Raw genomic sequence first — 56,388 nt, forward strand, 5'->3', positions numbered from 1 at the left:
GTGGGGGGTGTTTCGGGTTGGGCTCCCCCATTTCGTGTTCTGACGCGCGTGGGGGCCGTGTTGCGTACCGCTGCGGGGGTGGGGGGCCGGGGGCCCCGCCCCCCGGCTCAGTGTTCGGTGCTCAGCGCTCGGTGGTCAGCGCGTCAGCGCCACCACTGGACCGCCTTCTCGGCGTTGATGATGCCCGCGCCGTAGAAGCCGTTGTCGTCCGCGCCGCCCTCGCAGGTGGCGGTGAACTTACCGGTGTTGCCCGGGTTGTACACGCCGGTCGGGCAGGCGTGCGACTCGGCCTGGTTGGTCAGCAGCTCGGTCAGCTCGTCCGGGCTGGCCCACGGGAAGGTGCTGGCGAGCAGCGCGACCACACCGGTGACGTGCGGGGTGGCCATCGAGGTGCCCTGCATGTACCCGTACTTGTTGCCCGGGATCGTCGACAGGGTGCGACCGTTCTTGTCCGGGGTGTCCGGGATCTGGTAGCGGGCGTCGCCGCCCGGCGCGGCGACGGTGACGACGCCCTTGCCGTAGCTGGAGTAGTACGACTTGTCGCCGTTGACGCCGACCGCGGAGACCGCGATCACACCGGGCAGCTCGGTCGGCAGCGACAGGCAGTCGTTGGTGACCGGGCGGCTGCCGGGCTTGGTGTCGTCCGGGCTGGAGACGTCAGTGGTCTTGTGCGCCAGGTCGATGTTCTCGTTGCCCGCGGCGGCGACGTTCAGGACGCCCTTGCGCTGCGAGAAGGCGACGGCCTTGCGGACCGCGTCCGAGATCGCGGCCTGGTCCTTGTCGTTCGGGCAGTTGAACATCCACGGGTCGACGTAGTAGCTGTTGTTGGTCACCTTGAAGCCGTGCTCGCCGGCCCAGACGAAACCGCAGACCGCGTTCTCCGGGTAGATGAAGCCACCGTCGTCGACGACCTTGACCGCGGCCAGCTTCACGTTGGGGGCGACGCCGATGACGCCCTTGCCGTTCTTGGCGGCGGCGATGGTGCCGGCCACGTGGGTGCCGTGGTCGCTGGTGGTCGGCTGCCAGGCCTTCCAGTCGGTGTTCGTCCTGCCGTCGATGCAGGAGACCGACTGCGAGGCGTCCACGTTGGCCGCCAGGTCCTCGTGGGTGGCGTCGATGCCGGAGTCCAGCACGCCGACGGTGACGTTGCGGCTGCCCAGCGAGATCTTGTGCGCCTTGTCGACGCCGATCTGGCGCATGTCCCACTGGTTGGGCTCGTACGGCTCCTGGCCGTCGGCAGCGGCGGCGGCGCCGGTCGGCTCGGCGGCGACGTCGGCCTTGCCCTGGTCGGAGGCGAGGATGCCCTTGGTGCGGCTGGCACCGACGGAGTCCACACCCTTGGCCAGGCGCAGCTTCTCCGCGAACTTGGTGTCGTTCGAGCGGGCGACCACGACGCCGATCTGCTCGTAGGACTGGACCACCGTGCCGCCGAGGCCGGTGATGGCCTTCTCGACCTTCTGCACCTGGCCGTGGTTGGCCTTGGTGTTGACGACGTAGCTGAGCAGCGGACCGGTCGTCGAGTCGCCGGTGGGCGCCGCGACGGCGGTGCCGGCCGGGAGCGCGAGGGCGCCGGCGGTGGCGAGCACGAGGCCCACTGCCGCGTACCGGGTCCGGCTGATCCGAGGAACTCTCATTGGGGTTGGCCCTCCCGAGTCGTCATGCGGCAGCTGCGGTGTGGCAGGTGCGCTGGGATGGTCGGGACGTTAATGAATATTCGCTGAAAAGCGCAAGAGGTAGTCATCTAATCGTCACATCTCAACCAACAGCGTCGGTTTGCGCGCCATCGGCCAACAATCGCAACAGAGCGGAAGATTGTTAAAAAGTGATGGTTCGCCAACGAGGGGACCAGGCTGGTCATGTACGCGAGGATCAGCCGGAACGCCTACTGGAGCGCGTACAACCGGCGCGCGTTGTCGGCGGCGACCAGTCGCGCCAGCCGCCGGGCGTCCGACGCCGAACAGGCCCCGTCCGCCTGCCAGTCGGAGAGCAGTGTGCCCAGTCCGTACCGGAACTGTGCGGCGCCCACCGAGAACAGTTCGGGAAGTCCGTAGGCATCGGTGGAGAACAACAGTTTTCCGAACGGCACGAGTTCGAGCATCTCCCCGAGCACCGCCGCCACCCGCGGCCCGGTGTAGGAGGCCGTCAGCCCGAGGTCCGTGTACACCGTCGGAAAGGCCTGGGCCAGCCAGGCGGCCTGCCGGTGGTACGGATAGCCGTGCAGCAGCACCAGCGGGACACCGCTCGGCTCGGCGGCGCGGACGAAGTCGCTCAGCAGGGCGGGGTCGGCGAGGTGCAGGGTGAGGTCGGGATCGCCGAAGCCGGTGTGGAGTTGGAGCGGCAGGCCCAGCTCGGCGCAGACGTCCACGGCCGTCCAGAGCAGGTGGTGCAGCAGCACCGGGTCGGCCAGGCGGCCACGGCCGCCGCGCAGCCGGGCCCCGGCGGCGGCCACCACGGCCGGGCGCGCGGGTCGTTCGGCCGGTACGGCCAGGCCGTGCCGGTAGGCGAGCACCGACTTGACCGCGACCGCGCCGGTGGCGGCCGCCGCCAGCGCCTCGGCGACGGCACCGGGCCAGTCCTCGGCGCCGGACGCGACCGTCTCGGCCACCGACTCCAGCCGGACCACCTCGCGCACCACCGCCCCGGTGGCCTCCGCGAGTCCGGTCAGCGGCAGCAGCTCGCGGCCCGCGGCGGCGGTCAGCCCGGTGTCCACCAGACAGGTGTCCAGCCCGGCGGCCGCGAGCAGCCGGCGGGTCGCCTCGGCGGCGCCCAACTCGCGCCGCCGGGCCAGGTAGTCGGCGGCCGGAGCGTGCGCGGGCAGGCCGAGCGCGGGCGGGCACCAGCGCCGCACGGCCAGGCCGAGAGCGCTGTCGAAGGGCGAGCAGCCGGGCGCGGGCGGCCGGTCGGACTCGGTGAGCAGCCCGGCCAGGGCGTCGTCGGAGAGTTCGGCGGCGACCACGCTGTGGCAGTGGTGGTCGACCAGCGGCCCGACCTCCAGGAGCCGGGCCACCGGTCAGTACCTCCAGCGCGTCGCCGCGACCAACTCCTCGGGGCCGACCGCCGCGTACTGCTCGGCCTCGGCCCGGCGCACCGCCAGCACCGCCTGGTGGAGCGGCTCGCCGAGCGCCTCGCGCAGCACCGCCGAGCGCTCGTACGCGGCGATCGCCTCGGCCGGGTCCTGCGGCAGCCGGGGCACCGTGCCGGGCTCGGCGGCGGCCGGGTCGCCGGCGAACTCCGGGGGCAGGGCGTGGCGCTGCTCCAGCCCGGCGAGGCCCTCGGCGAGCACCGCGCCGACCGCCAGGTACGGGTTGGCGCTCGCGTCGAAGCACTTGACCTCGGCGTTCGCGGCGGCGGCCCGCTCCCCGGTGGAACCGGTGACCAGGCGCAGCGCGGCCTCCCGGTTCTCCAGGCCCCAGCACTGGTACGCCCCGGCCCAGTGCGAGGGCACCAGCCGCAGGTACCCGGCGGGGCTGGAGCAGCCCAGCACCAGGAGTTCGGGCAGGGCCCGGAGCACTCCGGCGAGGAAGCCCTCGGCCTCGGCCGTCAGCCCGTACGGGCCGGGGCCGCCGTGGCCGAGGTTGCGGCCGTCCCGCCAGAGGCTGAGGTGCAGGTGCCCGCCGTTGCCGACCGTGTCGGGCTCGACCACGGGGGCGAAGGACGTCCGCAGGCCGAACCTGGCGGAGACGGCGCGGACGGTCTGCCGGACCAGGACGGAGGTGTCGGCGGCGCCGACCGGGCCCTCGGGGGCGACCGAGACCTCGAACTGGCCCGGGGCGTACTCGGGGTGGATCTGCAGCACGCTCAGCCCCTGCTCGCCGAGGGCGCGCAGGACGTCCCGCAGGTAGTCGGAGAGGTCGGTGACGCGGTGCATGCCGTAGGCGGGGCCGTGCGTCGGGTATTGCGGCGGCTCGTTCGGGGGCCCGGCCAGGGCGACCACCCACTCGACCTCGATGCCGGCCTTGAGGCTCAGCCCGCGGGCGGCGGCCGCGGCCTCCATCCGGCGGGCGAACAGCCGTTGGCAGCCGGGGTGCGGGCCGCCGGCCTGGGTGTGGCGGTCCCCCGGGGCCCAGGCCCAGCCGGGCTGGGCGGCCAGCCGGACGATCCGGTCGAGGTCGGGGTAGAGCCGCAGGTCCCCCGTGGGGCCGCCGATGACCGGGCTGGTGGTGATGGCGTCGTCGGCGAGGAACACGTCGAAGCAGGGCGCGGTGCCGACGCCCCACTCGGCCGCGTGCACCAGGCCGCTGAGCGGCACGGCCTTGACCCGGGTGATGCCTGCGTTGTCCACCCAGGTGACGGCCACCGCCTCGACGGCGGCGGTGCGCAGCCGGTCGACGGCCTCCTCGGCCCGCGCGGCGCGCTCGGCCCGCGGGGGCAGCGCGACGGCGGCCGTGAGTGCGGCCGGGGAGGCGCCGGGGCCGAACGGCCCGGCGGCCTGGGAGGCGGTGACAGTGCCCATGTCACCATGCTGCCCGCCGACCGGGTACCGGTAACTCCCCTATCGAGTGGAACGGATGGACGGCCGTCCGCCCGTTCACTCGATGGGGGAGCCGCCGCTCGGAGCGAAGCGGGCCACCAACTCCCCCGCGGTGATCCGCTCCAGGGCGTCCGGCGCGCCGTCCAGCGGCCCCGGGTAGAGCCGGTAGAGCGTCCCGCCCGCTCCCGCCGGGGCGGGTACGTCACCGTGCACCAGGGCCGCGAACGCCCGCGCACCGGCCAGGCGTTCGGCGATCAGCCGTGCGGTGTCGTCCGGCGGCTGCTCGGTGCGGTGGTCGCTCTCGTGCCGCCCGCGCACCCGCTCGGCGAAGGCGGCCACCGGCTCGTCCGGTCCCCGGCGGTAGCGGCCGATCCCGCGGCCGCTCCGGTCGCGCACCCACACCTCGTCGCTGCCGGCCGCGGCGGCGGCGCAGCCGAGGTCCCACAGGGTGGCCCGGGAGCCGGGGGCGAAGTGGGTCAGCACCGACTCGGCCAGCGAGCCGATCGCGGCGTGGTGCCGGCCGACGTCGTGGAACCCGGCGCCGGAGCCGACGTTGAGGTCGGTCCAGGTGTGGGTGCGGGTCTGCAGGTCGACGATCATCGGCACGCAGATCCGGGCGTCCCCGGCGAGGTCCAGGCGCTGGCGCACGCTCCGGGGGCGGAAGGTGCCGGTGCGCTGCCGGGCCGCCTCGGAGGGGGTGAGGGCCATGAATCCGGCGAAGGCGTCGGTGAGGTCCTCGAAGGGGACGTCGTTGTAGCTGAAGACCACCACCACGGCGTACCGGGCGCCTTCCTTGCCGAGCGCCCGCACGTCGAGGTCGACGAACTCGGTGGCGCCGTGCGGCGGCGGGGCGGTGGTGAAGTCGCCGGAGTGCACGGCGCCACGCGGGCCGACCACCAGCCGGGTGTAGTCGCACAGGCCGGCGAACCGCCATTCCTCGTCGTAGAAGGCGACCGACAGGTCGAGGTCCACCCGCTGGTGCGCGCGCTGCATCCAGTGCACGAACAGGCGCAGGTGCTGCCCGTCCGGGAGCGGCTGCACGCTGCCGCGGGGCACCGCGACGAGGGTCCTGGCGCTGGCGCGTTCGGCGAACGGGACGAACAGGTCGGCCAGTCCGGCGTCCAGCACGGCCACCTCGTAGCGGCCGTCCTCCGCCGTCGAGCGCTCGGCGCGGCGCAGCAGTTCGGCCTCGATCAGGGCGCAGGCCGGCGCGCTCAGCCCGGCCGGTACGGGCGTGCCCCAGTCGGTGCGGGCGTGGGCGGAGGGGACCCGGCCGCGGGGGAAGTACAGCCGCTGCTCGCCGAGCCGGCGCGGTGCGCGCAGCCGCCCGTACGCGCCGAGCAGCGGTCCGGGGGCGACGGCGCGCAGGGCCCGCGGCAGGGCGTCGGCGAGGTCGGCGGGCAGCGGCTCGCCGGGGAGCCAGGTGGCCTGCACCCGCAGCAGGTGGTGCAGTCGGCGCACCAGTTCGCCGGGGCGGGTGGCCAGCAGCCGGACGGCGGCGGGCAGGTCGCCCTGGGCGAGGGCGTGCTCGACCCGGGCGGCGAAGGTCTCGACGGTGAGCCGGGTGTGGCCGGCGGGCGTCTCGCGCACCCGCAGCGGGGCGGGGGCCTCGCGCAGCTGCGGGCCGAGGCCGTGCAGGTCGAGGTCGCTCTGCCGGACGACCGCGAAGGCCGCGGCCGCGTACGGGAAGCGCGCGCGGTGCTCGTACGGGTGCAGCAGTTCGCCGGCCCGCAGCCAGGCGGCGCGGTGGCGGCACAGGTCCTCGGCGAGGGTGCCGACCGGGAGCGCGTCGAGGACGGCGAGCAGCTCGCGGCGCAGCGGGCGGGGCAGGTTGCGCAGCCGCAGGCCGCGGGCGGTGGCCGGCAGCAGGTCGGGTTCGGCGCCGGACCAGGCCCAGATCAGCCGCAGCACGTCGGTGGCGGTGGTGATGTGGGCGGCGAGCAGCGGGCGGGTGCGCTCCGGGTCGCGGCGCAGCAGGGCGGCCAGCACGGTGGCGCGGCTCTCCCGGACCGGGATCTCCGTGGGCAGCCAGGCGGCCGGATCGGCCGGGGCGTGGTCGAGCAGCAGGGTGAGGTCCTCGCGCTCCTGCGGGTTGAGCGGGGTCCGCCGGGTGAGCAGGGCGGCGAGCGCGGCGCCGGCGAGCGCGGCCGCGTCACCGGCCTCGGCCAGGCGCAGCGGCTTGAGGGCCTGCTCCGCCGGCAGCTCGCGGGCGGCCTTGCGGGCGCCCCTGGTGTCCGTCGGCAGGTGGTGTTCGCGGTCCACCGGAGTGCCGCAGAGCGGGCAGTGGCGACCACCGCCGTCCTCGTTCAGGTCCTCGAAGCAGTCCCCGCACAGCAGGTGGGCGCAGGGGGCGAGGGCGCCGATCCCGGCCTCCAGGCTGGTGCGCTCGCAGACCAGGCAGAGCTGGCTGGACTGGCGGAGCAGGTAGCCGCGGATGAGGACGGAGTAGTCGGCGTGGGCGTCCGAGGGCACGCCGTCGGGGAAGCGGCGGAACAGCGGCTGGTGGCGGCGGTCGCTGCCGAGCAGGGACTCGATGCCGGCCAGCAGCCGGGAGCCGGCCTCGGCGAGGTCGGCCGGGCGCAGCCGGCGCAGCGCGTCGCGCAGCGGCTTGGTGAGGACGTGGCCGAGCCGTGCCAGGTCGGCTTCCAGGGCCACCAGGCCCTCGGCCGTCCACGGGTCCGGTTCGCCGGGCGCGGCTCCGGGTGCGACCAGGACCTGTCCGTGGTGGCGCAGCAGGTAGGCGTCCAGGGCGCTTCCGGGCGCGGCGGTGTCGGGCTTCTTCACTTCTTCTGTCCCCCGCTGGATATGACGAAGCGGGGGCGGAGAGTGGGCGCACTCGGGTCATGTGAAAGATGAGAGAAGGAAGCACGCCGCGGAGCCGCCCCCGCGTGGATCACCCTAGCGAATCCGCTTGCCGGCTCCGAACGGTTTTCCGTCCACGCCCCCTTCCTACCCGCGAGTAGCTTCGCTACAGTGGCCGCACGCACCACCGCCGGGCTTCGGGAGCCGCACCGGCGGCAGGTCGCGGTCGCCGTGTCTGCGGCACCCGCGCGGTGCGTCTTCACCGGCCGGTGCCGCGAACCGCGGCGGGCCGGGTTTCTCTCCTCGTATCAGCGCCGCTTCCTTCACCTTCGAGCGCCTGAGCACCACGGCACACCCCGCAGTTCGGCCGGAGCGGACCGGCCGACGCCCGGGTGTGCCGGACCCGTCATCTCCCCAGCCCCCGCGCGTGGACCCTCCTCCGGCGGCGGCCGCCCCCGTTTCGTCGACGGGTGCGGCGGCCCGCCCGCCGGAGCACGCGCGGGCCCTTCATGACTAGGAGTCAGGACATGGAGCGTCCCTTCCCCACCGTGGCCGTCGTCGGCCTCGGCACGATGGGTGCCGGCGTCGCGGTCGCGGTCGCCAGGAGCGGCCGCCGGGTGATCGGCATCGAGGCCACCGAGGACTCGGCCGCCCGGGCGCTGGCCCGGATCGAGGAGGCGACCGCGCACGCGGTCGACCGGGAGCGGATCACCGCCGGGGAGCGCACCGCGCTGCTGGCCCGGATCTCGGTCGGGCACGCGCTGACGGCCGCCGCCGAGGCGGACCTGGTGATCGAGGAGGTCCCCGAGCAGCTGGAGCTGAAGCGGGAGGTCTTCGCCGAGCTGGACCGGATCTGCCCGGAGGACACGGTGCTGGCCACCGGCACCACCGCCCTGTCGGTGACCCGGATCGCGGCCGCAACCGCCCGCCCGGAGCGGGTGCTCGGCCTGCACTTCTTCAACCCGGTGCACACCATGAAGCTGGTCGAGGTGGTCCGCACCGTGCTGACCTCCCCGCAGACCGCCGAGGACGCCGCCGCATTCGCCCGCGACCTGGGCAAGGAGCCGGTGGCGGCGGGCGACCGCGCCGGCTTCGTGGTGAACGGCCTGCTGTTCGCGTACCTGAACCAGGCCGCCGCGATGTACGAGTCCAGGTACGCCTCCCGGGAGGACATCGACGCCGCGATGCGGCTCGGCTGCGGCCTGCCGATGGGCCCGCTGGCGCTGCTCGACCTGATCGGCGTCGACACCGCGCGCACGGTGCTGGAGGCGATGTACGAGCAGTCCCGCGACAAGCTGCACGCGCCCGCGCCGATCCTCGGCCAGCTGGTCTCGGCCGGGCTGCTGGGCCGCAAGTCCGGCCGCGGCTTCTACACCTACGAGGCGCCGGGCTCGTCGAAGGCCGTGGACGCGGCGACCGGGCCGGCCCGCGCCAAGGTGCCCGGCCGCGCCGTGCACACGGTCGGCGTCTGCGGCTCGGGCACGATGGCCACCGGCATCGCCGAGGTGTTCGCCAAGGCCGGTCACCCGGTGCTGCTGGCCGCCCGCAGCCAGGAGAAGGCCGACCGGGCCAAGGCGCAGCTCGCGAAGTCGCTGGAGCGCTCGGTCGCCAAGGGCCGGCTGAGCGGGGAGCAGCGGGACGCCGCGCTGGCGCTGGTCACCCCGGTCGGCCAGTACTCCGAGCTGGCCGAGGTGGACCTGGTGGTCGAGGCGGTCGCCGAGGACCTGGCGGTCAAGCGGGAGCTGTTCGCCACCCTGGACAAGATCGTCCGCCCGGGCGCCGTGCTCGCCACCACCACCTCCTCGCTGCCGGTGATCAGCTGCGCGACCGCCACCTCGCGGCCGCAGGACGTGATCGGCATGCACTTCTTCAACCCGGCCCCGGCGATGAAGCTGGTCGAGGTGGTCTCCACCGTGCTGACCGCGCCGGACGTCACCGCGACGGTGCTGGAGCTGACCGCGAAGGTGCGCAAGCACCCTGTGGAGTGCGGCGACCGGGCCGGCTTCATCGTCAACGCGCTGCTGTTCCCGTACCTGAACGACGCGGTGCGGATGCTCCAGGAGCACTACGCGACGGTGGACGACATCGACACCGCGATGAAGCTGGGCTGCGGCTACCCGATGGGCCCCTTCGAGCTGCTGGACGTGGTCGGCCTGGACGTCTCGCTGACCATCGAGCAGGTGCTGCACCAGGAGTTCCGCGAGCCGGGCCTGGCCGCCGCGCCGCTGCTGGAGCACCTGGTGGCGGCGGGCTGCCTGGGCCGCAAGACCGGCCGCGGCTTCCGCGACCACGCGCGCCGGTGACCACCGCACGGGCCGGGGGCGAGCAGCTGCCGTACGACCCGGCCACCGGGTCGGGCGGCGCCTACGGCAACGGCGGCGCGGCGTACGGCTCCGGGGCCGCCGCGCGCCCCGGCTGGACCCCGGGGACGGTGTCCGCGCGCTGGCCCAGGCCGGCCGTGACCGGCCCGGTCGCGCCGGTGCGCCGGGGAAGGGCGGCGGGTGCGCAGCCGGGGCCGTGTAGCGTTCCGGACATGGATCGGGTTCAGTCAGCCTCCCCGCAGCACTCCGCCGGACCGCGCGGCACCGACCGGACGGCCGGCCCGTCCGGGGCCGCCGCGCCGGAGGCGGGACCGGGCAGCCGCCGGGCGGCGGCGCAGCGTCAGCAGATGCGTCAGGACCTGGCCGCGGCGGCGATGGAGCTGTTCGCCTCGCAGGGCTACGAGGAGACCACGGTCGACCAGATCGCCGCGGCCGCCGGGGTGGCCCGGCGCACCTTCTTCCGGTACTTCCGGTCGAAGGAGGAGGCGATCTTCCCCGACCACGACGACACCCTGGTCCGGGTGGCCGACCTGCTGGCCAGCGCCGAGCCGGAGGAGCACCCGCTGGACGTGGTCTGCCGCGGCATCAAGGAGGTGCTGCGGATGTACGCCTCCACCCCGGGCGTGTCGGTCGCGCGGTACCAGCTGATCCGTCAGGTCCCTGCGCTGCGCGAGCGGGAGATCGCCGTGGTGGCCCGGTACGAGCGGCTGTTCACCCGTTACCTGCTGGGCCGTTTCGACACCGGCGAGCCCATCCCCTCGGGCTGGCAGCGCGGCGGCGAGGACGACTCGATGCTGGCAGAGGTGTCGGCGGCGGCGGTCGTCGCGGCGCACAACCACGTGCTGCGGCGCTGGCTGCGGGCCGGCGGCCGGGGTGACGTGGAGGCGCAGCTGGACCACTCCTTCGAGGTGATCCGGCGGACCTTCTGGGCCGCCAGCTCGCCGGGTGCCAGACGCCGGGGTTCGGTGGTGGCACCGGGTGCCAGTGGGATGCCAGGGGACGGGGTGGCGGAGAGCGCACTGAGTGCCAGTCCCGGGGGTGAGGTGCTCATCACAGTCGCCCGGACGGACGCTCCGCTGGACGTCGTGGTGGACAGCATCCGGGCCGCACTGAGCGGCGAACGGGGCGCCTGAGGGACACAAAACAGCAGGTCGAAGGCACAACGAGGGCCCGCACCGAATCATCGGCGCGGGCCCTCGGTATACCCGCGCTACGCGCGTTCCGGAGCCTTCCAGAGCGTCGGAATTCCTGACACCCAGTGTCTTTACGAGTGGCACAGGGTGCCACTACCTTGTTACCCACCAGTCGCGGCGCCGCGGCTCCCCACCTCGGCGCGCCGTCGTCCGGCGTTCCCACACCCCGGGAGCTGTGCCAGATTTCAAGCAGTGCCGGATCCGCCCGGACCACCACCGGGCGACCGCCTGACCACCAACCACCCACCTCAGCGAAGCCGGTGTCCGCTCCCGGCTCCCCCAGACGCCCTGTGACCCTCACACAGGTACGCCTTCGGAGGCAGCCATGCAGGAAATCCTCGACGCGATCCTCAGCTCCGACGCCTCGTCGGCGGACTTCGCGGCGCTCAAGCTCCCCGAGTCCTACCGGGCGGTCACGCTCCACAAGGACGAGGAGCAGATGTTCGCGGGCCTCGACAGCCGCGACAAGGACCCCCGCAAGTCCCTTCACCTCGACGAGGTCGCCCTGCCCGAGCTGGGCCCCGGCGAGGCCCTGGTCGCCGTGATGGCCAGCTCGGTGAACTACAACACCGTGTGGAGCTCGATCTTCGAACCCGTCTCCACCTTCGGCTTCCTGGAGCGCTACGGCCGGCTCTCCCCCCTCACCAAGCGCCACGACCTGCCCTACCACGTGCTCGGCTCCGACCTCGCCGGCGTGGTGCTGCGCACCGGCGCCGGCGTCAACTCCTGGAAGCCCGGCGACGAGGTCGTCGCCCACTGCCTCTCCGTCGAGCTGGAGTCCCCCGACGGCCACAACGACACGATGATGGACCCCGAGCAGCGCATCTGGGGCTTCGAGACCAACTTCGGCGGCCTGGCCCAGATCGCCCTGGTCAAGACCAACCAGCTGCTGCTCAAGCCGAAGCACCTCACCTGGGAGGAGGCCGCCTCCCCCGGCCTGGTCAACTCCACCGCCTACCGCCAGCTCGTCTCGCGCAACGGCGCCGGCATGAAGCAGGGCGACAACGTCCTGATCTGGGGCGCCAGCGGCGGCCTGGGCTCCTACGCCACCCAGTACGCCCTGGCCGGCGGCGCCACCCCCATCTGCGTGGTCTCCAGCCAGGCCAAGGCCGACATCTGCCGCGCCATGGGCGCCGAGGCGATCATCGACCGCTCCGCCGAGGGCTACCGGTTCTGGAAGGACGAGCACAACCAGGACCCCCGCGAGTGGAAGCGCCTGGGCTCCAGGATCCGCGAGTTCACCGGCGGCGAGGACGTCGACATCGTCTTCGAACACCCCGGCCGCGAGACCTTCGGCGCCTCCGTCTACGTCACCCGCAAGGGCGGCACCATCGTCACCTGCGCCTCCACCTCCGGCTACATGCACCAGTACGACAACCGCTACCTGTGGATGTCCCTCAAGCGCATCGTCGGCTCCCACTTCGCCAACTACCGCGAGGCCTTCGAAGCCAACCGCCTCGTCGCCAAGGGCAAGATCCATCCCACCCTCTCCAAGGTCTACACCCTGGAGGAGACCGGCCAGGCCGCCCTCGACGTCCACCACAACAAGCACCAGGGCAAGGTCGGCGTCCTGTGCCTCGCCCCCGAAGAAGGCCTGGGCGTCCGCGACCGCGAACTGCGCGAGAAGCACCTCCCCGCCATCGACCGCTTCCGGAACGTGTGAGACCGATCCGATGACCGAGCCCCAGAAGCGCGACCGCCCCTGGCTGATGCGCACCTACGCCGGCCACTCCACCGCGAGCGACTCCAACGCGCTCTACCGGCGGAACCTGGCGAAGGGCCAGACCGGTCTGTCCGTCGCCTTCGACCTGCCGACCCAGACCGGCTACGACTCCGACCACATCCTCGCCCGCGGCGAGGTGGGCCGGGTCGGCGTCCCGGTCGGCCACGTCGGCGACATGCGCACCCTGTTCGACGGCATCCCGCTCGAACAGACCAACACCTCCATGACGATCAACGCCACCGCGATGTGGCTGCTGGCGCTCTACCAGGTGGTCGCCGAGGAGCAGGGCGCCGACATCGCCAAGCTCACCGGCACCACCCAGAACGACATCGTCAAGGAGTACCTGTCGCGCGGGACGCACGTCTTCCCGCCCGGCCCGTCGGTGCGCCTGATCACCGACATGATCGCCTACACGGTCGGCAACATCCCCAAGTGGAACCCGATCAACATCTGCAGCTACCACCTGCAGGAGGCCGGGGCCACGCCCGTCCAGGAGATCGCCTACGCGATGTGCACCGCCATCTCGGTGCTCGACGCCGTCCGCGACTCCGGGCAGGTGCCCGCCGAGCGGATGGGCGACGTGGTCGCCCGGATCTCCTTCTTCGTCAACGCCGGCGTGCGCTTCGTCGAGGAGATGTGCAAGATGCGCGCCTTCGCCCAGCTCTGGGAGAAGGTCACGCTGGAGCGGTACGGCGTCACCGACGCGAAGCAGCGCCGGTTCCGCTACGGCGTCCAGGTCAACTCGCTCGGCCTGACCGAGGCCCAGCCGGAGAACAACGTCCAGCGGATCGTCCTGGAGATGCTGGCCGTCACCCTCTCCAAGGACGCCCGCGCCCGCGCCGTCCAGCTGCCCGCCTGGAACGAGGCGCTCGGCCTGCCCCGCCCGTGGGACCAGCAGTGGTCGCTGCGGATCCAGCAGGTGCTGGCGTACGAGTCCGACCTGCTGGAGTACGGCGACCTCTTCAACGGCTCCGAGGTGGTCGAGGCCAAGACCGCCGCGCTGCTGGCGGGTGCCGAGGCGGAGATCGCCAAGGTGCTGGAGATGGGCGGGGTGATCCCGGCCGTCGAGTCCGGCTACCTCAAGTCCAACCTGGTCGCCTCGCACGCCTCCCGCCGGGCCCGGATCGAGTCCGGCGAGGACAAGGTCGTCGGCGTCAACTGCTTCGACACCACCGAGCCCAGCCCGCTCACCGCCGACCTCGACACCGCGATCATGGTCGTCGACCCGGCCTCCGAGCAGTCCGTGCTCGCCGCCCTGGAGGCCTGGCGCGGTCAGCGCGACGAGGCCGCCGCCCAGGAGGCGCTGGCCGAGCTCAAGGCCGTCGCCGCCACCGAGGCCAACCTGATGCCGGCCACGCTCGCCTGTGCCCGGGCCGGGGTCACCACCGGCGAGTGGTCCTTCGCCCTGCGCGAGGTGTTCGGCGAGTACCGCGCCCCCACCGGCGTGGGCGGCGCGCCCGTCGCCGTCGCCGCCGAGCCCGGCGGGGAGCTGGAGCAGGTCCGCGCCGCCGTCGCCGCCACCGCCGAGGAGCTCGGTGCCGGCAAGCTGCGCCTGCTGGTGGGCAAGCCCGGCCTGGACGGGCACTCCAACGGCGCCGAGCAGATCGCCGTCCGGGCCCGCGACGCCGGGTTCGAGGTGGTCTACCAGGGCATCCGGCTCACCCCGGAGCAGATCGTCTCGGCCGCCGTGGCGGAGGACGTGCACTGCGTGGGCCTGTCCATCCTCTCCGGGGCCCACTCCGAGCTGGTGCCGGACGTCCTGAAGCGGCTGCGCCGCGCGGGGGTGGAGGATGTCCCGGTGATCGTGGGTGGCATCATCCCGGCAGCGGACGGCGAGGCCCTCAAGGCGGCCGGCGTCGCCGCCGTGTTCACCCCGAAGGACTTCGGCATCACCACCATCATCGGCCGGATCGTGGACGAGATCCGGCTGGCCAACAAGCTCCAGCCGTGGACGCCCGCACCGACCGCGGCCACGAACTGACCAGCTGACCAGCTGACCACTGGGAAGGAACCGAACCACCCTCATGACGACTGTCAACCGCCTGCGCCCGCGCCGCTCCTGCCTCGCCGTACCCGGCAGCAACCCGCGCTTCCTGGAGAAGGCCCAGGGCCTCCCGGCCGACCAGGTCTTCCTCGACCTGGAGGACGCCTGCGCCCCGCTGGTCAAGGAGAGCGCCCGCCACAACATCGTCGACGCGCTGAACAACGGCGACTGGGGCAACAAGACCCGCGTCGTCCGCGTCAACGACTGGACCACCCACTGGACCTACCGCGACGTGATCACCGTGGTCGAGGGCGCCGGCCCCAACCTCGACTGCATCATGCTGCCGAAGGTCCAGGACGCCGAGCAGGTCAAGGCGCTCGACCTGCTGCTCACCCAGATCGAGAAGACCATGGGCTTCGAGGTCGGCAAGATCGGCATCGAGGCGCAGATCGAGAACGCCAAGGGCCTGATCAACGTCGACGCCATCGCCGAGGCCTCGCCCCGGCTGGAGACCATCATCTTCGGCCCCGCCGACTTCATGGCCTCGATCAACATGAAGTCCCTGGTGGTCGGCGAGCAGCCGCCCGGCTACGGCGCCGACGCCTACCACTACATCCTGATGCGCATCCTGATGGCCGCCCGCGCCAACGACCTCCAGGCGATCGACGGCCCCTACCTGCAGATCCGCAACCAGGAGGGCTACCGCGAGGTCGCCCGCCGCTCCGCCGCCCTCGGCTTCGACGGCAAGTGGGTGCTGCACCCGGACCAGGTCGCCGCCGCGAACGAGATCTACTCGCCCTCGCAGGAGGACTACGACCACGCCGAGCTGATCCTCGACGCCTACGACTACTGCACCTCCGAGGCGGGCGGCGCCAAGGGCTCCGCGATGCTCGGCGACGAGATGATCGACGAGGCCAGCCGCAAGATGGCCCTGGTCATCGCCGGCAAGGGCCGGGCCGCCGGCATGCAGCGCACCACCAAGTTCGAGATCCCGGAAAGCTGAGGGCCTGAGCCATGCAGTTCGGACGCACCTACGAGGAGTTCGAGGTCGGCGCGGTCTACAAGCACTGGCCCGGCAAGACGGTCACCGAGTACGACGACCACCTCTTCTGCCTGCTCACCATGAACCACCACCCGCTCCACATGGACACCAACTATGCGGAGAAGACGACGGACTTCGGCAAGAACGTCGTGGTGGGCAACTACATCTACTCGCTGCTGCTGGGCATGTCCGTCCCGGACGTCTCCGGCAAGGCGATCGCCAACCTGGAGATCGAGTCGCTGCGGCACATCGCGCCGACCTTCCACGGCGACACCATCTACGGCGAGACCACCGTGCTCGACAAGTGGCCGTCCAAGTCCAAGAGCGACCGCGGCATCGTCCACGTCGAGACCAAGGGGTACAAGCAGGACGGCACGGTCGTCTGCATCTTCCGCCGCAAGGTGATGGTGCCGACCGAGACGTACATCAAGGAGCGCGGCGGCGAGCAGCCCGGGCGCCCCGAGCCGCTCTCCTGAACCCCTCCCCTATATAGAGACCCCGGACGGGGAGGCCGCCGTCATCGGCCGACCCCCACCCGGTCGGGGGCCCTGCTGCCGCAGCCACGCCGGCAGGGCCCCCGGAAATCCCCCCCCCCCGCCCTCTTCAGACATTCCGGAGCCGCACGATGGGACGCCTCGCACAGACCGACGGCCTCACCGAGATCCAGCGGGACATCCTCGCCACCGTGCGGGATTTCGTCGACAAGGAGATCATCCCGGTCGCGACCGAGCTGGAGCACAAGGACGAGTACCCGACCGCCATCGTCGAGGGCATGAAGCAGCTCGGGCTGTTCGGCCTCACCATCCCCGAGGAGTACGGCGGCCTCGGCGAGTCCCTGCTCACCTACGCCCTGGTGGTCGAGGAGATCGCCCGCGGCTGGATGTCGGTCTCCGGCATCGTCAACACCCACTTCATCGTGGCGCACATGATCAACGCCCACGGCACCCAGGAGCAGAAGGACTACTTCCTGCCGAAGATGGCCGCCGGCGAGATCCGCGGCGCCTTCTCGATGTCCGAGCCCGGCCTCGGCTCCGACGTATCGGCCATCTCCACCAAGGGCGTCAAGGACGGAGACTTCTACGTCCTCAACGGCCAGAAGATGTGGCTCACCAACGGCGGCACCTCCACCCTGGTCGCGGTCCTGTGCAAGACCGACGAGGGCGGCGACACCCCGTACAAGAACATGACCACCTTCCTGATCGAGAAGACGGCCGGCTTCGGCCCGAACCAGACCGTCCCCGGCCTCACCGTGCCCGGGAAGATCGAGAAGATGGGCTACAAGGGCGTCGACACCACCGAGCTGGTGCTGCAGGACGTGCGGATCCCCGCCGACCGCATCCTCGGCGGCGTCCCGGGCCGCGGCTTCTACCAGATGATGGACGGCGTCGAGGTCGGCCGTGTCAACGTCGCCGCCCGCGGCTGCGGCGTCGCCCGCCGCGCCTTCGAGCTCGGCATCTCCTACGCCCAGCAGCGCGCCACCTTCGGCAAGAAGATCGCCGAACACCAGGCGATCCAGTTCAAGCTCGCCGAGATGGCCACCAAGGTCGAGGCCGCCCACCAGATGATGGTCATGGCCGCCCGCAAGAAGGACAGCGGCGAGCGCAACGACCTCGAAGCGGGCATGGCCAAGTACCTGGCCTCGGAGTACTGCAAGGAGGTCGTCGAGGACGCCTTCCGGATCCACGGCGGCTACGGCTTCTCCAAGGAGTACGAGATCGAGCGCCTCTACCGCGAGGCCCCGATGCTGCTCATCGGTGAAGGAACTGCGGAGATCCAGAAGATGATCGTCGGACGCCGGCTCCTGGAGGAGTACAGGATCGCCGAGTGACGGCCCGGCCTCCCGCCCCGGGCGGGACCGCCGAGTGATTGCGGGGCCGCCCCGATTGAGGGGCGGCCCCCTCCGAACCGCCGGTCGACGGGCGTGCGGGCCCGTCCCGGCAGAGTGCCGTGCCCCGTCACGGGCCCGGCCTGGTCCGCCAGGGCCCGGCACGGCCTCCGGAAAGCGGCCGCAGGGCGTACAGCTGCAACGACGCGCCCTGCGGCCGCTTCCGTGCACCTTCTTCCGACCGCCACGGGCCGTGTCCCCCACCGGGTTCCGCGCACCACCCGGCTGAGACAAGAGTCACCAGCCGTGTCCGGTCCCTTGGGAACCGGACCGGGGCGAGCTACGGTCGTATGGGCGGGACGCGTGAAGGCGCTCCCACCGGACACATGAACGAGCAGGCGGGTTGCCCACCCACCGTCTGCTCCCGATAGCATCCACCGGGACAGCAAGCCGTCCCTCTATTACCGATCCCGCGGTGGCCCCCGTCCAGCGGCCATGATCCCCCGCGACAAAGGTCTTCGATGCCCATCAGCCCGTCCCCTCACACCTCCGTCACGGACCGCGATGCCCTCGCAGCCCCGACGGCCGGTCGGCGACCCCGCGTGACCATCGCGCGCGGAGCCACCCCCTGGTTCGTCCCCACCCTCGCCACGGCCGCCGTGACCACCGCCCTCACCCGGCGCAGCGGCAAGTGGGCCCTGGCGGCGGTACCGGCCTGTGCGCTCAGCGCGGGCATGCTGTGGTTCTTCCGCGACCCCGAGCGTGAGATCGGCACGGGCAGAGTGATCTCCCCCGCCGACGGCGTGGTCCAGAGCATCGACGCCTGGCCGGACGGCCGCACCCGGGTGGCGATCTTCATGAGCCCGCTGAACGTCCACGTCAACCGCGCGCCCCTGCCGGGCACGGTGACGTCGGTCGAGCACGTCGCGGGCGGTTTCGTGCCGGCGTTCAACAAGGACAGCGACCAGAACGAGCGGGTCGTCTGGCACTTCGACACCGAGCTCGGCGACATCGAGATGGTGCAGATCGCGGGGGCCGTGGCCCGCCGCATCGTGCCGTACGTGACCGCCGGAACCAAGGTCGAGCAGGGCGACCGGATCGGCCTGATCCGGTTCGGCTCCCGGGTCGACACCTACCTGCCGGCCGGCGTCGAGGTCGGCGTCGAGGTCGGCCAGAAGACCACAGCCGGGGTGACGCGCCTTGACCGTGACTGATCCTGAGACAATCGTCGGCCTGGACGACGAGGAGACGGCCCTGCGCCGCCGCCGCTGGGCGCGCGACCGCGAACTGCGTGCCCCGCGCTCCCCGCAGCACCTGTCCACCGCCGACTTCCTGACCCTGGGGAACGCCGTCTGCGGCTTCCTGGCGATCTACTCGATCACCACCGGGGTCCTGATCCCGCACATCACCAACCCGGACGCCGCTCCGGACCGGCACAGCGCGGCCACCGCCGTCACGCTGCTGCTGATCGGCTCGATGTGCGACCTCTTCGACGGCCTGGTGGCGCGGAAGCTCCGCTCCTCCGCCCTCGGAGCGGAACTCGACAACCTGGCCGACCTGATCAGCTTCGGCATCGCGCCGGCCTACTTCGTCGCGGTCTGGGGCATGGTCTCGCAGGGCTCCAACCGGACGCTCTCGGCGCTGATCGCGCTGACCGTGCTGCTCGCGGTGGTGCTGCGGCTGGCCCGCTTCTCGGCCGTCAAGATGCGGCCCGGGGTGTTCCAGGGCATGCCCTGCCCGATGGGCGCGATGACGGTGATCGCCATCGTGCTGCTCGACCCGCCGTTCCTGCCCGGTCTGCTCGCCATCTTCGGCGCGGCGTACCTGATGGTCAGCCGGATCGAGTACCCGAAGCCGCAGGGACTGCTGGCCACTGCCACGCTCTGCTGGGTCGTCGTGGCGATCGGCTGCCTGGCAGCCTGGGCGACCGGTCTGCCCGGTGGCGACACGCTGATGCACGTCGGCGCGTTCGCCCAGATCACCCTCGCCGCGATGGCGCCGCTGCTGGTCATCCGGCGCAAGGTCGGGCAGAAGGTCGGCGACGTCCGTGCCCGGCGGGCGGAGTCCCGGCTCGGCTGAGTCCCCTCCGCGATGCGGGAAGGGCCCGGAACCACCAGGTTCCGGGCCCTTCCTCGTTTCCGTCTTCCCTCACGCGCCGCCGGTGTGGACGCTGAAGGCGGAGCGGCGGGCCGCCCGGGCCACGCCCGGGTCCGGGTGCACCCCGGAGACCGCCGTCAGCACCGAGGCCGCCCGCGGGTGCCCGGACTGCCGGGCGCGGGCGAACAGCCGCACCGGGTCGCCCGCCGAGGCGCCCTCGACGTGGCCCACCAGCAGCTCCGTCTCACCGTGGTCCAGCACCGCCGCCGCGGTGTCCACCCACAGCCAGGCCGCGTCCTCGGCACCCAGCACGTCCGCCGGGGAGACTCCCTCGTCGGCGCGCTCGGCCAGCCACAGCAGTGCGTACGGGCGCAGCACCGGCTCGTCCACCGAGGCCCGTACTGCCTGCTCGGCCGGGCCGCCGGCCACCCGGAGCGCCTCGAAGGCCAGGCCGCGTACCAGCGCGTCGTCGCCCTGGGCGGCGTCCAGCAGTTCGGCCACCGCGCGGTCCGCCGGGCGGGCCGCCACCCAGGCGCGGAACTCCGCCCGGGCCGGGCCCGGCGAGTAGTCCGCGCACGCGTTCAGCAGCTCGAAGGCGCTCTGCTCGATGTGCCCGGCCGCGGTCTGGGCGACCGTGCAGATCTCCTCCAGCTTCGCCCGCACCGCCCAGTGGCCCAGCGGCGACAGCTCGGCGGCGTCGTTCCTGCGCACCACGGCGCCCACCGCCGCCAGGCCGTCCAGCATCCAGTCCAGGACGGCGGCCACGTCGGAGGGGGCGGCCGGGGTGTCGATCTGCGGTGCCCGGCAGGTGCCGCGGACGGCGGACACCGCCGAGGCGGCGTGCGGCACCGGCGACAGGCCCGGGTTGCCGAGGCCTGCGCCGACCCGGCGCTCGTCCAGTCCGCGGCGCAGCAGCTCCAGCAGCTCGCTCTCGGCCACCGGGCCGTCCACCAGGTGCAGGAAGGACAGCAGCTGGGGAGCCTGGTCCACGGCCTGGCCGGCCAGGACGGCGAACACTCCGCGCAGCGCGGCGGGCGGCACCGGGGCGAGCAGCGTCCAGGCGTCGAACAGCCCGGACCAGCCGCGCACCACGGCCTCGTCGTCGTGCTCCCAGGCGTGCAGTCGCCAGCCGGGGCCCGCTCCGCCGTCGCGGGCCTCCACCAGGCCCACCAGCAGCGCCTGGCCCCACGCCTTGGCGGCGGCGCCGACCGTCATGGCCAGCGCCCGGCCGGCGGCGCGGGCGTCCTCCGGGAGCAGCTCGCCGCGCTTGTCGACCTCTTCCAGTTCCCCGGCCCAGCGGGCGATCCGGACGGCGTCCACCAGCATCCGGCGGGCAAGCGGCGCCAGCTCGGCCGGCGCGGGGAAGCCCTCCGGGACCGGAACCCGGCCTCGGCCGGGTGCCGGCGCGGGCCCCCGTCGCCGGGGTACACCGGCCCCGCCCGGCCTGCCACCGGAGGGCCGGTGGGCCGTACCGGGGAGACGGGTCACCGTCGCACCGGTACCGATCGTCGGCGGGAGCGGGGCATCACGGTCGCGCGGGTTCCGAGACGTCACGTCGAGCAGTCTTCCCCTTGCACGGGCCTTCTGTCACATCCGGTTGCCCGTACGACCGCAGGACCGGGTACCGCACCTCCGCAAGATCGGGCAACAGTGGCAAACCGCCTGGCCGGAAACGTGTGGCGGGGCCATGCCAGGTTGGCGGCGGGCGTCGCCCTGCCCGCCCGGGTGCTCACACTCCGTGCCGGGAGCGGGGCCTTCCGGAACCGACGGGGCGGGGGCCGGCGGAAGCGGACGGCCGGAATCCGGCCAGGTGGCATGTGCCCGCCGGGTGGTGCCGGTGCGTCGGAAGTCGACCGGGCCGACTTCCGGGGCGGTGGAGGGCGCTCCGCTGTCCGAAGTTCGGGAGCAAATTTCCTCCTTTACCGCTCTCTGTCGCTTCACCTCCCCGTTCTCCGGGCGCGGCCGCGGAATTCGGGGCAGAGGGCTCAGAGCAGCGGAGTGAGCCAGCGCCGGAGGAGTTCGGTGTAGTGCTCGGGGGCCGAATTCCACAGGGCCGCGTGTTCGGCGCCCGGGAAGCGCTGGAGGTTCACCACGTCGGGGCGGGCGGCGGCCAGGTGCTCCACGGTGGCGACGGGGGCGACGCGGTCGTCCGGGCTGTGCAGGACCAGGGTGGGCACCCGTATGTCCGCACCCTCGGCGAGGCGGGAGAAGTCCGTGAGGTCCACCCCCGTACGGCCCTGCGCGGCCAGCGCGCCCAGTTCGCCGGAGAGACCGGTGAACCCGGCCCGGGCGGCGTCCCGGCGCGCCGCGCTCGGGAGGTCGAGGACCGGCGAATCGAGGACGAGCCCGCTGACCGCGTGCGCCCGGGCGGAACGGGCCACGGTCCGCAGGACCGTGGTGGCGCCCACCGACCAGCCGTAGAGGATCACCCGGCCCGCACCGCTGTCCAGCGCCAGCCGCACCGCCGACTCGACGTCCCGCCACTCGGTCTCGCCGAAGTGGCTGTAGCCGTCCGGGGAGGCCGGGGCGCCCTCGTCGCCGCGGTAGGTGACGGCGAGGGCCGGCAGGCCGAGGCGGTGCAGGACGGGCAGCACCGGGAGGGTCTGCTGACGGTCGGCCTCGGGGCCGTGCACCAGGATCACCCAGGTGCCGCGCTTGCCGTCGATCCGCCAGGCGGGAAGCGCGCCGAGCTCGCCGTCGGCGGCGGTCGCGGTGTAGGCCAGGCCGAACGCCTGGGTGGGGTCGCCCAGGTGCACGCGCGGGGTGAAGCGGACCTCGGTGCCGGGCGTCAGGGTGCCCCGGTCGACCCGGACCAGCCGCCGGGTCACGCCCTGCGCGTCGCGGTGCAGGACCTCCTCGACCACCGCGTGCCCGTGGTCGTCCCACTCGACCGCCCAGCGACCGGGCCGCAGGCTCTCGGGACGGCGGCTGAAGGTGACCCGTCCGGCGCCGAGGCTGTGCACCACCACCGGTCCTGCCTCCGGCTCGGCCGGCCCCGGCACCCCGGGACGGACCATCCGCTCGGAGGCCCGACGGCCGACCACCAGGACGGCGGCCCCCGCCCCGACGGCGGCGGCCGCCACGACAGCTGCGGTTCCCCAACGCATTTCGTTCCCCGCTCTGCTTCACGGACCGGACGGTGTTCGAGCACCAGTCCACCGGGATTCCGCCATCCCGGCCACCGGGTTGGCCCGTCCGGGGGACGGGCCAGCGGGCCGGCGGAGGTCAGACCGGGAGGGCGGGGTCGTGGGTGCTGAGGAGGTGCCAGAAGCGGGGCGTGAGGGGCTGGGTGGGGGTGCGGGGCTGGGTGGTGGTGCCCCAGTGGGAGGGGACGTGGTGTTCCCCGTGGAGGACCGGCAGGACGGCGGCGAGGTCGGCCTCCGGGACGGGCACCAGGCGGGCGAGCGGGCCCAGGTGGGGCTGCCAGCGGCCCGCCACGCACTGGCGCAGGAGGCGGTCGAGGGCCTCGCCGCGCCCGGTGGCCTCGACCAGCTCGGTCAGCCGCATGCCCAGCACCTGGGCGAGGGCGTGGGTCTGCTCCGGGTCGCCGTCCCAGTGACCGGTCAGTTCGGCCTGCCGGTAGGCGGGCAGCGACACTCCGGCCCGCTCGGCGACGGTCTCCTGGGGGAGCTCCCGCGCGAGGCGGTGGTCGCGCAGGCTCAGCGGGCGGCCGTCCATCAGCTGGGCGGCCGGGCACCAGAGGGCCCTGGCCAGCGCGATGAACTCGGCCTCGCCGGGGCGCAGCTCGCCGTTCTCCCAGGCGAGCACGTGGCCGGGCAGCAGCCGTACGCCGTGCGCGGCCATGCCCTCGGCGACCTGCTCGGGGGTCAGCCCGAGGCCGGCCCGGTGGGCGCGGGCGGCCTCGGGGGAGAAGGGGACGGGGGAAGGGGCGGCAGTGGTGGGGGACTTTCTGCGGCGCATGGCACCGAACCGTAGGTGCGGCCCCCGGCCCGTCCCAGCCGCCGAACGCACGAAGCGGAGCTGACGGGCCCTCCCCCGCGCTGGGCGATCGCACAGGTCCGGTACCGGTGCCGGGTGTGACCGACCCCTCCTTGACCTCGGTTGACTCCCGGTTCGGCCGCGTGATGGGATCCTGGGGCCAAACGGAGGCATGGAGAGGAAGCCGGTGCGAGTCCGGCGCGGTCCCGCCACTGTCACCGGGGAGCACGCTCGGAATCCCTCCTCGCCCGCCATCGCGCAGGAGGGGCCCACCACGGCGGGCCGTCAGGAGCCGCTGGAGGGCCCGGGGTGCGTCCGACCCGGAAGCCAGGAGACTCTCGCCCCCGGTACGTCGATCCAGGGCGCGGACCCTGAGTGAGGACACCCACGCGATGCAGGCTGCCCCGCCCCGTCGGACGCCGAGTTGCCCGCTGCCGAGCTGCCCGCCGCTGTGCGCCCGCTGACCCGGGCCGCCGCCTTCGCGCTGGGGGCCGTCGCGGGGTACGCCGCGGACGCCCGTTTCGCCGACCCGCGCCGCGGCCACCCCGTCGCCCTGTTCGGCAGCGCCGCGGCCCGCCTGGAGCGGCGCGCGTGGCGCGACGACCGTACCGCCGGAGCCGGGTACACGGCGCTGTGCGTGGGCGCGGTCGCGGCCGGTGCGCTGGCGCTGGACCGTACGGTCGGGCGCCGTCCGCTGGGCCGGGCCGCGCTGGCGGCCGCCGCGACCTGGACGGTGCTCGGCGGCACCTCGCTGACCCGGGAGGCGCGCACCATCGGCCGCTCGCTGGCCGCGGGCGACCTGACGGCCGCCCGGGAGCGGCTGCCGCACCTGTGCGGGCGGGACCCGAGCACGCTGGACGGGCAGCAGATCGCCCGGGCGGTGGTCGAGTCGGTGGCCGAGAACACCGCCGACGCCGTGGTGAACGCGCTGACCTGGGGCGCCCTGGCGGGCACGCCCGGGCTGCTGGCCTTCCGTGCCGTCAACACCCTGGACGCCATGGTCGGCCACCGCTCGCCCCGCTACGCCCGCTTCGGCTGGGCCTCGGCCCGGCTGGACGACGTCGCGGGCTGGCCGGGCGCCCGGCTGACCGCACTGCTGACGGTGGCCGCCGCTCCCGAGCCGCGGACCGCCTGGCGGGTCTGGCGCCGGGACGGCTCCGCGCACCCGAGCCCGAACGCGGGCCAGGCCGAGTCGGCCTTCGCGGGCGCGGTGGGCGTACGGCTGGGCGGGACGCTCCGGTACGGCGAACGGGTGGAGCACCGGCCGGTGCTGGGCGAGGAGTTGCGGCCGGTGACGGTGGACGACATCGAGCGGGCCTGCACGCTGTCGCGGCGGGTGGGCGCGCTGGCGCTGGGTACGACGGTCGCGGGGCACGTCCTGTTGCGTGCTCTTCGTGGGAGGGGCGAAGCATGAGTGAGCGCAGCGAGCTCGTCATCGACAGGTGCGCATGGTGCGAAGCGCCCACCGAGCGAGGCGAGGGGGACGCATGAGTAACGCGCTGCTGGTCGCCGGGACGACTTCGGACGCGGGCAAGAGCGTGGTGACGGCCGGGATCTGCCGTTGGCTGGTCCGTCAGGGCGTGCGGGTCGCGCCGTTCAAGGCGCAGAACATGTCGCTGAACTCCTTCGTCACCGCGGACGGCGCCGAGATCGGCCGTGCCCAGGCGATGCAGGCCCAGGCCGCCCGGGTGGAGCCGGAGGCCGCGATGAACCCGGTGCTGCTGAAGCCGGGCGCGGACGGCCGCAGCCAGGTGGTGCTGCTCGGCCGGCCGGTCGCCGAGGTGGGCGCGCTGGACTACCGCGAGCGCAAGCCCGTCCTGCTGGAGCGCGCCCTGGAGTGCCTGGCGGACCTGCGCCGACGCTACGACGTGGTGGTGTGCGAGGGCGCCGGGTCGCCCGCCGAGATCAACCTGCGCGACCGGGACATCGCCAACATGGGCCTGGCCACGGCCGCCGCCCTGCCCGTGGTGGTGGTCGGGGACATCGACCGCGGCGGGGTCTTCGCGGCGATGTACGGGACGCTGGCGCTGCTGTCCGCGGAGGACCAGCGGCACGTGGCGGGCTGGTTCGTCAACAAGTTCCGCGGCGACGCCCGGCTGCTGGCGCCCGGGCTGGAGATGCTGCGCGAGCTGACCGGCCGTCCGGTGCTGGGCACGCTGCCGATGCTGCCGGGGCTGTGGCTGGACGCCGAGGACTCGCTGGACCTGTCCACGGTGGTGGACCGGGTGGACGGCCGCGGCCCGCTCGGGGCCGACGTGCTGCGGGTGGCCGTGGTGCGCTTCCCCCGGCTGTCCAACTTCACCGACCTGGACGCGCTGGCGCAGGAGCCGGGCGTGCTGGTGCGCTGGGCGACCCGGCCGGAGGAGCTGGCCGACGCCGACCTGGTGGTGCTGCCCGGCACCCGGGCCACCGTGGCGGACCTCGCCTGGCTGCGCGAGCGCGGCCTGGAGCCGGCGCTGAAGGCGCGGGCGGCGGCCGGGCTGCCGATCCTCGGGGTCTGCGGCGGCTACCAGATGCTGGCGCGCTCGATCGAGGACGCGGTGGAGTCGAAGGCGGGGCTCGTCGACGGGCTCGGACTGCTGCCGACCGATGTCCGCTTCGGCGCCGGGAAGGTGCTGGCGCGGCCGGTCGGAGAGGCGTACGGGCAACGGGTCGAGGGCTACGAGATCCACCACGGGATCGTGGCGGTCGAGGGCGGTGAGGCCTTCCTGGACGGCTGCCGGGTCGGTTCGGTCTGGGGCACCACCTGGCACGGCGCGCTGGAGAACGACGGCTTCCGCCGCGAACTCCTGTGCGAGGTCGCCGAATTGGCCGGGCGGGCGTTCGTTCCGGCGCCGGACACCTCCTTCGCCGCGGCCCGCGAGGCCCGGCTGGACCGGCTGGGCGACCTGATCGAGGAGCACGCGGACACCGACGCGCTGTGGAAGCTGATCGAGGGCGGGGTGCCGGCAGCCGGAACGCTGCCCTTCCTCCCGCCCGGGGCACCTGGGAGTGACGCATGAGTGACGTCCGCTATCCGTTCACCGCGATCGTCGGCATGGCCGACCTGCGGCTCGGGCTGCTGCTGAACGCGGTCTCCCCGGCCGTGGGCGGCGTGCTGGTGCGCGGCGAGAAGGGCACCGCGAAGTCGACCATGGTGCGCGCACTGGCCGGGCTGCTGCCCTCCATCGCCGCCGTGGACGGCTGCCGCTTCGCCTGCGACCCGGCCGCGCCGGACCCGCAGTGCCCGGACGGCCCGCACGCCTCCCCCCGGAGCCACGAACGCCCGTCCCAGCTCGTCGAGTTGCCGGTCGGCGTGGCCGAGGACCGGATCGTCGGCTCGCTCGACCTGGAGCGCGCACTGGCCGAGGGCGTCAAGGCGTACGAGCCCGGTCTGCTGGCCAAGGCGCACCGCGGCGTGCTGTACATCGACGAGGTGAACCTGCTCCAGGACCACGTGGTGGACCTGCTGCTGGACGCCGCCGCGATGGGCCGCTCGTACGTCGAGCGCGAGGGCGTGTCGGTGCGGCACGCGGCGCGGTTCCTGCTGGTCGGCACGATGAACCCGGAGGAGGGCGAGCTGCGGCCGCAGCTGCTCGACCGCTTCGGCCTGACCGTCGAGATCGCCGCCACTCGGGACCCTGCCGAGCGTGCCGAGGTGGTCCGGCGCCGGCTCGCGTACGACGCCGACCCGGCCGGCTTCGCGACGCGGTTCGCGGCGCAGGAACGGGAGCTCGCCGAACACATCACCGCCGCCCGCGAGTTGCTACCCAGGGTCGAGCTGACCGATGTGGCACTGCGTCAGATCACCGCAGTGTGCGCGGCTTTCGAGGTGGACGGGCTGCGCGCCGACATCGTGATGGCCCGCACCGCGGTCGCGCTGGCCGCCTGGGCCGGGCGGGTGGAGGTGCTGGAGGAGGACGTCCGCAAGGCGGCCCAGCTGGCCCTGCCGCACCGGCGCCGACGCAACCCCTTCGACGCTCCGGGGCTGGACGAGGAGCAGTTGGACCGGACGCTGGAGGAGCACTCCCGGCCGGAGGACCCGGAGCCCGAGGGCGACGGTCCCGGTCCGGACGGTGACGGCGACGGCGGCGGACCTGAAGGCGGCGGCCCGGGCGGGGGAGCCCCCGAGCCGTTCGACGGCGGCGCCCCGGAGGCATCCGCCCCGGAGAGCGGCACCTCGGACTCCGAGCCGCCCGCGCAGCAGCCCGTCCCCGCCCAACACCCCGCGCCCGCCCGGGAGTCGGCGCCGGTCGCCGCCGCGGACCCGTACCGGACCCGGCTGTTCACCGTACGGGGCACCGGCCACGGCGCCCAGGGCCGGCGCTCCCCCGCCGAGACCACCGGCGGGCACACCGTCCGGGCCCGTCGGCCGCAGGGCACCCTGAGCCGGCTGCACCTGACCGCCACCCTCCAGGCCGCCGCGCCGCACCAGGTGGCGCGCGGGCGGGCCGGCCGGGCGCTGGTGCTGCACAAGGACGACTTCCGCGAACAGGTGCGCCGGGGACGGGAGTCCAACCTCGTGCTGTTCGTGGTGGACGCCTCCGGCTCGATGGCCGCCCGGCAGCGGATGACCGCCGTCAAGGGCGCCGTGCTGTCGCTGCTGATGGACGCCTACCAGCGCCGGGACAAGATCGGCATGATCACCTTCCGGGGCGCGGACGCCGAGCTGGCACTGCCGCCCACCTCCTCGGTGGAGGTCGGCGCGGCCCGGCTGGAGTCGCTGCCCACCGGCGGCCGCACCCCGCTGGCCGCCGGCCTGCTGCGCGCCCACGAGGTGCTGCGGGTCGAGCGGCTGCGCGACCCGAACCGGCGCCCGCTGCTGGTCGTGGTGACCGACGGCCGGGCCACCGGCGGGCGGGACGCACTCGCCCGCTCGCAGCGCGCGGCCGCGCTGTTCGCCGCCCAGGGCACGGCCAGCGTAGTACTGGACTGCGAGTCCGGCCCGGTCCGCCTGGGCCTGGCCCGTACCCTGGCCGGGCTGCTCGGCGGCAGCGCCGTCAGCCTGGAGGAACTGCGCGCGGAGGGCGTGGCCTCGCTCGTCCGCGAGAACCACGCGAACTATGCGAACCGTGCGAGCCGTGCGACCACCACTTCGACCGCTCCGTTGCGAAAGGCGGCCTGACCGACATGCCCAAGGGTGTCCCCGAGAGCGTTCCCGACGACGGCCTGACCACCCGCCAGCGCCGTACCCAGCCGATCACCGCGGTGCACACCGGCCCCGGGAAGGGCAAGTCCACGGCGGCCTTCGGCATGGCGCTGCGGGCCTGGAACCAGGGCTGGTCGGTCGGGGTGTTCCAGTTCGTGAAGTCCGCCAAGTGGAAGGTCGGCGAGGAGAACGCGCTGCGCGTGCTCGGCGCCTCCGGCGAGGGCGGCAGCGTCGACTGGCACAAGATGGGCTCCGGGTGGTCCTGGATCCAGCGCTCCGCCGAGCAGGAGATGTCCAGCGAGGAGGCGGCCAAGGAAGGCTGGGAGCAGGTCAAACGGGACCTCGCGGCCGAGACCTACCGCTTCTACGTGCTGGACGAGTTCACCTACCCGATGCACTGGGGCTGGATCGACCCGGAGGAGGTCGTCTCGGTGCTCAAGGACCGCCCCGGCAGCCAGCACGTCGTCATCACCGGCCGGTACGCCCCCGAGGCGCTGACCGGATTCGCCGACCTGGTCACCGAGATGACCAAGGTCAAGCACCCCATGGACGCCGGCCGCAAGGGCCAGCGCGGCATCGAGTGGTGACCTCTTGAGCAGCACCCCCCGCCTCGTCGTCGCGGCGCCCTCCTCCGGCGCCGGCAAGACCACCGTCGCCACCGGCCTGATCGCGGCGCTCGCCGCGCGCGGGCTGGCGGTGTCGCCGCACAAGGTCGGACCGGACTACATCGACCCGGGCTACCACGCGCTCGCCGCCGGGCGCCCGGGCCGCAACCTGGACGCCTTCATGTGCGGGCCCGAGCGGATCGCCCCGCTGTTCCTGCACGGCGCCGCGGGGGCGGACGTCGCCGTGGTCGAGGGGGTCATGGGCCTGTTCGACGGGGCCTCCGGGCGCGGGGAGCTGGCGTCCACCGCCCACGTCGCCAAGCTGCTGCGGGCGCCCGTGGTGCTGGTCGTGGACGGCTCCTCGCAGTCCCGCTCGGTGGCCGCGCTGGTGCACGGCTTCGCGTCCTGGGACCCGCAGGTGCGGCTGGCCGGGGTGATCCTCAACCGGGTCGCCTCCGACCGGCACGAGCAACTCCTGCGCGAGGCCCTGGAGGAGGGCTCCGGGGTGCCCGTCCTGGGCGCGCTGCGCCGCTCGGCGGCGGTGGCCACGCCGTCCCGGCACCTCGGACTGATCCCGGCGGTGGAGCGCTCGGCGGAGGCACTCAAGGCGGTCGCGGACATGGGCTCCCTGGTGGCGGCTTCGGTCGATCTGGACGCCGTGCTGGAACTCGCCCGCACCGCACCGGACCTGGACGCCGAGCCGTGGGATCCGTCGGCGGAGGTCGCGCCGGTCGCCGGACGGCCGCGGATCGCGGTGGCGGGCGGCGCCGCGTTCTCCTTCTCGTACGCCGAGAACGCCGAACTGCTCGGCGCGGCGGGCGCGGAGGTCGTTCCCTTCGACCCGCTGCACGCCTCGGAACTGCCGCAGGGCACGGCCGGGCTGGTCGTCGGCGGCGGCTTCCCGGAGCTGTACGTACGGGAGTTGAGCGGCAACGCCGCGCTGCGCTCGGCCATATCCGCGTTCGCCGCCGCGGGCGGGCCGATCGCCGCCGAGTGCGCCGGACTGCTGTATCTGGGGCGGGAGCTGGACGGCCTGCCGATGTGCGGGGTGCTGGACGCCACCGCCCGGATGACCGAACGGCTCACCCTCGGCTACCGGGAGGCCGTCGCCCTGCACGACTCCCCGCTCGCCCCGGCCGGCACCCGGGTGCGCGGGCACGAGTTCCACCGGACGGGCTGCGAACCGGGCGCGGGCGACCGCCCGGCCTGGGGCTGGCGCCTGCCGGCCGGGCCCCGCACGGAGGGCTTCGCGGACGGCAACGTGCACGCCTCGTACCTGCACCTGCACTGGGCCGGGACGCCCGAGCTGGCTTCGTCGTTCGCGGCGGCCGCGGCGGCTTTCGACGCCGGGGCGGGATCGGGTTCCAGCACCGGGACGGGGGCGCGGACGCGGCCGTAGGGTTGGCGCATGCATGTGATCGTCCTCAACGGCGGCTCCAGTTCCGGCAAGTCGAGCATCGCCCGGCGCCTCCAGGAGCTGCTGCCGGAGCCCTGGCTGCACCTCGGTGCGGACACCATGGTCGGCGCGCTGCCGCCGTGGCTGCTCGGCGGGGACGGGGGCATCGGCGGCCTGGAGGACGGTGACGGCACGGTGGCGGTCGGGCCGGTCTTCGCCCGGCTGGACGCCGCCTGGACGCTCGGCGTGGCGGCGATGGCCCGGGCCGGGGCGCCGGTCGTGGTGGACGAGGTGTTCCTCGGCGGGGGCGCCTCGCAACAGCGGTGGCGCGCGGCGCTGGAGGGCCTGGACGTGCTCTGGGTCGGCGTGCGCTGCGATCCGGCGGTGGCCGCGGCCCGGGAGGCGGCGCGCGGCGACCGGGTCGCCGGGATGGCCGCCGCGCAGGCCTCGGCGGTGCACGAGGGCGTCGCGTACGACCTGGTCGTGGACACCTCTCGGACCTCCGCGGGCGACTGCGCCGAGGCGATCCTCGCCCGGGTGGCGGCGGGGCGTTGAGCAGCCGTGGGAGACTCCTGCGGTTGACTGTCCGGCAGCGACGCCCTTCCGGCAGCACCCCCTTCCAGCAGCACCCCCTTCCGGTTCCGGCAGCACCACCCGTCCCACGGAGGCACGCCCATGGCCAGGCAGCACGAGTACACCGCCGAGATCAGCTGGACCGGCAACCGGGGCACCGGCACCAGCGACTACCGCTCCTACTCCCGCGACGTCGAGGTCACCGCCGAGGGACTGCCGGCCATCCCCGGCTCCGCCGACCCCGTGTTCCGCGGCGACAGGACCCGCTGGAACCCGGAGCAGTTGCTGCTCGTCGCGCTCTCCCAGTGCCACCTGCTCTCGTACCTGCACCTGTGCGCGGTGAACGGGGTCGTGGTGACCTCGTACGTCGACCGGCCGGTGGGAACCATGGCCGTGTCGCCGGAGGGCGGGCACTTCACCGAGGTGGTCCTGCATCCGGGGGTCGAGGTCGCCGAGGCGGGGATGGCGGAGCAGGCGCTCGCCCTGCACGCACAGGCGCACCGGGCCTGCTTCATCGCCAACTCGGTCAACTTCCCGGTGCGGCACGAGGCCGAGGTGACGGTCGCGGCTCGGGCGTAGCGGCTCGGGCGCAGCGGCTCGGGCGCAGCGGCTCGGGCGCAGCGGGTCAGGCGCAGCGGGTCAGGCGCAGCGGGTCGGGTGGAGTCGGCCAGCGCCTCGATCACAGCGCGAGAGTCTGCCAGCCGCGGGTGATCTGGTCGTGGACGGCCACCGGGTCCGGCGGTGTCGACTGGGCCGCCGCAAGCGCCGCCAGCAGGCCCGTACCGTCCGCCGGGCGCTGCGCGGGGTCGATGGCCAGGGCGCGGGTGACGACGCCGGCGAGCGCCGGGTCGAGGGCCCGGACCGCCGCCAGCGCGGCCGGTTCGGGCCCGGTCTCGACGATCCGGCGGATCACCGCGCCCGTGTTGGTCGCCGCGAACGGGCTGGCACCGTGCGCCGCGCACACCACGCAGCAGGCCCAGGCCCACACGTCGGCCGCCGGGCCGACCCGCTCCTCGCCGAACTGCTCGGGCGCCATGTACGTCAGGGTGCCCGGGCCGCCGCCGGGGGCGGTCAGCCGGGTGCCGTCCACGATCGCCGCGATGCCGAAGTCCAGCAGGCGCGGGCCCGCCGTGGTCAGCATGATGTTGGCGGGCTTGAGGTCCCGGTGGACCAGCCCCAGCCGGTGCACCCCGGACAGCGCCACGGCCAGCGCCAGCGCGAGGGCGCGCAGCGCCTCGGCGGAGCCGATCGGCCCCTGCTCGCGCAGGTGGGCGTCCAGCGGACGGCCGTCCAGCAACTCCATGGCCAGGTACGGGCGTCCGGAGTCCACCCCGGAGTCGAGCACCCGGGCGGTGTAGGCACCGGGGACCATGGCGAGCACCTCGGACTCGCGCTGGAAGCGGCGCAACAGGTCGGCGTCGTCGAGGAGTTCGAGGTTGATGGTCTTCAGCGCGACCTGGGTGGCGGAGCCCTGGCGCTGGGCGAGGTAGACCGTGCCCATGCCGCCGGAGCCGATCCGGCCGAGGAGTTGGTAGCCGCCGATCGTGCGGGGCTCGTGCGCACCGAGCGGGCCGCCGAGGGGCGGGCTCGACGGCACGGGCGGGGCGGTCGGGGCGAACTGCGCGGGGACGTACGGGGATTGCGGCGTCTGCGGCACCTGCGGGGTGTACGGCGGCTGCGGTGGCGCGGTGGGGGCGTACGGGTTCTGCGGGGCGAACAGCGCCTGGGCGGCTCGGGCGGCGTCGGCCTCCGGGGTGCCCGAACCCTCCGTCGCGCCGACCGGCTTGGGCCTGCGGCTCGCCAGCAGGGCGATCACCTGGAAGACCAGGGCGGTGAAGATCAGGCCGACCGGCAGGAGGAACACACCGATCACCGCGCGGAGCAGCACCAGACCGATCAGCCGCGCCCGGGTCGAGCCGGACGCCCAGACCTCCTGGGGCAGGTCGGCGGTCAGCAGCGTGCGCTGGGTCAGGTACCAGAGCAGCAGCCACAGCAGCAGGAACCCGATGAAGAGGGCGAGGTACCAGGTCCGAGCCACGGACAGGGAGACCTGCCATTCGTGGCCGAGGTACACGGCATTGTGGAGGTCGAACGGCCGTTCCAACAGGAAGTAGCTGTGGAGGTCCTCGAAGTACACGGCGAAGTACGTTCCGGCGGCGGCGACCAGACCGATCGCCAGCTCGCCGAAGGTCGCACCGAGGCCGCCCGGCGCTCCCCCGCTCGCGTCGGCGCCGGTGGCCGCCAGCGCCCGCCGCCGGGTGGCCGTTTGGGCACGCGCCAGCACCGGAAGTGTCGCCAGCCGTACCAGCAGCGCCAGTCCGACCGTGATCAGTAGCGCCATGTCGAGCAAGTCCAGCATGTTCCCCCCGCCTGATCGGGCACAGGGAGTATAGGGGGCGCCCGCGGCCGCCGTGCTCCACTCCGGCCCGGCCCTCGTCAGTCCTCCTCGTCCAGCAGCACGGCGAGGTAGCGGTCGATCTCGACGCGCAGTTCCTCCGGCATCGGCACCTGCCGATGGCCGCTGCCGGCCGTCGCGTTGAACAGCACGCCGTCGCACCAGCGGATCAGCCGACGGGCGTCCGCCTCCGGGTCGGTGGAGCCCGAGGCGGCGAGCAGGTCGGCGGCGAGCCGGGCGAAGCGGGCCCCGAGGCGGTCGTAGACGGAGCGCAGTTCGGGCCTGCGGGTGGCCTCCAGGGCGAGTTCCAGGCGGGCCAGGGTCAGCCTGCGGCCGCTGGTGAGCGCCTGGAACATCGCCTCCGCGCCGACCTCGACCAGCAGGTCGCGCGGCGGGAGGGTGGCGCCCGGCAGGCCGCCCTCGGCGAGGGCCGGGTAGTCGGCGGTCTCGCGCTCGACGATCCGGACGAGGACGAGTTCCAGGAGGGCCGCCCTGGTCCGGGCGAGGTTGGAGGTCGAGCCGGCGGGCAGGCCGGACGCGTCGTCCACGGCGCGGTGGGTGAGCCCCCGCAGGCCGGCGTCGGCGATCAGGTCGATGGCGGCGTCGGCGATCAGGGTCGGTCGCGGGGGCGTCAGCGGGGCTGTCATGGGTCCGATCATGGCCTTTCCGGTCGGGCTCCCCCAACCTCACTACAGCCGTAGTTTGCCACCCACTACATGTGTAGTAGCGTGCTGGGAGCAGCGGAAACTACACCTATAGTGACCGGATCGTGTGAATCGCGCGAGAAGAGGAGCCCTCATGCCTCCCACCGACCCCGGCCCGCACCGGGCGATCGTCATCGGCGGCGGAATCGGCGGCCTCACCGCCGCCCTCGCCCTCCACCGACAGGGCATCCCCGTCACCGTCCACGAACGCGCCGCCTCGCTGGAACCCGTCGGCGCCGGACTCGCCATCGCCCCCAACGCCCTGCGCGCCCTCGACCGGCTCGGCGTCGGCCCCCGGCTGCGCGCCCTCGCCGCCCCGCACCCCGCCGTCGGCGTGCGCCACCCCTCCGGCCGCTGGCTCGCCCGCACCAGCACCGCCGCCGTCGAGGCCCACTTCGGCGACCCGATCGCCGCCGTCGCCCGCGCCGACGTCATCGCCGCACTGGTCGACGCCCTTCCGGAGGGCACCGTCCGCACCGGCTCCCCCGCCGCGGTCATCGACCCGGGCGACGACCGGCAGCCCGCCGTCGTCCGCACCACCGACGGGGACCGGCCCGCCGGGCTGGTCGTCGCCGCCGACGGCATCCGCTCCGCCACCCGCGGCCTGCTGTTCCCCGAGCACCCCGGCCCCCGCTACAGCGGTTTCACCACCTGGCGCTCCGTCGTCACCCCGGACCGCCGCCCGGCCGCCGCCGGCGAGGTCTGGGGCCCCGGCCGGCTCGCCGGGACCGTCCCGCTCGCCGACGGCCGGGTCTACGTCTACGGCGCGGCCCTCGCCCCGGCCGGCGCCCGGGCAGGCAGCGAACACGCCGAGCTCCAGCGGCTGTACGGCGACTGGTGCGCACCCGTCCCCCAGCTGTTCGCCCTGGCCGAACCCGAGCGGGTGCTCCGCAACGACGTCTGGGACCTGGCCGACCCCCTGCCCGCCCACCACCACGGCCGCGTCGCCCTCCTCGGCGACGCCGCCCACGCCATGTGCCCCTTCCTCGGCCAGGGCGCCTGCCAGGCCATCGAGGACGCCGTCGTCCTCGCCTCCCTCCTCACCCCCACCGCCGACCCGGTCACCGCCCTCCCCGCCTACACCGCCACCCGCCTCCCCCGCACCACCGCCGTCGTCACCGCCTCCCGCCGCACCGGCAGCCTCATCGCCCTCCGCACGCCCGCCGCCACCCTCCTCCGCACCACCGCCCTCACCCTCGCCGGCCTCCTCCCCGCCCGAACCCTCCTCCGGCGCTCCGCCCCGATCTACGACTGGCAGCCGCCCGCCCTGGCCGCCGAGGGGTGATCAGGGGGTGATCAGGAGGGCACGATCCCGCGGCCACGGGGAACGGTCACGTCCGGGCGCGCCCTCCACCTCGGCCCCCGGAAACGCCGGCCAGGCCCGGGTCCACCCGATCACCCCGAGCCTGGCCGCCCACGACGCCTCGGTGTCCCCTCGGCGGTCGAGCAGAGGTCCTCGCCGTCACGCCGCGTGCCCCGGACGCGTCGGGCGCGCTCCACGGCGTCCGCGACGCGCTCGGAGTTCTTCGGCAGGTCGGAGAAGGACACGGTGAGCACATGTTCCGAGGCCAGTTCGGAACACGTTCCGGAGTCGATCACGCCTGCTGCACCCTCGTGCTCGCTCGGGCCCGCGAGGCCCGGGAGGGTGTCGGTGGCGGTCGGGAGGATGGGCGGCATGAGTGACTCCAGGCGGGCCATTGCTGATTACTGGGACGCTGCCGCGGCGGGGTTCGACGATGAGCCGGATCACGGGTTGCGGGCGGCCGGGACGAGGGAGGCGTGGGGGCGGCGGGTGCGGGGGTGGATGCCGGCGGGGGCGGTGGACGTGCTCGATGTCGGCTGCGGAACGGGCTCGTTGGCGGAGCTGGTCGCGGCGGCCGGTCACCGGGTGACCGGGGTGGATCTGGCGCCGCGGATGCTGGCGCGGGCGCGGGCCAAGCTGGCGGCGGCCGGCTTGGCGGGGCGGTTCCTGGTGGGGGACGCGGGCGCGCCGCCGGTGCGGGAGGGCGGCTTCGACGTGCTGCTCTGCCGGCATGTGATCTGGACGCTGCCCGACCCGGAGCGGGCCCTGCGCGCCTGGGTGCGGCTGCTGCGGCCGGGCGGGCGGCTGGTGCTGGTCGAGGGGCGGTGGCGCGAGGCGGGCGAGCACGCGGAGCCGTACGTCACCGGTGCGGAGCGACTGCCGTGGGGCGGCGGCGTCGGGGCGGAGCAACTCACGGCGGCCGTACGTCCGCTGGTCTCGGAGCTGCGGATCGAGCCGCTCCACGGGGACGCCGCCCTGTGGGGCGGCCCGGTGGAGGACGAGCGCTACGCGCTCCTCGCGGACCTGTAGCGGAAGGTCACGAGCCGCTGCCGAAGGTGCCGTTGAGCGGGTCGCGGCGGAAGCAGGCGACGCAGCGGAGGCGGGTGTAGATCGCCACCGTGCCCATGCAGACGTCCTCCCGGCCGTCCAGCGGGCTCGCCGAGCCGGCCGGCTTCCCGCAGTCCAGGCACCGCCGGTGGGGCCGGGCGGAGACGGAGCAGGCGCGGCAGACCAGGTGGGTGGGGTGCTCGGCGTGCACGACGACGGGCTGCGGCCCGCCGTACAGCAGGTGTTCGCACCAGGTGCAGGACTCGTCGTCCTGCGCCGCGAGCATCCGCTCCCTGGCCTCCCGCTGCCACCTGGCCGCGTCCTGCAACGGCACCTTCACCGGCGGGCCCCACCCTGCGGCCGCGAGCCACTGGGCGCCCTCGGCACCGGCCGCCCGCAACTGGTCGTCGACGGCGATCTCCCTGGCGGTCCTGCGCTTCATCGGCCTCTCCTCCAGTAGGGCGTCCCGATGCAGTAGGGCGTCCCGATGGACCAACGCGGCCGGCGCGGTAGTGGTCACGCGAACCACCCCACCGTGACGGCGATTCAGTCGAAGAGGGACTCGGTGTCGCCGTGGGCGACGAGGAGCTTGTGCAGCAGGGCGTCGAGCTGGGCGCGTTCGTCGGCGTCGAGGGCGGCGAGGATGCGCTCCTCGTTGCGGAGGTGGCCGGGCAGGGCGGCGTCGATGAGCTCCTTGCCGGCCGGGGTGAGGCGGACCAGGACGGCGCGGCGGTCGGTGGGGCAGGGGCTGCGTTCGACCAGGCCCTTGGCGGAGAGCTTGTCGACGCGGTTGGTGATGGCGCCGGAGGTGACCATGGCGGACTTGAGCAGGGCGCGGGCGTTGAGCTCGTAGGGCTCGCCGGAGCGGCGCAGGGTGGCGAGGACGTCGAACTCGGAGGAGTCCAGGCCGCAGGTGAGGAAGTACTCGCGGAGGGCGCCGTCGACCCGGACGTTGAGCCGCCGGAGCCGGCCGATCAGGGCCATGGCCTCCAGGTCGAGGCTCGGGTCGACCCTCCGCCACTGCTCGGCGATGTCGTCGACGGTGTCGCGCTGCTGCATGACCTGTCATCTCCCTCTCGATGGTGGCCCGGTCCAAGTATCTTAACATTCACATACTTGACGTTCGCCGATCTCCGGCGTAGAAATATCTCAACGTTCAGATAGTCAACGTTGAGGGGATCGGGACCGCCATGGACCGCAAGCGCGCAGGCATCGCCGCCACCGCCGCACTCGCCCCGGCCGCCTGGGGCACCACCTACCTGGTGACCACCCAGCTGCTGCCCGAAGGCCGCCCGCTGCTGCTCGCCGCACTGCGGGCGCTGCCGGCCGGGCTGCTCCTGCTGATGATCGGCCGCAAACTGCCCAAGGGCCGCTGGTGGGGGCGCGCGGCGGTGCTCGGGATGCTCAACATCGGGCTGTTCTTCCCGCTCACCTTCGTCGGCGCCTACCGCCTGCCCGGCGGCGTCGCGGCCACCATCGGGGCGATCCAGCCGCTGCTGGTCGCCGGGTTCTCGATCGGGGTGCTCCGCGTACGGCCCGGCCGCCGGGCGCTGCTCGCCGGGCTGGCCGGGGTCGGCGGGGTGGCGCTGCTGGTGCTCAAGAGCGGGGCGAAGCTGGACGGCGTCGGCATCGCCGCGATGGTCACCGCGATCGGCCTGATGGCGATGGGCACCGTCCTCACCCGTCGCTGGGGGCGCCCGGAGGGGGCCACCATGGTCGACCTCACCGCGTGGCAGCTGCTCGCCGGCTCGCTCTTCCTGGTCCCGCTCGCCGCGCTGGTCGAGGGCGCGCCGCCGGCGCTGAGCGCCGCCAATCTGGCGGGCTTCGCCTACCTCGGGCTGCTCAGCACCGCGCTCGGGTACGTGCTGTGGTTCCGTGGCATCGACCGGCTCGGCGCCGGGCCGGCGTCCTTCCTGGGGCTGATCAACCCGGTGGTGGCCACCGTCGGCGGCCTGGTCGTGCTCGGCCAGACCCTCACCCTGTGGCAGGTGCTGGGCCTGGTGCTGGCGCTGGGCGCCATGCTCATCGGCCAGGCCCCGGCCCGCCGGGGTGCTGCGGCAGGCCCGGCGTCCGCGTCTCAGGCCCCGGTCGCCGCCCAGGCCCCGGTCGTCCAGGCGCCCGTCGCTCGGGCCGAAGCGATCCGGACCGCGGCCGCCCGCTGACGGCCCTCGTCCCTCCTGCGCCCCGCCCGGCACCGCCGGCGGGGCGCGGACGTCGTGCGGTGCCGCCTCACCCCGTGGCGCGGATGTAGATGTCGGCGGCCCCGGGCAGGCCGCCCGGGATGGCGGCGACGTAGATCCGGCGGGCCGTCGGGGCGCGGGTGGGAACGGCGGACGGGGTCGCTGCGGGTGTCCAGGTCGGGGTGGGACTCGGGGCGGGTGTGCCACCGCCGGGGGCGTCCTCCTCGGGCTCGGCGGCCGCCGCCTCGCTTCCCTCGCCTTCCGGATCGGCCTCGGTCGGCGCCGGTGCCGGATCCGCCGCGATCGCAGCGGGCGAGGCGGACGGGGCTAGCGCGGCGGACGGGGAGGCGCTGTCCTCCGCCTCGGGCGTCGCCGACGCGCTCGCCACACCCGGCCCCGCGGAGGAAGCCGGCGCCTCCGGCAGCTCCGGTGCCTCGGCCGGCTCGTCGCCCCCGAGGGCGGCGGCGAGGTCCGGCGGCAGCGGCGCGGCGGGGCCGGGCTCGGGCAGGTCGTAGGTGTGCAGGAAGTCGTCCAGGCCCGGCTCCTTGCCGCCGCCGAGCCGGTAGTGCAGGTAGGCGACGGGCGCGCCGTCCGAGGTGCGGGTGTAGACGGCGCCGACCGGGACGTAGTAGCGCCCGGCGCCGGGGTGCTGGGAGGGGTGGAGGCCGGCCAGGCGTTCGGCGCGGTCGCGGTCGGTCTCCCGGCTGCCGACCCCGCCGACGGTGAGCGCGTTGACGCCGCGCACCACCAGGGCGGCGGCGACGGACACGCACAGCACCAGTCCGACGGCGACGGTGCGCCGCAGGACCGGGCGGCCGTGCAGGGCCGGCCAGGAGTCGGTGACCATGCGCTCGGGTGGGATGCCGTCCACGGTTGTCTCGCTCCCCCGTATCGATCAGGACGCCCGACCGGACCCTTCGGTCGGGGCGTCACATTCTGCTCGACGTGGGACGGTAGCGGAGAGTTCCTCAGCCCAGGTAGGCGGGGGCGACGGCAGCCCTGGTGACCAGCCGCGCGGCGCCCGAGCCGTTCGCCGGGACGGTCCACAGGTCGGCGCCGTAGTCCCCGGGCAGGGCGTAGAGCAGGGTGTCGTCGTCGGACCAGAGCGCCTGGTCGTCGATGTCGCGCTGCTCGGCGGTGGCGGTCTCCGTCCCGGTCGCGAGGTCGAGCACGTACAGCCGCCAGGGGGCGTCGGGCGACAGGCCGGGGACGCGCTTCTTGTAGGCGATGCGGGTGCCGTCCGGGGAGAGGGAGGGGCATTCGACGTTGTCGTGCAGGGTGGCGAGGGTGCGGGCGGCGAGGTCGCCGCGGACGAGGTGGGTCTGCCCGGAGGTGGCGAGGGTCGCGTAGAAGGTGTTGTCGTCGGCGAAGGTGACGCCCCAGATGTTGACGTCGTGCGCCTGGTACGGGCGGCCGTCCTTGATGACGGCGAAGTCCTCCAGGTTCTCCCGCAGGTTCCAGTCCCGCACGTCCACGATCGAGGTGCGGGTGGAGAAGTCGGTGCCCGCGTAGGAGTCGCCGCTGACGAAGACCGTCCAGGCGGCGAGGTGCCCGGACGGGGAGACCCGGGCGCGCGTCGGGATGCCCGCGGCGGGGAACGAGCGCCGTTCGTGCAGGTGGTCGTCGAGGACGACGGCGCGGTAGGTGTCCTCCAGAGCGCCGTGCTCCGCCTGGAGGCAGATGCCGGTGCCGGCGGCGGCGTGGAAGCGCAGGCACTGGGTGCCGGAGGCGGTGCGCGGGCCGTCGGGGCGGTCGGCGGGGACGGTGGTGATCTCGTCCCGGTGCGGGCCCCAGGCCATGTTGCGGAAGAGCAACTGACGCCCGATCGAAGGGACTTGGAGCGACACGTTCCCGGCGGTGACGGCCGGCCCGCCGGACTGGGCCTGGTCCCGGCGGGCGGTGCGGTCGGCCGCGTAGAGGACGGCCCCGGTGCCGACCGCGCCGAGCACCAGGACGGCGACCAGCAGCACGATCACCCTGGTGCGGTTGTTCTGCGGGTTCACACGCCCTCCTCGACGGCAACGGCAACGCTCCCGGACGAGCGCAGCACCACCGCCGCGCCCGCCACGCACAGCGCCAGTGCCCCCGCCGACCAGGCGAGCGCGGTCGAGCCGCCCACGGCGCTCCACAGCGCGCCGAACAGCAGCGAGCAGGCGAACCGGGCCAGCGCCTGCCCGGTGCCGACCAGGGCGAGCCCGGCGCCGCGCTGCTCGGCGGGCGCGGCGTCGGCCGCGGCGGCGGCGAGCACGCCGTCGGTGGCGGCGTAGAACGAGCCGTGCAGCACCAGCACGCAGAGCACCGCGGGCAGTCCGCGCAACGGCGAGAGCAGCAGTCTGTACGCGAGCAGCAGCACCCCGTGCCCGAGCAGGAAGAGCCGGCGGCGGCCGATCCGGTCGGCGAGCGAGCCGAGCGGGACGGCCAGCAGCAGGAAGGCGGCCGCGGTGCCGAGCGGCAGCAGCGGGAACAGGTTGACGGACAGGCCGAGCCGGCGCTGGATCAGCAGGTAGAGGAAGGAGTCGCTGACGGTGGTGAGCCCGAGCAGCACGGCGCAGCCGGCGAGCCGGCGCAGTCCGGGCAGGCGCAGCAGGGCGAGACTGCCGCGCAGCGTGGGGGCGGGAGTTGAGGGGTCGTCGCCCTCCTGGCGGTTGGGCACGAACAGCAGCAGGATCAGCACGCCCAGCGCGGCGACGCAGGCGCTGACCGTGAACACCGCGTCGTAGCCGTGCCGTTCGCCGCCGTCGGCGAGCATCGGGCCGCCGGCCAGCCGCAGCACCAGGAAGGCGGCAAGCGGACCGAGCAGGGCACCGGCCGTGTCCATCGCCCGGTGCACGCCGAAAGCCCGTCCGCGGTGCGGGGGTTCGGTGGCCAGCGAGATCATCGCGTCCCGGGGCGCGGTGCGCAGGCCCTTGCCGGTGCGGTCGACGGCGATGACGACGCCGATCACCGGCACGGTGTGGACGAACAGCAGCAGCGGCCGGCACAGCGCGGACAGTCCGTAGCCGACGGCCGCGACTGTCTTGTGCCGGGCGGCGCCGTCGCGGCCCCGGCGGTCGGCGAGGTGTCCGCCGACGAGCCGGACCAGCGCGCTGAAGCCGTTCTGGATGCCGTCGAGCAGCCCGAAGCCGAGCGGGGAGAGGCCGAGTCCGGTGAGCAGGTAGAGCGGAAGCACGGCGTTGACCATCTCGGAGGAGATGTCGGTGACCATGCTGACGGTGCCGAGGGCGAGGACCGCCCCCGGCACGGCGCGCAGGGCGGCGCCCCGCCGCACCTGGCCGGCGGCCGGTGCGACGGGGGCCTTGGAGCTGCGGGAGTCCGCGACGTACACGGGCGTCAGTTCCAGATGCCGGTGATGTCGGTGGCATTGGCGGAGTTGCCGGCGTGGGCGTTGACGCCCGCCAGGTCCTCCAGGGTGTGGAGCACGTCGTAGTGGTTGTACCTGGTGGCGGTGGAGCTTCCGGGGGCGACGTGGGCGCCGTAGACCAGGGTCGGGATGCGGTTGCCGGACAGGCGGTTGTCCTCGTCGAAGGTCACCACCAGCAGGCTGTTGTTGCTCACGGCCCACTGGGCGTACGCGTCGAGGTTGGCCTGCAGCCAGGAGTCGCCGGTGCCCACCGAGCAGTCGTGCATGTCGTCGCACAGGTCCGGGATGACGAAGGAGACCTTGGGCAGGGTGGTGAAGTCGGCCGGGAACGCGTCCATGCCGTAGGCGCTGGAGGTGGGCACGTTGCCGAAGCCGAACCACGGGTTGTGCTTCTGGGCGTAGTTGCCGCTGCTGCAGTCGGTGGCGCCGACGGCAGGCAGGCCCTCGTTGTAGCTGGCCCAGGTCTGGTTGGCGGCGAGCAGCTCGGAGGCCAGGTTGGGCTGCTGCAGGGCGCCGACGTCCACGCAGCTGTCGTCGACGACGCCCTGCGAGCTGCCGGAGAACAGCATGTAGTAGTTGGGCTGGCTGGGGTGGGTGAGCGCGTACGACTGGGTCAGCGTCGCGCCGCCGGCGGCCAGGGTGCGGTTGATGTACGGCGCCTTCGAGCTGCCGATGACCTGCGAGTACGCGTGGTTCTCCAGCATGACGACGACGACGTGGTCGGGCGAGGGCAGGCCGGCGGCGGTGTCGGCGGCCGCGCTGCCGCCCGCGGCCCACAGGCCGAGCGAGCCGGCGACCAGGCCGAGGCCGGTGGCGAGGGCGGTGATCGGGCGGAGCCTGCGGCGACGGGCGGGGCGCGGGCCGGCGGTGGGGGTGGGGGTGCCGGGGGTGCGGAGTCGTGCGAAGGCCATGGGGTCCTCCGGGGTCGGGGCTGCCGGGGCGGGAGCGCCGAGAACAGTAGGATCGCTTCGGTGACGTGTACCGCACAAGAGAGGTGAAGAACAGAAGAACAGCTGCGAGGCGGTCCTGATACGGAGTAACCGGCGCCGCGTCGGATGTCACACGCGTCGCGATTGACCCGTTTCGGCCGCCCGTGGTGGGATCACGGGGGCTTGGACGAAGGAGTACGCGACGTGATCGGACTGGTCGCCATCGACGGGGCGGTCGGACCGCTCGCGGCCGAACTGCACGCCGCCTGGCCGGAGAGCAGCCGCGTCCACGTCGCCTCCATCGGCAACTGCTTCCAGGCGCCCGATGCGATGTCCTTCGCGCTGGGCCGGTACCGGCGGGTGGTCGCCTTCGCACCGCTGCCCACGGTCGTCTCGCTGCTCCGGCATTGGCACCTCGAAGCCCCGCGCGGGGCCAGCCTGCTCTGTGTGGACCCCCGGCGACGATGGGTGATCCCGCTCGCCGGCGGCGAGGCCGCCGAGGAACTGGCCCGGGAGGTGCAACTCGTCCTGGGTGTCACCCCGGTGTTCACCGGCTACCCCTCATCGCCCGGGCACCCCCCGATCACACCCTCCCCGCCCTTCGTGCCCGGCACGTCTGCGGACGCCCCGGTCCTGCGGGTCGTCGACTGGGAGGACCCGGGCGAGAGCGACGTCCTGGTGTTCCCGCGGACCCTGGTGGTCGGGATCGGCGCGGGCAGCGGCACCGAAACCGCCGAGGTGATGCGACTGCTGACGGACACCCTGGAGGCGGCGGGCCTCGACCGCTCCTCGGTGGCCCGGCTGGCCACCGTCACCGGCAAGGCGGACCATCCTGCGGTGCGCTGGGCCGCGTCCTGCCTGACCGGGGTGCCCGTGGACGAGCATCCGGCGCCACGGCTGGCGGACGTGCCGGTGCCGAACCCGTCCGACCTGGTCGGAACCGCCGTCGGCACGGCGAGCGTCGCCGAGGCGGCCGCACTGGCCAGCGCGCCGGGCGGCCGACTCGTGGTCGCCAAGCGGAAGTCGGCGACGGCGACGGTGGCGATCGCCCGGGCGGCCGTGCGCGGGCGACTGGCCGTGATCGACGTCGGCCCGGACGGCCCCGACCGGCTGGGGCCGCGGGCGCTCACCGAACTGCGCAACGCCTCGGCGGTGGTGGGCCGGCCGAACACGGTCGAGGCGCTGGCCGACCTGCTCCGGCCGGGCACCCGACAGGTCGCCGTGGCGGTGCCCGGGACGGTACGGAGCGCGAGCGGCCGGGTGGTGCCCTGGGCCTACGCGGCGGAGGATGGCACCGGAACCGCGGTCGACCACATCGGGGCGGCCACCCGACTCGCCGCACACGGGCACACCGTCGTACTGGTCACCCACGGCAACGACGCCGCGCCGTCGGTGCCGCCCGGCCCCTACGACGTCCACCACGTGCCCCGGCCGACCACCGAACCCGCACCACCCGCACCGCCCGCACCACCCGCTGGAGACCCCGCATGACCGCCCACGAGCCCGACCTGCGCCACCACGGCGACGCCGAGGTGCGGGCGGACGGACGCGGCCTGGTCGACCTCGCCGTCAACGTCCGCACCGGCACGCCCCCGGCCTGGCTGCGCGAACGCCTAGCCGCCACGCTCGGCGACCTCGCCGCCTACCCCGACCGGACCGCCGCCCGCGCCGCGGTGGCCGCCCGGCACGGGCGTCCGGTCGAGGAGGTACTGCTCACCTCCGGGGCGGCGGAGGCCTTCGTCCTGCTCGCGCGGGTCCTGATTGCACGTCACATCGTGGTCGTTCACCCGCAGTTCACCGAACCCGAGGCCGCCCTGCGGGACGCCGGGCACCGGGTGCACCGGGAGCTGCTCTCCCCCGGGGACGGCTTCCGGCTGGGCGCCGTCCCCGAGGAGGCGGACCTCGTCGTCCTCGGCAACCCGACCAACCCGACCTCCGTCCTGCACCCCGCCGAGGCCGTCGCCGCGCTCGCCCGGCCCGGGCGCACCCTGGTGGTGGACGAGGCGTTCATGGACACCGTGCCCGGCGAGCGGGAGTCCCTCGCCCCGGTCCGGGGCCTGCCCGGCCGGGTCGTCGTGCTGCGCAGCCTCACCAAGACCTGGGGCCTGGCCGGGCTGCGGATCGGCTACGTGCTCGGACCGGCGCCGCTGATCGCCGCCCTCGGCGCCGCGCAGCCGCTCTGGCCGGTCTCCACCCCGGCCCTGGTCGCCGCCGAGGCGTGCAGCGGTCCGGCAGCACTGGCCGAGGCGGAGCAGGCGGCCGCCGAACTCGCCCTCTGGCGAGCGTACTTGGTGAAGGGACTGGCCGCCTTCCCGGCACTTCGGGTGTACGGCGAGCCGGCCGCCTCCTTCGTCCTGGTCCGGCTGCCGGGTGCGGCCGCCGTCCGCGAGCGGCTGCGCGAGCACGGCTTCGCCGTCCGGCGCGGGGACACCTTCCCCGGCCTCGGCGAGGACTGGCTGCGGATCGCCGTACGGGACGAGGAGACCACCGACCGCTTTCTCAACGCCCTGGAGAAGGTGCTCGGTCCAGCCTGACCTCGGCACCGCGCTCGATCCGTCCGGGCGCCAGCACCTGCGCGTACACGCCCGCGCAGGGCAGCGCAGGCATCCCCTCCAGCGGGACCAGCCGGTTGCGCTCGGCCGGCATCCGCAGCGCCTCCGCCCGACGGGGCAGCGGCCCGTGCGCCAGGGTGGGGACGGCACAGCGCGGGCTGGGCGCCAGGATGCGCAGCCGCAGCGTCTCGCCGATGGCCAACTCCCGCCCCACCCAGGCGTTCTCGACGAACCCCTCGCCCGCCGTGCGGAGCACCAGGTTCGGCCGGTAGCGCTCGGCCTCGGCGCCGACGGCGCCCAGCGCGGCACTGGTGATCAGGTGCACCGGGGCGAAGTCGAAGAAGCCGCCCTCCGGCGCGGCCCGACCCAACTCATTGACGGTCACCGGCACTTCCGCCTCCATCCCGCGCGCCAGCACCTCCTCCGGCACGGCCCGCTCGACCGCCGCGCCGGGCGGGCGCTCGGCGATCAGGGCGAGCTTGCGGCCGAGCGCCTCCGACAGCTCCGCCTCGTCCGCGACGCGTCCGTCCGGGCCGGTGATCTCCACTCCGCCGTCCGCGGTGGCCAGTGCCGAGTACCGCAACAGCCCCGCCCACAGCCGGGGGTTCTTCGCACTGGCCACCCTTCCGGACGCCAGGTCCAGCAGCGCCCGCGCCCGGTCCCCGGCCAGGCCCCGCCCGGACACCTCGGCCGCCGAAAGCTCCTCCCCCAGCAGCGACTTGACCGGGTAGCGGTGCAGCCGCTCCACCTGGCCGATCAGCTCTCCGGTCAGCACGAGGTGTCTTCCGCCCACTCCCGCAGGGTCGCGAAGTCCTCGGCCCGCAGGCCGTTCCGGGGGTTGACGTGCAGCACCAGCGCCGGACCGGGGTGGTTCGCCTCGATCCACTCGGCGTCCTGCGGCCCGAGCTCGTCGTCCACCCAGACGAACGGCCGCCCGTCCGCCCAGGCCACCACGTCCCTGGTCTTCCAGTGCAGCCCGTCCGGGTCCTCCCCGAACATCTCCGTCCAGGGGATGTACGGGAGTTCGGGCAGCCCGAGGTGAGGGCCGATGTGGGTGTTCGCATCCTCCATCCACCCGGTCGCCCAAACCAGTTCGTACGGCAGCGCCAGCAGTTCCACCCCGTGCGCCGGGTTCAGCCAGACCCGCAGCGGCTTCGCCTCCCCCTCCGCCCACCGCGCCTGCCGCTCCGCCCACCAGGTGGGCATCAACTCGTGGCTGCGGTAGCCGGCCGGCCGCCGCAGCCTCGGCGCGGCGTAGGGGTTGAGCGGTCCGTCCACGTCGAGCAGGAGCAGCGGCTGTCGGGTCATGCCGTGAATTGTCCGGCGGACAACCGGGATTGACCAGCGATTTGCCCGAGCCGCAACGGCCGCAGGCCCTCCCCGGAGCGGGGAGGGCCTGCAGGCGGCGTGTGCCTCGGGGGCGGATCAGACCTGGCCGGCCTTCTCCAGGGCCTCGCAGCAGGTGTTGATCAGGAGGCGGGTGACGACGTAGGGGTCGACGTTGGCGTTCGGGCGGCGGTCCTCGATGTAGCCCTTCTGCTCCACCTCGACCTGCCACGGGATGCGGACCGAGGCGCCGCGGTTGGAGACGCCGTAGCTGTAGACGTTCCACGGGGCGGTCTCGTGCTTGCCGGTCAGGCGGGACTGGATGTCGTCACCGTACTGGTTGACGTGCTCCAGCACCTTCTCCTGGGAGGCGCCGAGCGACTCGCAGGCGGTGATGATGGCGTCGTAGCCCTCGCGCATCGCCTTGGTGGAGAAGTTGGTGTGCGCACCCGCGCCGTTCCAGTCGCCACGGGCCGGCTTGGCGTCCAGGGTGGCGTCGATGCCGAACTCCTCGGCGGTGCGGTACAGCAGGTAGCGGGCGATCCACAGGTCGTCCGAGACGGTCAGCGCGTCGACCGGGCCGATCTGGAACTCCCACTGGCCGGGCATGACCTCGGCGTTGATGCCGCAGATCGCGAGGCCGGCGTCGATGCAGCGGTCCAGGTGCAGCTCGACGATCTCGCGGCCGAAGACCTCCTCGGCGCCGACGCCGCAGTAGTAGCCGCCCTGCGGGGCCGGGTAGCCGCCCTCCGGGAAGCCGAGCGGTCGGGAGCCCTTGAAGAAGGTGTACTCCTGCTCGATGCCGAAGATCGACTCCTGCGAGGCGTACTTCTCGTCGACCTCGCGCAGCAGGGCGCGGGTGTTGGACTCGTGCGGGGTGCCGTCCGTCTCCAGGACCTCGCACAGGACCAGGATGTGGTCGCCGCCGCGGATCGGGTCCTTGACGACCTTCACCGGCTCCAGCACGCGGTCCGAGGCGTGGCCCTCGGCCTGGTTGGTCGAGGAACCGTCGAAGCCCCAGGTGGGGATCTTGTCGGCGTTCGGCAGGACGCGAGTCTTGGAGCGGAGCTTCGCGGTCGGCTTGGTGCCGTCGATCCAGATGTACTCGGCCTTGATTGCCACGGCTGGTCCCTCGGATTGCTGGGTGGTGGGTGCCCGCGTAGCGTCGCAAGCCGCCGTTTCCCGGTTGTTCCTCTCATGTAACGCGCATGTGAACCAACCGTCCGCGTCGGCACGGTCACGGTGCGGGAGTGCCGGGCGTGGCACCCCGCACCGCGACGGGTGGCCGGGAGCGGCCGGCGGGGGCGGTCAGTGCCGGCGGGCGTGCGCGGCCCGGCGGCGCCGGGTGGCCCACAGGGCGGCCGCCCCGCCCGCGACCAGGGCCGCGGCCCCGGCGGCCAGCGGTCCGGTGGCGCTGCTGCCGCCGGTGCTGGCGAGGGCCTCGGGCTTCCCGGTCCGCTCCACCGCCGCCTGGGGCACCGCGGTCCGCGAGGCGGTGGTGTCGGCGACCGGCTGGGCGCTGGGCGCCGTGCTCGGGGTGTCCGTGGGGGCGGGGGCGACGGGCTTCTCGCAGCTCACCGAGGCGACGGTGATCGTGCCGGTGACCTTGGCGACGTTCAGGTTCAGCGGGTTCACCTCCACCCGCACCTCCAGCGCCGAGGCGGCGGCGGTGGTCGTGGTGGTGGCCTTCTTGGAGAACTCCACCGACACGCTGCCGACCAGCGGCAGGTCCACCTTGGTCGGGCCGTACAGCCCGACGGTGACGGGCTTGCCCAGCACGGTCAGCTTGGCGGGCGCGACCACGTCCGCGGTCGGCTGCCCGTCGACCGGGCAGCTGGCCTCGGCGCTCATCGCCTCCAGACCGAGCAGTGCGGTGGTGGGCAGTCCGGGGGCGTGCACGTCGGCGTTGACCAGCTTGACGGACGCGGCGGTGCCCTTGGCGTCGGCGCGGGTGACGGACTTTCCCACGTCGGCCTTGACCAGCTCGACCGGGCCTCGCTGGTCGACGCCGTCCACCGCGGCGGTGAGGACGGACCCTCCCCCAGCCTCCGGCTGGGGGGACCCCCATCGCTGCGCGGGCGTCTCCACCTTGTTGAGCGCGATGTCCACCGGGACGTCCACGGCGTTGTTCAACAGCTTGACGTCCAGGGCGACTTCGGCGGTGACGGCACGCGCCTTGCCCGGGGAGGCCGTAACGGCCGGAGCCGGGGCGGCCTGAACCGGGCCGGCGGTCAGCAGTGTGCACGCCGCCACGGCGGCGGATGCGGAAACGATTCGGCGAGACGGCCGAGAGGACATGGCGGGACCCCCACACAGATGAAGCGATGAGCCGCCAGTCTTCTCGAACGATCCGTCACATGAGCAACACGGAACGTCATTTCACCCGTTGGAGTGAGATTGACGTTCCGCACCGACCCCGATCTGCTAGGGGCCGCCCGGCGCCGCCCGGACGCGTCAACTCCCCTACGGCAGCCGCCAGTCCACCGGCTGCGCGCCCTGCCGCACCAGCAGCTCGTTCGCCCGGCTGAACGGCCGCGAGCCGAAGAAGCCGCTACTGGCCGAGTACGGGCTCGGGTGCGCCGACTCGATCGCCGGAACGTCCCCGAGCAGCGGCCGCAGGTTACGGGCGTCGCGGCCCCACAGGATCGCCACCAGCGGGCCGCCGCGCGCCACCAGCGCCCGGATCGCCTGCTCGGTGACCTCCTCCCAGCCCTTGCCCCGGTGCGCGGCCGGCTTGCGCGGGGCGGTGGTCAGCGCCCGGTTGAGCAGCAGAACGCCCTGGTTCGTCCACGGGGTGAGGTCCCCGTTGGACGGCTGCGGCAGGCCGAGGTCGTTGCCGTACTCCTGGAAGATGTTGATCAGGCTCGCCGGGATCGGCCGCACCTCCGGCCCGACCGAGAAGCTGAGCCCGACGGCGTGACCGGGCGTCGGGTACGGGTCCTGCCCGACGATCAGCACCCGCACGTCGGCGAGGGGCTGCTGGAAGGCCCGCAGCACGTTCGGGCCGGAGGGCAGGTAGGTGCGACCGGCGGCCAGTTCGGCGCGCAGGAAGTCGCCCATGGCGGCGACCCGTCCGGCGACGGGTTCCAGGGCGGCGGCCCAGCCGGGCTCGACGATCTCGTTCAGTGGACGCGGTGCCATGGGCGTCACCCTATCGGCCGATACCGACAGGGCGTCACCGCGAACGATCACGCAGACGACCGCGCGGACGGCCACCGCGAACGGTCACTCATAGGTCAACCCCACAGGTCACCCGCCCGGTCACCCCACCGGCCGCCCCCGCAGCACCACCAGCAGCGGATCCGCGAGCACCCGGACGTCCGCCCGGGGGTCCTCCCCGTACACCACGAAGTCGGCCGACGCGCCCTCCTCCAACCCCGGCCGCCCGAGCCACGCCCGCGCGCCCCAACTCGCCGCCGACAGCGCCTCCGCCGGGCTCAGCCCCGCCTTCACCAGCTCCGCCACCTCGTCCGCGACCAGCCCGTGGGCCAGCGAGCCGCCCGCGTCCGTGCCGACGAACACCGGGATGCCCGCGTCGTGCGCGGCGCCGACGGTGTCGTAGCGGCGCTCGTGCAGCCGCCGCATGTGCGCCGACCAGGCCGGGAACTTGGCCTCCCCGCCGGCCGCCAGCTCCGGGAAGGTGGCGATGTTGACCAGCGTCGGGACGATGGCCACGCCGCGCTCGGCGAAGGCCGGGATCAGCTCCTCGGTAAGCCCGGTGGCGTGCTCGACGCAGTCGATCCCGGCCGCCAGCAGGTCCGGCAGCGACTCGGCCGCGAAGCAGTGCGCGGTGACCCGCGCGCCCTCCTCGTGCGCCGCCGCGATCGCCTCGGCCAGCGCGTCACCGGGCCAGCAGGCGGCGAGGTCGCCGCGCTCCCGGTCGATCCAGTCGCCGACCAGCTTGACCCAGCCGTCACCGCGCCGGGCCTCGGCCCGTACGTACGCGGCGAGGTCGCCGGGCTCGATCTCGTGGGCGTAGTTGCGGATGTAGCGGCGGGTGCGGGCGATGTGCCGCCCGGCACGGATGATCCGGGGCAGGTCCTCGCGCTCGTCGATCCAGCGGGTGTCGGCGGCCGAACCGGCGTCGCGGATCAGCAGGGTGCCGGCGTCACGGTCGGTGAGCGCCTGCTTCTCGCTGGTCTCGGCGTCCACGGCGCCGTGCGCGTCCAGTCCGACGTGGCAGTGCGCGTCCACCAGGCCGGGCAGCACCCAGCCGGTCACCGTCCGGACGTCACCGGCGGCCGGCGGTCGGGTGAAGCTCACCCGGCCGTCCACCACCCAGAGTTCGTCCCGGACGTCCTCCGGACCGACCAGCACCCGACCCCGGACGTGCAGCACCGCGCCATCACTCATGGCCGCACTCTACCGACGGGCGGGTTCCGTGTAAGCAGTGGGAATGCGGCAGACTCGTTGCCGCACCCACCATCCGTCCCGCGAAAGGCTTTCCGATCGTGAGCGAGCGCAGCGAGCGAACCGTCAAGAGGCGGGCATGGGCGAACGCCCCTGCCGAGCGAAGCGGGGCGGGCGCATGAGTCCCTTCCTCGACCTCCCCCCGCTCAGCGCCGCCGGGTTCGCGGCGATCGAGGACCAGGTGGCCGCGCTGCTGCACACCGAAGCCGACGTGATCGTCACCCAGGGTGAGGCCCTGCTTCCGCTGGAGGCCGCGATCCGCGGCGCCGCCCACCCCGGCTCCGCCGCGCTCAACATCGTCACCGGCCCGTACGGGCAGACCTTCGGCAACTGGCTGCGCTCCTGCGGAGCGACCGTCGTCGACCTCGCGGTGCCCTTCGACAGCGCGGTGAGCGCCGGGCAGGTCGCCGAGGCACTCGAAGGCCACCCCGAGATCGACTTCGTCTCCCTGGTCCACGCCGAGGCCGCCACCGGCAACACCAACCCGGTCGCCGAGATCGCCGCCGTGGTCCGCGAGCACGGCGCCCTGCTGATGCTCGACGCGGTGGCCTCGGTCGCCGCCGAGCCGCTGCTCACCGACGAGTGGGGCATCGACCTGTGCGTGATCGGCGGCCAGAAGGCGATGGGCGGCCCGGCCGGGGTCTCCGCCGTGTCCGTCTCGGAGCGCGCCTGGGAGCGGATCGCCGCCAACCCGGCCGCCCCGCGCCGCTCCTACCTCTCCCTGCTCGACTGGAAGGAGCGCTGGACGGACGCCGGGCGCACCGTGCTCCCGCACGCCCCGGCCCAGTTGGAGATGCTCGCGCTCGGCGCCTGCCTGGACCGGATCGCCGCCGACGGTCTGCCCGCCGTGATCGCCCGCCACCGCGCCGCCTCCGCCGCCACCCGGGCAGGCGTGCGCGCCCTCGGCACGCTCAGCCCGTACGTCCACGAGGACGCCCACGCGGCCCCCGTTGCCACCACCCTGCGCGCCCCGGCCGGTCTGCACGCGGCCGAACTCGCCGCCGCCCTCGACCCGGCGCTGCCGATCCAGCCGGGCGGCGGGGCGCTGGCGGCGGAGATGCTGCGGGTCAACCACTACGGCCGGGAGGCCTCGCTGGACACCGTCCGTGCCTGCCTGACCGCCCTCGCCGGCGCCACCGGGGCCGACGCCGGGCCGGCCCTGGCGGCCGCCGGAGCGGCCTGGACCGCGACCGTCTGAGACGGCCGTCCGGGAGACACCCGTCCGAGACTGAAGTCTGATACGGGAGTCTGAGACGCGCGAACGTCCGAGACGGCCGTCCGAGAACACCGAGCGGCCCCGGTCAGCAGACCGGGGCCGCTTCCGGGTACCGCTGAATCAGTGCCCGCCCGCGTCCACCACCTCGACGCCGCGGATGTTCCGCTCGATCGCCTCCGCCGGCAGCGCCACCGCGAGGGCCCAGTAGTAGACGACCAGCGAGAACACCGCCACGACCCCGATGTCCCACCACAGCGGCAGGTTCCCCCGGGCACCCACGCCGAAGGTGCCCTGCCAGGAGATGATCCCCATCCCGACCAGGTAGACCGGCAGCCACTGCCCCGCCTTGAAGTCCATCCGCGGCGCGTTCGGGACGCCCTTCGAGGTGGCGTACATCGAGTACCCGCCGAGCAGCACGTACCCGATCACGATCGCCAGCCCGAGGCGCCACAGGGTGTCCCAGCCGGCCCAGTAGATGACCAGGCTCGCGACCACGAAGGCGATCGGCGAGATGATCGTGCCGCCGGGCAGGTGGTACGAGCGCTCCATCCCCGGCAGCCGCTTGCGCAGCACTCCGAAGGCCAGCGGCGCGCCCGCGTACATCAGCACGACGGCCGAGGTGATGAAGCCGACCAGCTTCTGCCAGCTCGGGAACGGCAGGAAGCAGATCACCCCGGCGACCCAGGCGATCAGCAGGCCGAGCCAGGGCACCGAGTTGCGGTCGGTGTGCTGCAGGGCCTGCGGTGCGTAGCCGTTGCGGCTGAGACCGTAGGTGACCCGCGAGCTGGAGGTGATGTAGACGAGCCCGGTGCCGGCCGGCGAGATCACCGCGTCGATGAACAGGACCGTCGCCAGCCAGCCCAGGCCGATCAGCGTCGCGAGGCCGGCGAACGGGCCGCTGATGCCGGGGTAGGTGATCTCGCTCCAGCCCCCCGCGATGGTCTCCGCCGGCAGCGCAGCGATGAACACCACCTGGAGCATCACGTAGATGATCGTGCCGATCACCACCGAGCCGAGCACCGCCCGGGGGATGTCCTTACGGGGGTTGCGGCTCTCCCCCGCCCACTGGATGGCCTGCTCGAACCCGAGCAGGGCAAAGATCACGCCGCTGCTGCTGATCGCCGCCAGCACGCCCTTGGAGCCGTCCGGCGCGAAGCCGTGGACGGTGAAGTTGGAGCCGTGGAACTCGGTGATCCCGAGCGCGAAGATCGTCAGGATCGGGACCGCGACCTTCCAGACGGTGGCGGCGCTGTTGGTGTGGGCGAGCAGCCGGACGCCGAGGAAGTTGATCGCGACGAACACACCCATCAACACGGCCGCGACCAGGAATCCCGTCGCGGTCAGCGTCAGGTCCTTGTTCAGGAAGCCGTCCGCCCAGGACCAGTGCTGGGCATAGTTGATCATCGCCTGCACCTCGATCGGCGCGATGGTCGCCGCCTGCAGCCAGGTGAACCAGCCGAAGGACATCCCGGCGAAACCGCCGAAGGCGTAGTGGGGGTAGCGGGCGGTGCCGCCCGCGACCGGGAACAGCCCGCCCAGCTCCGCGTGGATCAGCGCCAGCAGGATGATCGCCACCGCACCGATGCCCCAGGAGAGCAGCGCGGCGGGCCCGGCCGCCACCACGGCCTTCTGCGCCCCGAACAGCCAGCCGGACCCGATGATCGCCCCGACCGAGGCCCAGAGCAGCCCGGCGAGACCGACCTCGCGCTTGAGCCCGGTGTGCCCAGCGGCAGGCGGACTCGTGTTCGTACTGTGAGCCATCGGGGCGGTCACCTCTCGAATCGGGGAAGAAATCCACCCCGACAGTGCCGCAGCCCGGGCTGCTCCCTTCTCCCCGAAACACCCTCCGATCTGCGCCCTCACCCGAACGGTCGCGGGGGCTTACAGCATGTGAGTCCGCCCCGAACGCCCTCGGGGCTGGCCCGTCACCCGTACGCTCAGACGGTGCCGAAGTCCCCGCTTCGAACGGCGGAGACGAACGCCGACCAGGCGTCGGCGGGGAAGATGAGGGAGGGACCGGAGGGGTCCTTCGAGTCACGGACGGGGACGGCGCCGGAGGCGACCAAGTTCCCCGCTACCTCGACGCAGTTGCCGCCGTTGCTGCTGTACGAGGATTTGAACCACTGTGGCTCGTCGGTCACGAGGTTCCTCCCTTGATCAGACGGCTCCGAACTCCCCGCTTCGAACGGCGGAGACGAAAGCCGACCAGGCATCGGCAGCAAAGATCAGAGCAGGACCGTGTGGATCCTTGCTGTCTCGCACGGGCACCCGCGTGCTCAGCAACGTAGTTGGATGCGCGAGCGGCCGGTCCTCGCCGAGCGAGAACGGACTGACCTGCACGACCATCTGCGGTCGAGCGGCCAGCTCCTCCAGATGTTGAAGCTGCTCCACCATGACGTCTCGACCACCGACGGCTCGGCGCAGGCACCCCTCATCTATGACTGCATGGATCCGGGGCGCCGGGTGCTCGCCAAGGCGCTGCTGTCGGTGCAGCAGAAGCGAGAGTCGGTCGTCGGCCTGCTGCTGAGTAGTCCACTCCTCCCGGAGAGCTGGGGCATCTGGGCCCCTGACCAGCACCGCTGTCTCCGCGTTCGCGGCGCCTCGGGCAGGATCAGACGCTTCTACTCCCGCACTGCCGCCGAGGCCTACCTCGACGACAGCTCCACCCCGCCCCCGTCCCAGGACGGCATTTCGGCGACCGTCAGGCCCGCACCTCCGCGAGGTGGCGGAACTTGCGGGCGTCGTTGGCCAGGTCGTCCGTATCGAGCGTGACGTCGTCGCCGTGCTCCATGTAGACGGCCCACATGCTGCCGTCGACCCAGACGCAGAAGGCCATGTCCTGGGGCTTCCCCGCCTTCTTCATGCCGCTGGCGTGGCCGCACTTCATGACGCCACCGCGTTCACCCGGGTCGACGGTGCGCACGTTCTCGACGTGGAAGCCGGTGGTCGCCTCGGTGACCACCGTGTCGAGCACGGCCGAGGGCGAGACGATGGGCAGCTCGCGGACGGTGAGGAAGACGGTGCGCGACCTGTCCGAGGTCTGGTAGCCGGTGACCTTCGCGCCCCTGACGACCGTCGACGCCTTGGTGAGCCGCCCTGCCGGGACGCGCGGCAGCCCCAGGAACTCCTCCGGCGGGCTGTAGCGGTACGCGCCGAGGTCGGCCGTGTCGTGGGCGAAGGCAAGCGCGAGGGCGATGAAGGCCGCGAACCCGACGGCGGCCACGGTCAGCCAGAGCCGCTGGCGCGAGCCCGGCGGTGGGGCAGGGCCGGGACGGGGGCGACGGGGGTCATGTCCACCAGGACGTCGACGTCCTGGTGTTGATCTTGATCGGGCACTGGCATATCCGAGCAGCTCAGAGCCGTCGGCGCAACGGATTTGACGGCGACCTCGACGGACCGTTCCCCGGACGTTCATCCGGCCGGCACGCGGAACTCACCAGGGAGCGGCAAGCTCCATTCGAGAGGTGAAGTTGGCTATACAACTCATCCCAGGAGGAGACCCGTGACCGAGCTGCCGCCGTTCTGGCTGCGCGACAACTGCCCCTGCGTCGAATGCCGGGACCCGCGCAACGGGCAGAAGCTGTTCCAGATCGACGGCCTGCCGCCCGACCTCGCCATCGCCGCGAGCAAGGAGCTCGACGGCAACCTGGAGGTCCTCTGGTCCGACGGGCACCGCTCCCGTTATCCCCCCGCCTGGCTCGACGGGACGGACGAGGGCGACGGGCGCACCGAGCAGGGCAAGCGGCTGTGGACGGCCGCCGACTTCGCGCGCGGCATCCCCGAGGCCGACTGGGAGGCGTACCTCACCGACCCCGCCGAGCAGGCCGCCGTCCTCGCCGCCGTGCGGCGCAGCGGCTTCGCGCTGC

The 56,388-nt window shown here is 73.7% G+C and carries 50 protein-coding genes and 1 riboswitch (1 of these 51 cut by a window edge); of the genes, 23 read left to right on the forward strand and 27 right to left on the reverse strand.

Annotation, left to right across the window (positions count from 1 at the left end; translation table 11 throughout):
• Window positions 1-143: 143 nt before the first annotated feature.
• From ACFV1W_RS04115 to ACFV1W_RS04130, 4 genes are all read right to left on the reverse strand, one after another.
• Window positions 144-1,634 (reverse strand): S8 family serine peptidase, encoded by a 1,491-nt coding sequence (locus ACFV1W_RS04115; protein WP_380412901.1) that lies wholly within the window; start codon window positions 1,632-1,634, stop codon window positions 144-146.
• 248 nt (window positions 1,635-1,882) lie between these two features.
• Window positions 1,883-3,007: an amidohydrolase family protein gene (locus ACFV1W_RS04120; protein WP_380412903.1), complete on the reverse strand. Its 1,125-nt coding sequence runs from the start codon at window positions 3,005-3,007 to the stop codon at window positions 1,883-1,885.
• 3 nt (window positions 3,008-3,010) lie between these two features.
• Window positions 3,011-4,453: a glutamine synthetase gene (locus tag ACFV1W_RS04125; RefSeq protein WP_380412904.1), complete on the reverse strand. Its 1,443-nt coding sequence runs from the start codon at window positions 4,451-4,453 to the stop codon at window positions 3,011-3,013.
• 75 nt (window positions 4,454-4,528) lie between these two features.
• Window positions 4,529-7,255 (reverse strand): MXAN_6230/SCO0854 family RING domain-containing protein, encoded by a 2,727-nt coding sequence (locus tag ACFV1W_RS04130; RefSeq protein ID WP_380412906.1) that lies wholly within the window; start codon window positions 7,253-7,255, stop codon window positions 4,529-4,531.
• Window positions 7,256-7,800: 545 nt separating this feature from the next.
• Between ACFV1W_RS04130 and ACFV1W_RS04135 the strand changes: the two genes are divergently transcribed.
• Window positions 7,801-9,576, forward strand: coding sequence for a 3-hydroxyacyl-CoA dehydrogenase family protein (locus ACFV1W_RS04135; protein ID WP_380412908.1), 1,776 nt, complete (start codon window positions 7,801-7,803; stop codon window positions 9,574-9,576).
• Window positions 9,577-9,637: 61 nt separating this feature from the next.
• Here the strand turns inward: ACFV1W_RS04135 and ACFV1W_RS04140 are convergent, their stop codons facing one another.
• On the reverse strand, window positions 9,638-9,808 hold the full coding sequence (locus tag ACFV1W_RS04140; RefSeq protein WP_380412910.1) for a hypothetical protein: 171 nt from the start codon (window positions 9,806-9,808) through the stop codon (window positions 9,638-9,640).
• On the opposite strand from ACFV1W_RS04140, the gene ACFV1W_RS04145 reads away from it, so the two are divergent.
• The 8 genes from ACFV1W_RS04145 (at window position 9,807) to ACFV1W_RS04180 (ending at window position 19,440) form a co-directional block, all read left to right on the forward strand.
• Window positions 9,807-10,727 (forward strand): TetR family transcriptional regulator, encoded by a 921-nt coding sequence (locus tag ACFV1W_RS04145; RefSeq protein ID WP_380412912.1) that lies wholly within the window; start codon window positions 9,807-9,809, stop codon window positions 10,725-10,727. The genes ACFV1W_RS04140 and ACFV1W_RS04145 overlap by 2 nt on opposite strands.
• A gap of 385 nt (window positions 10,728-11,112) precedes the next feature.
• Window positions 11,113-12,450, forward strand: a complete 1,338-nt coding sequence (gene ccrA, locus ACFV1W_RS04150) for a crotonyl-CoA carboxylase/reductase (protein ID WP_380412914.1) — start codon at window positions 11,113-11,115, stop codon at window positions 12,448-12,450.
• Window positions 12,451-12,460: 10 nt separating this feature from the next.
• Window positions 12,461-14,491, forward strand: coding sequence for a protein meaA (locus ACFV1W_RS04155; RefSeq protein ID WP_380412916.1), 2,031 nt, complete (start codon window positions 12,461-12,463; stop codon window positions 14,489-14,491).
• A 43-nt stretch (window positions 14,492-14,534) separates the two neighbouring features.
• Window positions 14,535-15,497 (forward strand): HpcH/HpaI aldolase/citrate lyase family protein, encoded by a 963-nt coding sequence (locus ACFV1W_RS04160; RefSeq protein WP_380412918.1) that lies wholly within the window; start codon window positions 14,535-14,537, stop codon window positions 15,495-15,497.
• Between the two features lie 11 nt (window positions 15,498-15,508).
• On the forward strand, window positions 15,509-16,012 hold the full coding sequence (locus ACFV1W_RS04165) for a MaoC family dehydratase (protein WP_380412920.1): 504 nt from the start codon (window positions 15,509-15,511) through the stop codon (window positions 16,010-16,012).
• A gap of 149 nt (window positions 16,013-16,161) precedes the next feature.
• The gene (locus ACFV1W_RS04170; RefSeq protein ID WP_380412922.1) at window positions 16,162-17,364 is read left to right on the forward strand and encodes an acyl-CoA dehydrogenase family protein; all 1,203 of its coding nucleotides are present in this window, start codon (window positions 16,162-16,164) and stop codon (window positions 17,362-17,364) included.
• A gap of 518 nt (window positions 17,365-17,882) precedes the next feature.
• The gene (locus ACFV1W_RS04175) at window positions 17,883-18,575 is read left to right on the forward strand and encodes a phosphatidylserine decarboxylase (RefSeq protein ID WP_380412924.1); all 693 of its coding nucleotides are present in this window, start codon (window positions 17,883-17,885) and stop codon (window positions 18,573-18,575) included.
• Complete coding sequence (locus tag ACFV1W_RS04180) at window positions 18,562-19,440, forward strand: phosphatidylcholine/phosphatidylserine synthase (protein ID WP_030285592.1); 879 nt, start codon at window positions 18,562-18,564, stop codon at window positions 19,438-19,440. Before ACFV1W_RS04175 ends, ACFV1W_RS04180 begins: the two co-directional genes overlap by 14 nt.
• A 69-nt stretch (window positions 19,441-19,509) precedes the next feature.
• Here the strand turns inward: ACFV1W_RS04180 and ACFV1W_RS04185 are convergent, their stop codons facing one another.
• The 3 genes from ACFV1W_RS04185 to ACFV1W_RS04195 all read right to left on the reverse strand — a co-directional run bounded on the left by ACFV1W_RS04185 (window position 19,510) and on the right by ACFV1W_RS04195 (window position 23,379).
• On the reverse strand, window positions 19,510-20,784 hold the full coding sequence (locus ACFV1W_RS04185) for a hypothetical protein (protein WP_046387263.1): 1,275 nt from the start codon (window positions 20,782-20,784) through the stop codon (window positions 19,510-19,512).
• A 659-nt stretch (window positions 20,785-21,443) separates the two neighbouring features.
• A complete protein-coding gene (locus tag ACFV1W_RS04190) occupies window positions 21,444-22,565 on the reverse strand; it encodes an alpha/beta hydrolase family protein (protein WP_380412927.1) in 1,122 nt (373 codons plus the stop codon).
• Between the two features lie 118 nt (window positions 22,566-22,683).
• On the reverse strand, window positions 22,684-23,379 hold the full coding sequence (locus ACFV1W_RS04195; protein WP_380412928.1) for a helix-turn-helix domain-containing protein: 696 nt from the start codon (window positions 23,377-23,379) through the stop codon (window positions 22,684-22,686).
• Between the two features lie 194 nt (window positions 23,380-23,573).
• Window positions 23,574-23,735: riboswitch (cobalamin riboswitch) on the forward strand.
• An 86-nt stretch (window positions 23,736-23,821) separates the two neighbouring features.
• Here ACFV1W_RS04195 and ACFV1W_RS04200 point away from each other — a divergent pair.
• From ACFV1W_RS04200 to ACFV1W_RS04230, 7 genes are all read left to right on the forward strand, one after another.
• Entirely contained in the window at window positions 23,822-24,811 is a 990-nt protein-coding gene (locus tag ACFV1W_RS04200; protein ID WP_380412929.1) for a cobalamin biosynthesis protein, read from the forward strand.
• 73 nt (window positions 24,812-24,884) lie between these two features.
• On the forward strand, window positions 24,885-26,399 hold the full coding sequence (locus ACFV1W_RS04205) for a cobyric acid synthase (RefSeq protein WP_380412931.1): 1,515 nt from the start codon (window positions 24,885-24,887) through the stop codon (window positions 26,397-26,399).
• Window positions 26,396-28,501 carry a putative cobaltochelatase gene (locus tag ACFV1W_RS04210; protein ID WP_380412932.1) on the forward strand — a complete coding sequence of 702 codons (2,106 nt, stop codon included), beginning with the start codon at window positions 26,396-26,398 and terminating at the stop codon, window positions 28,499-28,501. Before ACFV1W_RS04205 ends, ACFV1W_RS04210 begins: the two co-directional genes overlap by 4 nt.
• Window positions 28,502-28,506: 5 nt before the next feature.
• Window positions 28,507-29,112, forward strand: coding sequence for a cob(I)yrinic acid a,c-diamide adenosyltransferase (cobO, locus tag ACFV1W_RS04215; RefSeq protein ID WP_380412934.1), 606 nt, complete (start codon window positions 28,507-28,509; stop codon window positions 29,110-29,112).
• A gap of 4 nt (window positions 29,113-29,116) precedes the next feature.
• Complete coding sequence (locus tag ACFV1W_RS04220; protein WP_380412936.1) at window positions 29,117-30,529, forward strand: cobyrinate a,c-diamide synthase; 1,413 nt, start codon at window positions 29,117-29,119, stop codon at window positions 30,527-30,529.
• A 9-nt stretch (window positions 30,530-30,538) separates the two neighbouring features.
• On the forward strand, window positions 30,539-31,081 hold the full coding sequence (cpt, locus tag ACFV1W_RS04225) for a chloramphenicol phosphotransferase CPT (RefSeq protein ID WP_380412938.1): 543 nt from the start codon (window positions 30,539-30,541) through the stop codon (window positions 31,079-31,081).
• A 120-nt stretch (window positions 31,082-31,201) separates the two neighbouring features.
• Window positions 31,202-31,678 carry an OsmC family protein gene (locus ACFV1W_RS04230; RefSeq protein WP_380412940.1) on the forward strand — a complete coding sequence of 159 codons (477 nt, stop codon included), beginning with the start codon at window positions 31,202-31,204 and terminating at the stop codon, window positions 31,676-31,678.
• Window positions 31,679-31,778: 100 nt separating this feature from the next.
• Here ACFV1W_RS04230 and ACFV1W_RS04235 read toward each other — a convergent pair whose 3' ends face one another.
• Together ACFV1W_RS04235 and ACFV1W_RS04240 are read right to left on the reverse strand one after the other, a co-directional pair.
• Window positions 31,779-33,458, reverse strand: coding sequence for a protein kinase (locus tag ACFV1W_RS04235; RefSeq protein ID WP_380412942.1), 1,680 nt, complete (start codon window positions 33,456-33,458; stop codon window positions 31,779-31,781).
• Between the two features lie 77 nt (window positions 33,459-33,535).
• A complete protein-coding gene (locus ACFV1W_RS04240) occupies window positions 33,536-34,141 on the reverse strand; it encodes a TetR/AcrR family transcriptional regulator (protein ID WP_380412944.1) in 606 nt (201 codons plus the stop codon).
• Between the two features lie 151 nt (window positions 34,142-34,292).
• On the opposite strand from ACFV1W_RS04240, the gene ACFV1W_RS04245 reads away from it, so the two are divergent.
• Complete coding sequence (locus tag ACFV1W_RS04245; protein ID WP_380412946.1) at window positions 34,293-35,483, forward strand: FAD-dependent monooxygenase; 1,191 nt, start codon at window positions 34,293-34,295, stop codon at window positions 35,481-35,483.
• Window positions 35,484-35,593: 110 nt separating this feature from the next.
• Here ACFV1W_RS04245 and ACFV1W_RS04250 read toward each other — a convergent pair whose 3' ends face one another.
• Window positions 35,594-35,875: a hypothetical protein gene (locus ACFV1W_RS04250; RefSeq protein ID WP_380412948.1), complete on the reverse strand. Its 282-nt coding sequence runs from the start codon at window positions 35,873-35,875 to the stop codon at window positions 35,594-35,596.
• Here ACFV1W_RS04250 and ACFV1W_RS04255 point away from each other — a divergent pair.
• Window positions 35,874-36,530 carry a class I SAM-dependent methyltransferase gene (locus tag ACFV1W_RS04255; RefSeq protein ID WP_380412950.1) on the forward strand — a complete coding sequence of 219 codons (657 nt, stop codon included), beginning with the start codon at window positions 35,874-35,876 and terminating at the stop codon, window positions 36,528-36,530. The genes ACFV1W_RS04250 and ACFV1W_RS04255 overlap by 2 nt on opposite strands.
• Before the next feature lie 7 nt (window positions 36,531-36,537).
• Here the strand turns inward: ACFV1W_RS04255 and ACFV1W_RS04260 are convergent, their stop codons facing one another.
• Both ACFV1W_RS04260 and ACFV1W_RS04265 read right to left on the reverse strand, forming a co-directional pair.
• Window positions 36,538-36,990 (reverse strand): hypothetical protein, encoded by a 453-nt coding sequence (locus ACFV1W_RS04260; RefSeq protein WP_380412952.1) that lies wholly within the window; start codon window positions 36,988-36,990, stop codon window positions 36,538-36,540.
• A gap of 104 nt (window positions 36,991-37,094) precedes the next feature.
• Window positions 37,095-37,607, reverse strand: coding sequence for a MarR family winged helix-turn-helix transcriptional regulator (locus ACFV1W_RS04265; protein ID WP_380412954.1), 513 nt, complete (start codon window positions 37,605-37,607; stop codon window positions 37,095-37,097).
• A 131-nt stretch (window positions 37,608-37,738) separates the two neighbouring features.
• On the opposite strand from ACFV1W_RS04265, the gene ACFV1W_RS04270 reads away from it, so the two are divergent.
• On the forward strand, window positions 37,739-38,710 hold the full coding sequence (locus ACFV1W_RS04270) for an EamA family transporter (RefSeq protein ID WP_380412956.1): 972 nt from the start codon (window positions 37,739-37,741) through the stop codon (window positions 38,708-38,710).
• Between the two features lie 67 nt (window positions 38,711-38,777).
• Here the strand turns inward: ACFV1W_RS04270 and ACFV1W_RS04275 are convergent, their stop codons facing one another.
• The 4 genes from ACFV1W_RS04275 to ACFV1W_RS04290 form a co-directional block, all read right to left on the reverse strand.
• Window positions 38,778-39,599: a hypothetical protein gene (locus ACFV1W_RS04275; RefSeq protein WP_380412957.1), complete on the reverse strand. Its 822-nt coding sequence runs from the start codon at window positions 39,597-39,599 to the stop codon at window positions 38,778-38,780.
• Between the two features lie 97 nt (window positions 39,600-39,696).
• On the reverse strand, window positions 39,697-40,731 hold the full coding sequence (locus ACFV1W_RS04280; RefSeq protein WP_380412959.1) for a TolB family protein: 1,035 nt from the start codon (window positions 40,729-40,731) through the stop codon (window positions 39,697-39,699).
• The gene (locus ACFV1W_RS04285) at window positions 40,728-42,053 is read right to left on the reverse strand and encodes an MFS transporter (protein WP_380412960.1); all 1,326 of its coding nucleotides are present in this window, start codon (window positions 42,051-42,053) and stop codon (window positions 40,728-40,730) included. Before ACFV1W_RS04285 ends, ACFV1W_RS04280 begins: the two co-directional genes overlap by 4 nt.
• Window positions 42,054-42,058: 5 nt before the next feature.
• The gene (locus ACFV1W_RS04290) at window positions 42,059-43,000 is read right to left on the reverse strand and encodes an alkaline phosphatase family protein (protein WP_380412962.1); all 942 of its coding nucleotides are present in this window, start codon (window positions 42,998-43,000) and stop codon (window positions 42,059-42,061) included.
• 222 nt (window positions 43,001-43,222) lie between these two features.
• On the opposite strand from ACFV1W_RS04290, the gene ACFV1W_RS04295 reads away from it, so the two are divergent.
• The gene (locus ACFV1W_RS04295; protein WP_380412963.1) at window positions 43,223-44,509 is read left to right on the forward strand and encodes a cobalamin biosynthesis protein; all 1,287 of its coding nucleotides are present in this window, start codon (window positions 43,223-43,225) and stop codon (window positions 44,507-44,509) included.
• On the forward strand, window positions 44,506-45,552 hold the full coding sequence (gene cobC / locus ACFV1W_RS04300; RefSeq protein ID WP_380412965.1) for an Rv2231c family pyridoxal phosphate-dependent protein CobC: 1,047 nt from the start codon (window positions 44,506-44,508) through the stop codon (window positions 45,550-45,552). The genes ACFV1W_RS04295 and cobC overlap by 4 nt, the downstream gene beginning before the upstream one ends.
• Here the strand turns inward: cobC and ACFV1W_RS04305 are convergent.
• From ACFV1W_RS04305 to ACFV1W_RS04330, 6 genes are all read right to left on the reverse strand, one after another.
• Complete coding sequence (locus ACFV1W_RS04305; protein ID WP_380412966.1) at window positions 45,518-46,363, reverse strand: MOSC domain-containing protein; 846 nt, start codon at window positions 46,361-46,363, stop codon at window positions 45,518-45,520. The genes cobC and ACFV1W_RS04305 overlap by 35 nt on opposite strands.
• A complete protein-coding gene (locus tag ACFV1W_RS04310; RefSeq protein WP_380412968.1) occupies window positions 46,339-46,878 on the reverse strand; it encodes a hypothetical protein in 540 nt (179 codons plus the stop codon). The genes ACFV1W_RS04305 and ACFV1W_RS04310 overlap by 25 nt, the downstream gene beginning before the upstream one ends.
• Before the next feature lie 117 nt (window positions 46,879-46,995).
• Window positions 46,996-48,018: a glutamine synthetase GlnII gene (glnII, locus tag ACFV1W_RS04315; RefSeq protein WP_380412969.1), complete on the reverse strand. Its 1,023-nt coding sequence runs from the start codon at window positions 48,016-48,018 to the stop codon at window positions 46,996-46,998.
• A 186-nt stretch (window positions 48,019-48,204) separates the two neighbouring features.
• The gene (locus ACFV1W_RS04320) at window positions 48,205-49,149 is read right to left on the reverse strand and encodes an SCO1860 family LAETG-anchored protein (RefSeq protein WP_380412971.1); all 945 of its coding nucleotides are present in this window, start codon (window positions 49,147-49,149) and stop codon (window positions 48,205-48,207) included.
• Between the two features lie 210 nt (window positions 49,150-49,359).
• Window positions 49,360-50,037, reverse strand: coding sequence for a uracil-DNA glycosylase (locus tag ACFV1W_RS04325; protein WP_380412973.1), 678 nt, complete (start codon window positions 50,035-50,037; stop codon window positions 49,360-49,362).
• Between the two features lie 120 nt (window positions 50,038-50,157).
• Window positions 50,158-51,249 (reverse strand): amidohydrolase family protein, encoded by a 1,092-nt coding sequence (locus ACFV1W_RS04330; RefSeq protein ID WP_380412975.1) that lies wholly within the window; start codon window positions 51,247-51,249, stop codon window positions 50,158-50,160.
• A 175-nt stretch (window positions 51,250-51,424) separates the two neighbouring features.
• Here ACFV1W_RS04330 and ACFV1W_RS04335 point away from each other — a divergent pair, with 175 nt between their 5' ends.
• Complete coding sequence (locus ACFV1W_RS04335; RefSeq protein WP_380412977.1) at window positions 51,425-52,504, forward strand: pyridoxal-phosphate-dependent aminotransferase family protein; 1,080 nt, start codon at window positions 51,425-51,427, stop codon at window positions 52,502-52,504.
• A gap of 138 nt (window positions 52,505-52,642) precedes the next feature.
• On the opposite strand, the gene ACFV1W_RS04340 is transcribed toward ACFV1W_RS04335, so the two are convergent.
• The 4 genes from ACFV1W_RS04340 to ACFV1W_RS04355 all read right to left on the reverse strand — a co-directional run bounded on the left by ACFV1W_RS04340 (window position 52,643) and on the right by ACFV1W_RS04355 (window position 55,745).
• Window positions 52,643-54,283, reverse strand: a complete 1,641-nt coding sequence (locus ACFV1W_RS04340; protein ID WP_380412978.1) for an APC family permease — start codon at window positions 54,281-54,283, stop codon at window positions 52,643-52,645.
• A gap of 176 nt (window positions 54,284-54,459) precedes the next feature.
• Entirely contained in the window at window positions 54,460-54,663 is a 204-nt protein-coding gene (locus ACFV1W_RS04345; protein ID WP_380412980.1) for a DUF397 domain-containing protein, read from the reverse strand.
• Window positions 54,664-54,679: 16 nt separating this feature from the next.
• Window positions 54,680-55,099, reverse strand: a complete 420-nt coding sequence (locus ACFV1W_RS04350; protein WP_380412982.1) for a Scr1 family TA system antitoxin-like transcriptional regulator — start codon at window positions 55,097-55,099, stop codon at window positions 54,680-54,682.
• A gap of 124 nt (window positions 55,100-55,223) precedes the next feature.
• Entirely contained in the window at window positions 55,224-55,745 is a 522-nt protein-coding gene (locus ACFV1W_RS04355; RefSeq protein ID WP_380412984.1) for a hypothetical protein, read from the reverse strand.
• A 279-nt stretch (window positions 55,746-56,024) separates the two neighbouring features.
• Between ACFV1W_RS04355 and ACFV1W_RS04360 the strand changes: the two genes are divergently transcribed.
• Window positions 56,025-56,388 carry the 5' end (the start) of a phosphonate degradation HD-domain oxygenase gene (locus ACFV1W_RS04360; RefSeq protein WP_380412986.1) on the forward strand. 1,211 nt of this gene lie beyond the right edge of the window, so only the first 364 of its 1,575 coding nucleotides appear in the window; it begins with the start codon at window positions 56,025-56,027; its stop codon lies beyond the right edge, outside the window.

Source organism: Kitasatospora sp. NPDC059648 (genome assembly GCF_042734825.1).
In the GTDB taxonomy this organism is placed as follows: Bacteria; Actinomycetota; Actinomycetes; order Streptomycetales; family Streptomycetaceae; genus Kitasatospora.

Bases quoted from the DNA above. Each gene is read 5' to 3' on its own strand.
- ACFV1W_RS04230 (WP_380412940.1), top strand. From the start codon at position 31,202: ATGGCCAGGCAGCACGAGTACACCGCCGAGATCAGCTGGACCGGCAAC.
- ACFV1W_RS04165 (WP_380412920.1), top strand. From the start codon at position 15,509: ATGCAGTTCGGACGCACCTACGAGGAGTTCGAGGTCGGCGCGGTCTAC.
- ACFV1W_RS04175 (WP_380412924.1), top strand. From the start codon at position 17,883: ATGCCCATCAGCCCGTCCCCTCACACCTCCGTCACGGACCGCGATGCC.
- ACFV1W_RS04145 (WP_380412912.1), top strand. From the start codon at position 9,807: ATGGATCGGGTTCAGTCAGCCTCCCCGCAGCACTCCGCCGGACCGCGC.
- cobC (WP_380412965.1), top strand. From the start codon at position 44,506: ATGACCGCCCACGAGCCCGACCTGCGCCACCACGGCGACGCCGAGGTG.
- ACFV1W_RS04250 (WP_380412948.1), bottom strand. From the start codon at position 35,875: ATGCCGCCCATCCTCCCGACCGCCACCGACACCCTCCCGGGCCTCGCG.
- ACFV1W_RS04270 (WP_380412956.1), top strand. From the start codon at position 37,739: ATGGACCGCAAGCGCGCAGGCATCGCCGCCACCGCCGCACTCGCCCCG.
- ACFV1W_RS04125 (WP_380412904.1), bottom strand. From the start codon at position 4,453: ATGGGCACTGTCACCGCCTCCCAGGCCGCCGGGCCGTTCGGCCCCGGC.
- ACFV1W_RS04260 (WP_380412952.1), bottom strand. From the start codon at position 36,990: ATGAAGCGCAGGACCGCCAGGGAGATCGCCGTCGACGACCAGTTGCGG.
- cobO (WP_380412934.1), top strand. From the start codon at position 28,507: ATGCCCAAGGGTGTCCCCGAGAGCGTTCCCGACGACGGCCTGACCACC.
- ccrA (WP_380412914.1), top strand. From the start codon at position 11,113: ATGCAGGAAATCCTCGACGCGATCCTCAGCTCCGACGCCTCGTCGGCG.
- ACFV1W_RS04325 (WP_380412973.1), bottom strand. From the start codon at position 50,037: ATGGCACCGCGTCCACTGAACGAGATCGTCGAGCCCGGCTGGGCCGCC.
- ACFV1W_RS04290 (WP_380412962.1), bottom strand. From the start codon at position 43,000: ATGGCCTTCGCACGACTCCGCACCCCCGGCACCCCCACCCCCACCGCC.
- ACFV1W_RS04330 (WP_380412975.1), bottom strand. From the start codon at position 51,249: ATGAGTGATGGCGCGGTGCTGCACGTCCGGGGTCGGGTGCTGGTCGGT.
- ACFV1W_RS04245 (WP_380412946.1), top strand. From the start codon at position 34,293: ATGCCTCCCACCGACCCCGGCCCGCACCGGGCGATCGTCATCGGCGGC.
- ACFV1W_RS04185 (WP_046387263.1), bottom strand. From the start codon at position 20,784: ATGCTGGTGGACGCCGTCCGGATCGCCCGCTGGGCCGGGGAACTGGAA.
- ACFV1W_RS04255 (WP_380412950.1), top strand. From the start codon at position 35,874: ATGAGTGACTCCAGGCGGGCCATTGCTGATTACTGGGACGCTGCCGCG.
- ACFV1W_RS04310 (WP_380412968.1), bottom strand. From the start codon at position 46,878: ATGACCCGACAGCCGCTGCTCCTGCTCGACGTGGACGGACCGCTCAAC.
- cpt (WP_380412938.1), top strand. From the start codon at position 30,539: ATGCATGTGATCGTCCTCAACGGCGGCTCCAGTTCCGGCAAGTCGAGC.
- ACFV1W_RS04160 (WP_380412918.1), top strand. From the start codon at position 14,535: ATGACGACTGTCAACCGCCTGCGCCCGCGCCGCTCCTGCCTCGCCGTA.
- ACFV1W_RS04265 (WP_380412954.1), bottom strand. From the start codon at position 37,607: ATGCAGCAGCGCGACACCGTCGACGACATCGCCGAGCAGTGGCGGAGG.
- ACFV1W_RS04340 (WP_380412978.1), bottom strand. From the start codon at position 54,283: ATGGCTCACAGTACGAACACGAGTCCGCCTGCCGCTGGGCACACCGGG.
- ACFV1W_RS04195 (WP_380412928.1), bottom strand. From the start codon at position 23,379: ATGCGCCGCAGAAAGTCCCCCACCACTGCCGCCCCTTCCCCCGTCCCC.
- ACFV1W_RS04205 (WP_380412931.1), top strand. From the start codon at position 24,885: ATGAGTAACGCGCTGCTGGTCGCCGGGACGACTTCGGACGCGGGCAAG.
- ACFV1W_RS04135 (WP_380412908.1), top strand. From the start codon at position 7,801: ATGGAGCGTCCCTTCCCCACCGTGGCCGTCGTCGGCCTCGGCACGATG.
- ACFV1W_RS04115 (WP_380412901.1), bottom strand. From the start codon at position 1,634: ATGAGAGTTCCTCGGATCAGCCGGACCCGGTACGCGGCAGTGGGCCTC.
- ACFV1W_RS04240 (WP_380412944.1), bottom strand. From the start codon at position 34,141: ATGACAGCCCCGCTGACGCCCCCGCGACCGACCCTGATCGCCGACGCC.
- ACFV1W_RS04190 (WP_380412927.1), bottom strand. From the start codon at position 22,565: ATGCGTTGGGGAACCGCAGCTGTCGTGGCGGCCGCCGCCGTCGGGGCG.
- ACFV1W_RS04140 (WP_380412910.1), bottom strand. From the start codon at position 9,808: ATGTCCGGAACGCTACACGGCCCCGGCTGCGCACCCGCCGCCCTTCCC.
- ACFV1W_RS04210 (WP_380412932.1), top strand. From the start codon at position 26,396: ATGAGTGACGTCCGCTATCCGTTCACCGCGATCGTCGGCATGGCCGAC.
- ACFV1W_RS04235 (WP_380412942.1), bottom strand. From the start codon at position 33,458: ATGCTGGACTTGCTCGACATGGCGCTACTGATCACGGTCGGACTGGCG.
- ACFV1W_RS04170 (WP_380412922.1), top strand. From the start codon at position 16,162: ATGGGACGCCTCGCACAGACCGACGGCCTCACCGAGATCCAGCGGGAC.
- ACFV1W_RS04155 (WP_380412916.1), top strand. From the start codon at position 12,461: ATGACCGAGCCCCAGAAGCGCGACCGCCCCTGGCTGATGCGCACCTAC.
- ACFV1W_RS04335 (WP_380412977.1), top strand. From the start codon at position 51,425: ATGAGTCCCTTCCTCGACCTCCCCCCGCTCAGCGCCGCCGGGTTCGCG.